Origin of the sequence: Streptosporangium sp. NPDC001681 (assembly GCF_040298085.1) — a bacterium.
Classification (GTDB): Bacteria; Actinomycetota; Actinomycetes; order Streptosporangiales; family Streptosporangiaceae; genus Streptosporangium.
This window is the reverse complement of the sequence record NZ_JBEOZN010000052.1, coordinates 1-56,821: the sequence shown is the minus strand read 5'-3', so window position 1 is coordinate 56,821 and position 56,821 is coordinate 1. Positions and strand designations below refer to the sequence as shown.

The 56,821-nt window shown below is 69.7% G+C and carries 51 protein-coding genes and 1 tRNA gene (1 of these 52 cut by a window edge); 12 read left to right on the top strand and 40 right to left on the bottom strand.

What is annotated here, in order from left to right; all coding sequences use genetic code 11:
- Positions 1-210: the start of an ATP-binding protein gene (locus ABT130_RS23580; RefSeq protein ID WP_350958509.1), read on the bottom strand. 258 nt of this gene lie to the left of the window's left edge; 210 of the gene's 468 nt are visible here — the first part of the coding sequence; the start codon lies at positions 208-210; its stop codon lies off the left edge, out of view.
- Between the two features lie 396 nt (positions 211-606).
- Positions 607-1,680 (bottom strand): hypothetical protein, encoded by a 1,074-nt coding sequence (locus tag ABT130_RS23575; RefSeq protein WP_350958506.1) that lies wholly within the window; start codon positions 1,678-1,680, stop codon positions 607-609.
- A 296-nt stretch (positions 1,681-1,976) separates the two neighbouring features.
- Here ABT130_RS23575 and ABT130_RS23570 point away from each other — a divergent pair, with 296 nt between their 5' ends.
- Entirely contained in the window at positions 1,977-2,903 is a 927-nt protein-coding gene (locus tag ABT130_RS23570) for an SCO6745 family protein (RefSeq protein WP_350958503.1), read from the top strand.
- A 37-nt stretch (positions 2,904-2,940) separates the two neighbouring features.
- Here the strand turns inward: ABT130_RS23570 and ABT130_RS23565 are convergent, their stop codons facing one another.
- Complete coding sequence (locus ABT130_RS23565; RefSeq protein WP_350958500.1) at positions 2,941-5,877, bottom strand: glycosyl hydrolase; 2,937 nt, start codon at positions 5,875-5,877, stop codon at positions 2,941-2,943.
- A 509-nt stretch (positions 5,878-6,386) separates the two neighbouring features.
- Here ABT130_RS23565 and ABT130_RS23560 point away from each other — a divergent pair.
- Together ABT130_RS23560 and ABT130_RS23555 are read left to right on the top strand one after the other, a co-directional pair.
- Positions 6,387-6,743, top strand: coding sequence for a hypothetical protein (locus ABT130_RS23560; RefSeq protein WP_350912268.1), 357 nt, complete (start codon positions 6,387-6,389; stop codon positions 6,741-6,743).
- Between the two features lie 203 nt (positions 6,744-6,946).
- A complete protein-coding gene (locus ABT130_RS23555) occupies positions 6,947-7,954 on the top strand; it encodes an ADP-ribosylglycohydrolase family protein (RefSeq protein WP_350958498.1) in 1,008 nt (335 codons plus the stop codon).
- A gap of 7 nt (positions 7,955-7,961) precedes the next feature.
- Here the strand turns inward: ABT130_RS23555 and ABT130_RS23550 are convergent, their stop codons facing one another.
- From ABT130_RS23550 to ABT130_RS23495, 12 genes are all read right to left on the bottom strand, one after another.
- On the bottom strand, positions 7,962-9,578 hold the full coding sequence (locus tag ABT130_RS23550) for a GMC family oxidoreductase (RefSeq protein ID WP_350912265.1): 1,617 nt from the start codon (positions 9,576-9,578) through the stop codon (positions 7,962-7,964).
- A gap of 13 nt (positions 9,579-9,591) precedes the next feature.
- Positions 9,592-10,602, bottom strand: coding sequence for a glycerate kinase (locus ABT130_RS23545; protein ID WP_350912263.1), 1,011 nt, complete (start codon positions 10,600-10,602; stop codon positions 9,592-9,594).
- A gap of 82 nt (positions 10,603-10,684) precedes the next feature.
- Positions 10,685-11,842, bottom strand: a complete 1,158-nt coding sequence (locus ABT130_RS23540; RefSeq protein ID WP_350958495.1) for a dihydrodipicolinate synthase family protein — start codon at positions 11,840-11,842, stop codon at positions 10,685-10,687.
- Complete coding sequence (locus tag ABT130_RS23535) at positions 11,842-13,440, bottom strand: acyl CoA:acetate/3-ketoacid CoA transferase (protein WP_350958492.1); 1,599 nt, start codon at positions 13,438-13,440, stop codon at positions 11,842-11,844. The genes ABT130_RS23540 and ABT130_RS23535 overlap by 1 nt, the downstream gene beginning before the upstream one ends.
- On the bottom strand, positions 13,440-14,219 hold the full coding sequence (locus tag ABT130_RS23530; RefSeq protein ID WP_350958489.1) for an SDR family NAD(P)-dependent oxidoreductase: 780 nt from the start codon (positions 14,217-14,219) through the stop codon (positions 13,440-13,442). Before ABT130_RS23530 ends, ABT130_RS23535 begins: the two co-directional genes overlap by 1 nt.
- Positions 14,216-15,772, bottom strand: a complete 1,557-nt coding sequence (locus ABT130_RS23525) for an aldehyde dehydrogenase family protein (RefSeq protein ID WP_350958486.1) — start codon at positions 15,770-15,772, stop codon at positions 14,216-14,218. Before ABT130_RS23525 ends, ABT130_RS23530 begins: the two co-directional genes overlap by 4 nt.
- A 7-nt stretch (positions 15,773-15,779) precedes the next feature.
- A complete protein-coding gene (locus tag ABT130_RS23520) occupies positions 15,780-16,532 on the bottom strand; it encodes an enoyl-CoA hydratase/isomerase family protein (RefSeq protein WP_350912255.1) in 753 nt (250 codons plus the stop codon).
- Entirely contained in the window at positions 16,532-17,530 is a 999-nt protein-coding gene (locus ABT130_RS23515) for an ABC transporter permease (RefSeq protein ID WP_051752308.1), read from the bottom strand. Before ABT130_RS23515 ends, ABT130_RS23520 begins: the two co-directional genes overlap by 1 nt.
- Before the next feature lie 16 nt (positions 17,531-17,546).
- Positions 17,547-19,034 (bottom strand): sugar ABC transporter ATP-binding protein, encoded by a 1,488-nt coding sequence (locus ABT130_RS23510; protein WP_350958483.1) that lies wholly within the window; start codon positions 19,032-19,034, stop codon positions 17,547-17,549.
- A 50-nt stretch (positions 19,035-19,084) separates the two neighbouring features.
- Positions 19,085-20,143, bottom strand: coding sequence for a sugar ABC transporter substrate-binding protein (locus ABT130_RS23505; protein WP_350912251.1), 1,059 nt, complete (start codon positions 20,141-20,143; stop codon positions 19,085-19,087).
- An 82-nt stretch (positions 20,144-20,225) separates the two neighbouring features.
- Complete coding sequence (locus tag ABT130_RS23500; RefSeq protein WP_350912249.1) at positions 20,226-21,278, bottom strand: LacI family DNA-binding transcriptional regulator; 1,053 nt, start codon at positions 21,276-21,278, stop codon at positions 20,226-20,228.
- 297 nt (positions 21,279-21,575) lie between these two features.
- A tRNA-Lys gene (locus ABT130_RS23495) sits at positions 21,576-21,649 on the bottom strand.
- Positions 21,650-21,899: 250 nt separating this feature from the next.
- On the opposite strand from ABT130_RS23495, the gene ABT130_RS23490 reads away from it, so the two are divergent.
- Positions 21,900-22,271, top strand: a complete 372-nt coding sequence (locus ABT130_RS23490; RefSeq protein ID WP_350958480.1) for a PRC-barrel domain containing protein — start codon at positions 21,900-21,902, stop codon at positions 22,269-22,271.
- A 78-nt stretch (positions 22,272-22,349) separates the two neighbouring features.
- On the opposite strand, the gene ABT130_RS23485 is transcribed toward ABT130_RS23490, so the two are convergent.
- Positions 22,350-22,946 carry a nucleotidyltransferase family protein gene (locus tag ABT130_RS23485; RefSeq protein ID WP_350912246.1) on the bottom strand — a complete coding sequence of 199 codons (597 nt, stop codon included), beginning with the start codon at positions 22,944-22,946 and terminating at the stop codon, positions 22,350-22,352.
- A gap of 66 nt (positions 22,947-23,012) precedes the next feature.
- On the opposite strand from ABT130_RS23485, the gene ABT130_RS23480 reads away from it, so the two are divergent.
- Together ABT130_RS23480 and ABT130_RS23475 are read left to right on the top strand one after the other, a co-directional pair.
- Entirely contained in the window at positions 23,013-23,516 is a 504-nt protein-coding gene (locus ABT130_RS23480; protein WP_350912244.1) for a DUF6328 family protein, read from the top strand.
- A gap of 22 nt (positions 23,517-23,538) precedes the next feature.
- Complete coding sequence (locus ABT130_RS23475) at positions 23,539-23,688, top strand: GPGG-motif small membrane protein (RefSeq protein WP_350912242.1); 150 nt, start codon at positions 23,539-23,541, stop codon at positions 23,686-23,688.
- 233 nt (positions 23,689-23,921) lie between these two features.
- Here the strand turns inward: ABT130_RS23475 and ABT130_RS23470 are convergent, their stop codons facing one another.
- The gene (locus ABT130_RS23470) at positions 23,922-24,635 is read right to left on the bottom strand and encodes a metallophosphoesterase family protein (protein ID WP_350912240.1); all 714 of its coding nucleotides are present in this window, start codon (positions 24,633-24,635) and stop codon (positions 23,922-23,924) included.
- Entirely contained in the window at positions 24,632-24,877 is a 246-nt protein-coding gene (locus ABT130_RS23465; RefSeq protein WP_350912238.1) for a BON domain-containing protein, read from the bottom strand. The genes ABT130_RS23470 and ABT130_RS23465 overlap by 4 nt, the downstream gene beginning before the upstream one ends.
- A 146-nt stretch (positions 24,878-25,023) precedes the next feature.
- On the opposite strand from ABT130_RS23465, the gene ABT130_RS23460 reads away from it, so the two are divergent.
- Positions 25,024-26,244 carry a glycosyltransferase gene (locus tag ABT130_RS23460; RefSeq protein ID WP_502992200.1) on the top strand — a complete coding sequence of 407 codons (1,221 nt, stop codon included), beginning with the start codon at positions 25,024-25,026 and terminating at the stop codon, positions 26,242-26,244.
- A gap of 116 nt (positions 26,245-26,360) precedes the next feature.
- Here the strand turns inward: ABT130_RS23460 and ABT130_RS23455 are convergent, their stop codons facing one another.
- The 12 genes from ABT130_RS23455 to ABT130_RS23400 all read right to left on the bottom strand — a co-directional run bounded on the left by ABT130_RS23455 (position 26,361) and on the right by ABT130_RS23400 (position 41,140).
- Positions 26,361-26,612, bottom strand: a complete 252-nt coding sequence (locus tag ABT130_RS23455; protein WP_350912234.1) for a DUF4235 domain-containing protein — start codon at positions 26,610-26,612, stop codon at positions 26,361-26,363.
- 72 nt (positions 26,613-26,684) lie between these two features.
- Positions 26,685-26,951, bottom strand: coding sequence for a DUF6458 family protein (locus ABT130_RS23450; RefSeq protein ID WP_030913064.1), 267 nt, complete (start codon positions 26,949-26,951; stop codon positions 26,685-26,687).
- A gap of 160 nt (positions 26,952-27,111) precedes the next feature.
- Entirely contained in the window at positions 27,112-27,948 is an 837-nt protein-coding gene (locus ABT130_RS23445) for a MetQ/NlpA family ABC transporter substrate-binding protein (RefSeq protein WP_350912231.1), read from the bottom strand.
- Positions 27,949-28,016: 68 nt separating this feature from the next.
- Positions 28,017-28,703: a DUF305 domain-containing protein gene (locus ABT130_RS23440; protein WP_350958474.1), complete on the bottom strand. Its 687-nt coding sequence runs from the start codon at positions 28,701-28,703 to the stop codon at positions 28,017-28,019.
- Between the two features lie 217 nt (positions 28,704-28,920).
- Positions 28,921-29,787: a lytic polysaccharide monooxygenase gene (locus ABT130_RS23435; RefSeq protein WP_350958471.1), complete on the bottom strand. Its 867-nt coding sequence runs from the start codon at positions 29,785-29,787 to the stop codon at positions 28,921-28,923.
- Between the two features lie 339 nt (positions 29,788-30,126).
- Positions 30,127-30,987, bottom strand: coding sequence for an NADP-dependent oxidoreductase (locus ABT130_RS23430; RefSeq protein WP_350958468.1), 861 nt, complete (start codon positions 30,985-30,987; stop codon positions 30,127-30,129).
- 242 nt (positions 30,988-31,229) lie between these two features.
- Positions 31,230-32,438, bottom strand: coding sequence for an enoyl-[acyl-carrier-protein] reductase FabV (gene fabV, locus ABT130_RS23425; RefSeq protein ID WP_350958466.1), 1,209 nt, complete (start codon positions 32,436-32,438; stop codon positions 31,230-31,232).
- Between the two features lie 7 nt (positions 32,439-32,445).
- Complete coding sequence (locus tag ABT130_RS23420) at positions 32,446-32,721, bottom strand: acyl carrier protein (RefSeq protein WP_350958463.1); 276 nt, start codon at positions 32,719-32,721, stop codon at positions 32,446-32,448.
- Between the two features lie 356 nt (positions 32,722-33,077).
- A complete protein-coding gene (locus ABT130_RS23415) occupies positions 33,078-34,769 on the bottom strand; it encodes an endonuclease/exonuclease/phosphatase family protein (protein ID WP_350958460.1) in 1,692 nt (563 codons plus the stop codon).
- A gap of 1,049 nt (positions 34,770-35,818) precedes the next feature.
- Positions 35,819-36,814: a hydroxyacid dehydrogenase gene (locus ABT130_RS23410; RefSeq protein ID WP_350958457.1), complete on the bottom strand. Its 996-nt coding sequence runs from the start codon at positions 36,812-36,814 to the stop codon at positions 35,819-35,821.
- Between the two features lie 305 nt (positions 36,815-37,119).
- Complete coding sequence (locus tag ABT130_RS23405) at positions 37,120-38,301, bottom strand: ThuA domain-containing protein (protein WP_350958455.1); 1,182 nt, start codon at positions 38,299-38,301, stop codon at positions 37,120-37,122.
- Complete coding sequence (locus ABT130_RS23400; RefSeq protein WP_350958452.1) at positions 38,294-41,140, bottom strand: PQQ-dependent sugar dehydrogenase; 2,847 nt, start codon at positions 41,138-41,140, stop codon at positions 38,294-38,296. Before ABT130_RS23400 ends, ABT130_RS23405 begins: the two co-directional genes overlap by 8 nt.
- Before the next feature lie 448 nt (positions 41,141-41,588).
- Here ABT130_RS23400 and ABT130_RS23395 point away from each other — a divergent pair, with 448 nt between their 5' ends.
- Positions 41,589-42,422, top strand: a complete 834-nt coding sequence (locus ABT130_RS23395; RefSeq protein ID WP_350958449.1) for a hypothetical protein — start codon at positions 41,589-41,591, stop codon at positions 42,420-42,422.
- Positions 42,423-42,536: 114 nt separating this feature from the next.
- Entirely contained in the window at positions 42,537-43,505 is a 969-nt protein-coding gene (locus ABT130_RS23390; RefSeq protein ID WP_350958446.1) for a phosphotransferase family protein, read from the top strand.
- Between the two features lie 104 nt (positions 43,506-43,609).
- Here the strand turns inward: ABT130_RS23390 and ABT130_RS23385 are convergent, their stop codons facing one another.
- The 8 genes from ABT130_RS23385 to ABT130_RS23350 form a co-directional block, all read right to left on the bottom strand.
- The gene (locus tag ABT130_RS23385; RefSeq protein WP_350958443.1) at positions 43,610-45,511 is read right to left on the bottom strand and encodes a sensor histidine kinase; all 1,902 of its coding nucleotides are present in this window, start codon (positions 45,509-45,511) and stop codon (positions 43,610-43,612) included.
- Positions 45,512-45,552: 41 nt separating this feature from the next.
- Complete coding sequence (locus ABT130_RS23380) at positions 45,553-45,816, bottom strand: hypothetical protein (RefSeq protein WP_350958440.1); 264 nt, start codon at positions 45,814-45,816, stop codon at positions 45,553-45,555.
- Positions 45,817-45,890: 74 nt separating this feature from the next.
- Positions 45,891-47,099, bottom strand: coding sequence for a cytochrome P450 (locus ABT130_RS23375; protein WP_350958437.1), 1,209 nt, complete (start codon positions 47,097-47,099; stop codon positions 45,891-45,893).
- Between the two features lie 25 nt (positions 47,100-47,124).
- A complete protein-coding gene (locus tag ABT130_RS23370) occupies positions 47,125-47,916 on the bottom strand; it encodes an ABC transporter permease (protein ID WP_350958434.1) in 792 nt (263 codons plus the stop codon).
- A complete protein-coding gene (locus ABT130_RS23365) occupies positions 47,913-48,863 on the bottom strand; it encodes an ATP-binding cassette domain-containing protein (RefSeq protein WP_350912202.1) in 951 nt (316 codons plus the stop codon). Before ABT130_RS23365 ends, ABT130_RS23370 begins: the two co-directional genes overlap by 4 nt.
- Positions 48,864-48,884: 21 nt before the next feature.
- Positions 48,885-49,733, bottom strand: a complete 849-nt coding sequence (locus tag ABT130_RS23360; protein ID WP_350958431.1) for a DUF4097 family beta strand repeat-containing protein — start codon at positions 49,731-49,733, stop codon at positions 48,885-48,887.
- A gap of 83 nt (positions 49,734-49,816) precedes the next feature.
- On the bottom strand, positions 49,817-50,335 hold the full coding sequence (locus ABT130_RS23355) for a toxin-antitoxin system HicB family antitoxin (RefSeq protein ID WP_350958428.1): 519 nt from the start codon (positions 50,333-50,335) through the stop codon (positions 49,817-49,819).
- Positions 50,336-50,617: 282 nt separating this feature from the next.
- The gene (locus tag ABT130_RS23350) at positions 50,618-51,334 is read right to left on the bottom strand and encodes a TetR/AcrR family transcriptional regulator (protein WP_350958425.1); all 717 of its coding nucleotides are present in this window, start codon (positions 51,332-51,334) and stop codon (positions 50,618-50,620) included.
- Positions 51,335-51,427: 93 nt separating this feature from the next.
- On the opposite strand from ABT130_RS23350, the gene ABT130_RS23345 reads away from it, so the two are divergent.
- From ABT130_RS23345 to ABT130_RS23335, 3 genes are all read left to right on the top strand, one after another.
- Positions 51,428-52,816, top strand: a complete 1,389-nt coding sequence (locus ABT130_RS23345; RefSeq protein ID WP_350958423.1) for a DHA2 family efflux MFS transporter permease subunit — start codon at positions 51,428-51,430, stop codon at positions 52,814-52,816.
- 107 nt (positions 52,817-52,923) lie between these two features.
- Complete coding sequence (locus ABT130_RS23340) at positions 52,924-53,934, top strand: hypothetical protein (protein WP_350958420.1); 1,011 nt, start codon at positions 52,924-52,926, stop codon at positions 53,932-53,934.
- Between the two features lie 341 nt (positions 53,935-54,275).
- A complete protein-coding gene (locus ABT130_RS23335; protein WP_350958417.1) occupies positions 54,276-55,139 on the top strand; it encodes a DUF8757 domain-containing protein in 864 nt (287 codons plus the stop codon).
- Here ABT130_RS23335 and ABT130_RS23330 read toward each other — a convergent pair.
- Together ABT130_RS23330 and ABT130_RS23325 are read right to left on the bottom strand one after the other, a co-directional pair.
- On the bottom strand, positions 55,117-55,572 hold the full coding sequence (locus ABT130_RS23330) for a DUF488 domain-containing protein (protein ID WP_030913027.1): 456 nt from the start codon (positions 55,570-55,572) through the stop codon (positions 55,117-55,119). The genes ABT130_RS23335 and ABT130_RS23330 overlap by 23 nt on opposite strands.
- Positions 55,573-55,733: 161 nt before the next feature.
- The gene (locus ABT130_RS23325; RefSeq protein WP_350958415.1) at positions 55,734-56,591 is read right to left on the bottom strand and encodes a 3-methyladenine DNA glycosylase; all 858 of its coding nucleotides are present in this window, start codon (positions 56,589-56,591) and stop codon (positions 55,734-55,736) included.
- Positions 56,592-56,821: the final 230 nt, after the last annotated feature.

The window sequence follows — 56,821 nt, the reverse complement described above, 5'->3', positions numbered from 1 at the left end:
ACCACCGTGCCTGACGGCGTTGGTGACCAGCTCGCTGACGACCAGCACGCAGTCGTCTATGAGGTCGTCCACACCCCACAGGGAGAGCTCCCGGCGAACCATCGAGCGGGCATCACGCACGCTTGACGGGGCGGCGGACAGCAGGCACTCGGCCGCGTACTCGGGGACCGCGTCAAGGTACGCCGCGGATGAGTTGTGGTGGAGAGACACTGCGCCTCCTTCGTGTGGGAGCGCTCCCACAACAAAGGTAGAACATCTAACCGCATCTGTGAATTGATTTCGCCCTAATTGTTTCCGTCCTATGTCGTAAAAGTGAGGAAAATTCACTTCATTGGCCATCCCTAAGGTCACCGGAAACCGCCTGACCTCTTCGGTAAGGGTTCCTCCCGGGCCGCCGGAGCGGCCGGGCACCGCGCCGGCCCCGGCGGCGCGGCCGCCACCGGGATCAGCGACGTTGCTCCGCCACTGGTCGTGGGCGATGCCCATGGCCTTGTCCTCGTTCTCGGCCCAGCCGAGGTGGACCTGGAGTGCCGCCTTTCCGCCGCCTCCGGCGTCCCGATAGGCACGGACCGGAGGCGCGGTCCCGGCCGGGACCGCGCCCAGGTCTCAGAAGGCCGAGGTGTAGGTGACCAGGGACGGGTAGTCGAGGCGGGTGCCGGCGTTGTAGCAGACGACGTTGCGGACGATCGCGGTGCCACCGCTGGTGGCCCAGAGGGTCAACAGGTTGCAGAACTCGGGGCCGGGTCCGTACGCGGTGGCCTGGACGTGGTCCTGCAGGACCCCGACCGCGGGGAAGAGCACCATGCGCTGGCCGGTCCCGGAGGTCTGGACGGTGTTCACCGCCGTCTGGGAGTTGTAGTTCACCGGCGGAGGCACCGGTGCGTACGGGCCGGGGTTGGCCGGGGTGTTGTCGAAGGTGTAGGCGAAGTTCTTCGGCGGGATCGCCGCGCCGGTGATGGCACGTTCACGCTGGTAGGTCAGGGTCCACCCGGTGTTGAGCGGCGCGCTGGTCGCGTTGTGACAGCGCACCTGGACCGTCTGCGCGCCCACGGCGGGGGCCCAGCCGCCGACCTTGCACCGGGCGGGCTGGCCGGGGTCGACCGCGGTGACCTGAAGGTTGCCGGCGAAGCCGGTTGAGCCCAGGCCGGGCAGCGTGACCGTCCAGACACCCCCGCCACCGGCGACGGTGTTCACGCCTCCGGCCGAGTTGAACTGGGTGGCGACGGCCCCGCCGTTGTAGTGCACGTAGCCGAACGCCTGCGGCGCGGGCAGGGTGCCGGTGCTCTGCTCGAAGACGATGCTGTACGGGGTGAAGACCGGAGCCCCTCCGTACCGGTAGCACTGCACGGCCACCACCAGGTCGACCCCGGACGGCCCCCAGGTCTGCGCCTGGCACCAGTAGGCGTTCGGGGAGATCGCGGTGACGTGGACCACGCCGCCGCCGATCGCGATCTGCGGGAACCTCACGAATGTCTGCCCGGCTCCGCCCGGGGTGACGGTGACGTTGAAGCCGCCCGGCCAGCTACCGGCCTGGTGACCGGGGTTGGGAATGCCGGAGGTGACGTCGACGACGGCGAAGCCCCACCTGTTGGGGACGGCCGCCTGCGCGGTCGTGACGCCCGCCGCCAGCATGGCGACGACACAAAGGATTCCAATGACCACTCTGAGTGACTGACGCACGCGGTTCTCCATCGGCTCGGGGGGCTGGACGACCAGACGTGACGGTGGCACCGGGAGTGCGGCGGCAGAGGGTGAACCGTCTGGGATCACAATTCGCTCCGAGTTCTTGATAACCCGCGCGGCATCCCTTGAGAAGACCCAACCTTACCGGGAAGATGACCCATCTTCGCTGATCAGGTCAGTGTTCGGACCAGATGAGCGGATCTTCCCGGAGGGAGATCAGCGGTCATTTCGCCGAGTACCGTATGAACATGCACAGCCGATCCGCCAGGATCCATGAGACAGGGTGTGAGACCGTGCCGGAGCACGAACCGAACGTTCCGCGTGTCATGTGGCAACTGCTGGAGCCCCTGCACGCCGTCACCTACTTCGCCCCGGAGGCTCGGGCGGCGTCCGACGCGGTAGGCATGCGCGGCTTCTGGATGGGGTACTTCGCGACCAGGGCGGCACCACTCGGACCGGTCGGCCCCGACGTCGTCACGGCCGCCTTCCACGGCTTCCCTCCGGCCAAGGTCTCCAGGGCACTCCCCGACGCGTGGACGTTCGCGACCCCCGGCGACGTGCTCCGCGCCCGGCTCGACGGGGCGAGGGCGGCGCTGCGGAACCTGCTCACCGACGAGGTGACCGGCCCGGACGACCTGCGCGCGGCGGCCGACCTCGCCTGGCGGGCCGCCCGGCTCGCCGACACCGCGGGCCGGGTGCTGAGCGCGGCCAACCAGGCACTGCCGGCCCCGGACGAGCCGCACCTGCTGCTCTGGCAGGCCGCGACCACGCTGCGCGAGCACCGGGGAGACGGGCACGTGGCCGCGCTCGTCGCCCACGGCGTCTCCCCGACCCAGGCCCACCTGCTCAAGGTCGCCGCCGGTGAGACGGACCTGGACCTGCTGCGCGTGGCACGCCCCTGGCCGGACGAGGAGTGGGAGTCCGGTGCCGCCGCCCTGCGCGAGCGCGGATGGGTCGACGCCTCCGGCGCCCTCACGGCCGAGGGCACCCGGGTGCGCGCGCGGATCGAACGGCTGACCGACGAGGCCGCGGCCGGCCCCTGGCGGGCCCTCGGCGAGGAGCGGACCTCCGCCCTCGCCCGGCTGCTCCACCCACTGACCGAGGCCGTCGTGAAGGCGGGCATCCCGCCGATGCTGAGCCCGATCGGCCTGCCCCTGCCGTCCGGAGACGAGAACGGCCGGGAGCTCCCGCTCCCGGCCTTCCCCTCAAAGATCAGCTGAGGTCGGGGCGGCGGAAGACCCGCCGCCCCGTCACGGATCAGCTGAACGGCAGCCGTACGAGGGACTGGTTGCCGACGCCGAGGGCGGTGGTGCCGTTGCCGATGGCACTCCAGACCTCGACCTTCAGCTGGCCTCCCGACAGGTTGCCGAGCGCCCCCGAGGCGGACTGCGGTCCCGCGCCCTGCGTGTAGTGCTCCCAGCCCGTCACCGGGTCGGTGGCGAAGTAGGCGTAGGTCTCCACCCTGTCCCAGCTCCCGTTGCCGGTCAGGTCGTAGGAGACGCGGACCTGGGTGCCGTTGGCGACCGTGGTGCCCGCGTCCACGAAGAGGTCGAACGTGGTGGAGCCGCCGTTGTAGGTGCCGGTGAGGCCGGTCGCCGTGAAGACCTGCGCGTTGGTCGGGGTACCGTCGCGGTTGCCGTTGGCGGCGGCCAGCGTGACGGTGCCCGCGGTGCCCGCCGTACCCGGCAGCCCGCCGCCGGACTGCAGGTAGCGCGTCGCGGTGAAGGGACCCACCGTCGGGGTCGGAGTCGGGGTGGGGGTCGGGGTGGGCGTGGGAGTCGGGTCGGGGCCGGTGCTGCCTCCGCTGGCGTTGCCGCCGCTCCAGGTGAGGGCTCCCGAGGTGACGGTCTTGCCCGCGGGCACGTTGAGCGTCGTGCCGTTGGAGAAGGTCACCGTGATCGCGCTGCCGGTGATGTTGGACGCGACGTAGGTCCGGGCGCCGTTCTTGCTGAACACCTTGGCCAGCGGGTGGTTGGCGGTCACCGAGTTGTCCACGTTGCCGAGAGCGGCCAGGTTGCGGATCCAGTGGAAGGTGTGCGCCCTGCTCTCCCCCTCCTCCGGGGTGAAGCCGCTGTTGGCCCTGAGGTTCGCCAGTGCCGTGTCACCGTTGCCCAGGGCGAGGAACTCCCAGATGATGTCCTGCCACACGGTGGGCGGGCCGCCGTTGTTGCGTACCAGCTCGTTGTAGTTGGTGGTCACGTAGCCGGGGTTGTCGCCCAGGTAGAAGTGCCCGCCGGTGACCGGGAGCATGTTGATGCCCTGGATCATCTCCGGCTCGGCGCTGAACCAGGTGGCGTAGGCGGCGCCGGAGCCCCAGACCATGCCGACGGTGCTGTGGCCGAAGGCGGCGGGGAAGTTCTGGTCGCGCACGTCGAACCAGTACTCCTGGATCGCCGCGTTCTGGGTCGTGTAGATGTAGATGCCCGCGTCGCGGACCGCGGTGTTGCCGGTGGCCTGTCCCCACTGGATGAGGGCGTTGGCGAAGTTCATGCCCTCCGACGAGGACTCCTGGTTGTTGCCCGAGCCGAACGATCCGTGCCCGGCCGCCCAGTCGTGGCCCGCGTAGATGTCGAAGTCACGCAGGTAGGGGAAGCGGGTGTCGTTGCGGTCGTAGTTGTTGGCGTCGCGGATCAGCAGGTCCACCATGCCGCCGTACTGGCTGGTCTTCGCCCAGTTGGGGTCGAACTTGGCCAGGGTCGCGGCGGCGGCGATGTAGTAGCCGTAGTGGAAGTGGTGGTCGTTGAGCTCCAGGTCGGAGCCGTACGAGGCCGGGTAGCCGAGCAGGGTCCCCCAGGCCGGGTTGTAGTAGAAGACCCGGCTGGTCTTGCCGGGCGAGGCGGTGAACCAGTCGTTGAGGCGGCTGCGGATGGCGTTCAGCGCGGCGGTGCGCACCGACGTCAGGTTGAGCTGGTCGGCGATCTCCGCGATGCGGGCGGCCCTGCCCAGCCCCTTGCCCGTCCAGTAGGTGTCGTCGCCGCGGATGTCCATCGGGTTGCCGAGTTCGGCGTTGAGATGGTTGGTGATCGTGGTGAGATCGGCGCCCGAGTTGTCGGCCACCGCGGGGACCTCGGGCAGCACGCCGGTGTACTTCATCGACGTCCTGAACTGCGTACCGGTGACGATCTTCATCTGGCCGCGCGCCGAGACGTAGGTCTGCGCCAGCGGCGTCGAGCCGGTCAGATAGTTCCACTGGTGTGGGTAGAGCGCGATGACCGTGCCGGTCGCGCTGCCCTGCCTGGCCGTGGTGGTGAAGGCGTACGTCGTGGTGAGCGTGCTGTTGGACGGCGTGTAGGAGTACGAGACCTGGGTGCCGGTGACGTGCGCGTGCGCGTACTGGCCGTAGGTGTTCGCCAGGGCCACGCGGTCGCCGCCGGCGGGCAGCGCCGCCACCGAGAAGAAGCCCTTGCCCGCCAGGGACGAGCTGATCGTCGTGCCGCTCACCGACCAGGTCGCGCCGGTCGGGGCGTAGGCGACGTAGTCGCGGCCGCCCGCGGTGAAGCCGATGGTGGCGCCGCTGTTGGACCAGACCGAGGGGGTGCCGGCCGCGGTGATCTGCGCGTCACCGCCGGTGATCTGGAAGTAGGCGAACGGCAGGCCGTGGCCGATGGTGGCCTTCATGGTCCGGCCGCCACCGCTCCAGTACGGGGTGACGGTCCAGTCGCTCCAGCCGTCGACCTTGACGTCCGGCGAGCTCAGGCCCGCGACACCGACCCTGATGTTCTCGACGTACGGGTAGTGGTACTCCCCCACCCCGGTGGCGGTGCCACTGATCTGCGGGGTGGTGTTGTAGGAGAAGCCGAGGCCGTTGCCGAAGGTGTCGTAGGAGATCGGGTGGGCGTGCAACGGCTCACCGTACGCGCAGTCGGTCTTCTTGAACAGGATCGACGACCACCAGTCGTTGGTGGGCACGGCTCCGGCGGGGGCGTTGGCCGTCACCCACTGGCGGGGGTTGGTGGAGAGGGAGCCGCAGCCGGTCGGCAGCGAGCGGCCGGCCGGGAGGGTGTCGGCGTAGCTACCGGCGCCGACCGTGGCGGCCTCGGCGGAGTGGACGGCGCCGAGGCCGAGCAGCCCGGCCACCATCGCGACGACCACGCCGGCGGCGAGGCGCCTGCGGCGGGTCCGGATGCGGTGGGCGAGTCGTCCTTCTCGGGGGTGCGCGTTGTCCGGACCCGTGGTCCGGATCGAGGGATCCATTGGGGGGTGCCTCCGGGGAGAGGAGTCGGGCTCCGAAGCGGACCGGCATGAGAGAGCGCTCTCTCACCGCAAAGTAACGGCCCGAGTCACAGCAGTCAACGTTTCGCGTTGGTAACGAATAAGTAAAGAGCAGATATGCAGGCGGGGCGGCATAGACCCAGAAAACAGGGCGTTCCATCGCACGACACCCTCACCAGGCACCCACAGGCGGCACATCGACCCCCTGGCCAACAATCAAGGAATAGATCTACCCTGATCTGAGAGCGCTCTCAGAACTGATCGACATCCAGCGCCGGTCAGCCCCCGGCCGCACCCACTTCCACCTCCCGCGCGACCCACCCCGCCAGCCCCGGCACCTCCACCCGCGCGCACCGTCCGGCGCGCACGCCTGCCCATCGGCGGGACGGCCGCAACTGACGGGACGGTGACAAAACCAGGGCTGGACACTCAGCGTGATGGCGCATTTACTTTGCGTGACCATCCAGGCACTCCCCGTCCCAGGAGAGATCATGCGAAGCAGGAAGCTCATGACCGCCACCCTGAGCGTCGCCGTCGGCATCGCGAGCCTGACCGCGATAACCGCCTTCGTACCGGCCGCCGCCGGTACGAAGGCCGCGGCCGACTTCACGGGCTACCAGATCGTCAAGCTCCCGAACGCCAACGTCCCCAACTTCCAGCGCCGCGTGGTCCGCTGCCCCGCCGGGAAGAAGGCCGTCGGCGGCGGCGCCGAGGCACAGGGCAACCAGGCCGTCCTGGTGGGTTCCTTCCCCACCGATGACGGCGGCGGCTGGATCGGCCTCGGCCGCCAGCCCGGTTACAACGACGTCGGCATCAGCGTCTACGCGATCTGCGCCAACGTCGGCTGATCCCCCCGGAGGATCGCGGGCTCAGGTCCTGGCCGTGACGGCCCGGACCTGGGCCTTTCCCCGAAACCGGGGGTTCGGCGGCGATCCGTTCCTCCGGCCGGCCGCGTTCTTCTCCGCCCCCGTTCCCGGGGCACAGCGATTCGCCCCCACCGGCCGCCGGACCGCCACATGCCCACGAGGCCCGCACGACCTACCATGTAACGGTGCCGCAACCAAGCGAGTTCACCGACCGCGCCCGGCGCGATCCGGCGTCCGGGGGCACCGAGCCCGGCTCGGTCGCCCATGACCCGGGAGAGCGTCGGCCGCCCTCGGCCGAGCGCATCGGGCGGGCTATGACGGCGTTCGCCGCGGGCGACGCGCTGGGCGTCCCCTGGGAGGGCTCGGATCCGACGGTGATCGACGCCGACCGCATCGACGAGATCCCGGCCACCCGGCAGGGCTGGCCGCGCGGCGCGACCTCCGATGACACCGCCCAGATGCTCCTGGTCTGCGAGTTGCTGGCCGACACCGAGGGGAACCCGACCGCCGAGGCCTTCCTGACCCGGCTCGCCGCCGCGGCGGACGAGATCCGCGGCATCGGCCCGACCACCCGCCGCGCCCTGGCCCACTTCGGTGAGACCGGCACGCTGCCCGAGCCGATCCCCGGCGAGCGCCCCACCAACGGCGCGGCGATGCGCATGCTCCCCGTCGGCTGGACCACTCCCGCCGCCGAGGAGGACCTGCGCCGTCACCTGGTGGAGGCACTGGCGATCGGCACCCACCGCGCCCCGGAGGCCATCGCCGCCGCCTGCCTCGTCGCCGCGATGGCCGCGTGGGCGATCGAGGGCGCGGGAATCGACGCGGTCCTGGCCGCCGCCGAGGCCGAGGCCGGCTGGGTCGCCGGCCGCTACGGGGAGCCCACCGCCGTCCGCGCCGCCCTCGCCGGCACCTGGACCCCGCCCGCCGGAGGCGTCGGCCTCGACGCGCTGGAGACGACCGCCGCCGTGGTCCACGTCCTGCGCACGGCAACGGATCTGGACTCGGCGCTGCGCCACTCCGTCCTCCTCGGCGGCGACACCGACACCGTCGCCGCGCTGGTCGGCGGAGTCCGCGGCGCGCTGGCCCCGGACGAGCTCGACGCCCTCACCTGGCTCCCCCTGGTGGACTTCGACCGCCCCACCGACCTGGTCGAGCGGCTCCACCGGCTGAGCATCGCCCGGCACGGTCGATGACCCCTCGTCACCTGCGCGACGACGGCGAGGTCAGGATCAGCGCGGCACCCTTCTCGCCGATCATCATCGACGGGGCCTGGGTGTTGCCGCTGATGATGTTCGGCATGATCGAGGAGTCGATCACGCGCAGTCCGGACATACCGTGCACGCGCAGCTCGGGGTCGACGACGGCCAGCTCGTCCACGCCCATCTTGCAGCTCCCGACCGGGTGGTAGTCGGTCTTGGCCCACTTGCGGATGAACGCGCGGATGTCCGCGTCGCTCCGGACCGACGCGCCGGGCAGCCTCTCGTCCTTGAGCAGGCCCTTGAACGCGGGCGCGTCGAAGACCTCGCGCATCCGGTGGAAGCCCTCGACCGCGATATCCCAGTCGCGCGGGTCGTCCAGGTAGTTCGGGTCGACTGCCGGAGGAGCGTCCAGGTCCTTGGAGACCAGACGCACCGAGCCGCGGCTGCGGGGCCGGACATTACAGGCCAGCAGCGTCACGCCGTGGCCGGGGACGTGCGCGGCCGTGCGCGAGTTGTCCTTCCACACCACGTAGGCGGGCAGGAAGTGGAGCTGGATGTCCGGCGAGGTCACCTGCTCGGAGCTGCGGATGAACGCGCCGACCTCGGTGATCGTCGCGGTCGCGGGCCCCGTCCGGTACAGGCCGTACTGCACCGCGTGCCGCAGCGCCCGGTCCCACCTGTCCTCGCCGCTGTAGCTGATGGGCTTCGCGCACTCGCGCGTGATGTAGACCTCAAGCTGGTCGTGCAGGTTCCTGCCCACCCCGGGAAGGTCCTGGACGACGTCGATGCCGAGTGCGCGCAACTCGTCGGCGGGGCCGATGCCCGACCTCAGCAGCAGGCGCGGCGAGTTGATCGCCCCGGCGCTCACGATGACCTCGGCGTCGGCGAAGACCGTCTCCTGGCGCCCGCCGCGCAGGTAGGTCAGCCCGACTGCCCGGCCGTTCTTGACGATCAACCGGTCGGCCCGCGCGCCGGTGAGCACCGTCAGGTTCGGGCGGTGCCGCACGGACCGCAGGAACGCCGACGACGCGCTCTCCCGGCGCGCCTTGCGCTGGGTGACCTGGTGGTAGAAGACCCCGTCCTGGGTGGCCCCGTTCGGGTCGGCCGTGTACGGGATGCCGACCTCCTGCGCCGCCCGCAGGAACGCCGCCGACATCGGGTTGTGCTGTACCTGGTCGCTCACGTGCAGCTCGCCGCCGGTGCCGTGGTAGGCGTCCGCGAGCCGCTCGTTGTCCTCGTGCGCGGTGAAGTACGGCAGGACGTCGTCGTATCCCCAGCCCTTGTTGCCGAGGTCGCGCCAGGTGTCGTAGTCCTCGCGGTTGCCGCGGACGTAGAGCATCGCGTTGATCGAGGTGCTGCCGCCCAGGACCCGGCCCTGCGGCAGGAACATCCGCCGGTCGTTGAGGTTCTTCTGCGGGACGGTGTCGAAGATCCAGTTGACCTTCGTGCCCATCAGCTTGGAGAAGCCCGCGGGAATGGTGATGAGGGGCGACCGGTCGCTCCCGCCCGCTTCGAGCAGGAGCACGCGCGCCTCCGGGTCGGCGCTCAGCCGGTTCGCCAGGACGCAGCCGGCGGCTCCGGCTCCGACGATGACGTAGGTGTAGGTGGTGCGTGGCATGATGCCTGTCCTCTCAGGGATTGGGATGCTCAGTCGCGCCGAGCGAGGCTGTGATCGACGCCGCGGCGGCGCGGAGCCGGCCCTGGTCGGTGGCCTCGGCCACCCCGGCCAGCCCGAGGGCCGCCGTGTCCGCGGCGTCGAGCCGGGACTGGCCGACGACCGCCCAGACCGGGACGCCGACGCCCGCGGCCCGCCGGGTGACACCGGAGATCACCTTGCCGTCGGCGGTCTGCGCGTCGAGACGCCCCTCACCGGTGACGACCGCGTCGGCCCCGGCCAGGAGCGCGTCGAAACCGACCAGGTCCAGAACGGTCTCGATGCCGGAGACGAGCCGTGCGTCGTAGGCCGCCCACAACGCGCCGGACAGCCCGCCCGCCGCCCCGGTGCGGGCGCGCCCGCGCGGGTCGCGGGGCAGCGCCGCCGCCCTCTCGTGCAGGCGGTCGGTGAGCCGCGCGACGAGGTCGGGATCGGCGCCCTTCTGGGGCCCGAACACCCGGGCGGAGTCCTCGAACGGGGTCGCGACATCGCACAGGACGACGAGCTCGACCCCGTCCAGGCCGCCTCCGGCCTCGATGGCCGCGCAAGCACCGGCGCCCCCGTCCGTGCAGGCGCTGCCTCCGACCCCGAGCAGGACGCGGCGCGCGCCCGCCGCCACGGCGGCGACGATCAGGTCACCGGTTCCGGCGCTGGTCGCCGACCATGCGTCGAGCCGCTCAGGGGCGAGCAGGGTGAGCCCGCTCGCCGTCGCCGTCTCGACGACGGCGGTGCGTCCCCCGTTCGTCAGCAGGAACTCGCCCTCGATCCGGTCACCGAGGGGACCGCGTGCCGCGGCTCGGACGAGCTCGCCGCCCAGGGCGCGGCGCAGCACGTCGCGGGTGCCCTCGCCGCCGTCGGCCAGCGGGCAGGGCAGCGCCCTGCCGCCGGCATCCGCGACCCCCGCCGCGAGCGCGTCGGCCACGGTGGCGGCGTCCATCGTGCCCTTGAACGAGTCGGGTGCGAGCAGCACCCGTGCGGGCCCGGTCATGGCAGGCACCTTTCGGCCCTTCCCCGCTGCGTCCTCGTCCGGGTTCCCGCCTGGTCGAGGCCGGGTCGTCGCGGGTCCATGACTACGCCTCGAACCCGGCGACCGCGAGGAACGAGCGCATCCGCCGCGCCGCCGACGCGGGGTCGGCGAACGCGCCCGCCCGGTCGGCGAGGACGAACAGCCTCACCAGATGGGGTACCGAGCGGAGGGCCTGCGCGCCGCCGACGAGGTGGAAGTGATCCTGGTGGCCGTTCAGCCAGGCCAGGAAGACCACGCCCGTCTTGTAGGCCGAGGTCGGGCTCGCGAACAGGTGCCGGGCCAGGGGAACCGTCGGTTCGAGCAGCGCGGCGTACCCGTCGAGGTCGCCGGCGTCGAGCCGGGCGAGCGCGGCCCGCGCGGGCGCGGCGATCGCGTCGAACACGCCGAGGAGCGCCTCGCTGTGACCGTGCTCGTCGCCCCGGATCAGTTCGGCGTAGTTGAAGTCATCCCCGGTGAACATGGCGACGCCTTCGGGCAACCGCCGCCGCAGATCGACCTCGCGTCCCGCGTCGAGCAGGGAGATCTTGATCCCCCGGACGCGTCCGGGGTGCTCGGTGAGGATCGCCAGGACCGTCTCGGTGGCCCGGTCGAGGTCGGCATCACCCCAGTACCCGGCCATGGCGGGGTCGAACGCCTCGCCCAGCCAGTGCAGCATGACCGGTCCGTCGACCTGGTCGAGGACCTTGCCGTACACCTCGTGATAGTCGTCGGCCCCCCGCGCGACGGCGGCGAGGTGACGGCTCGCCATGATCACCGGGGTGCCGCCGGACCGGCTGATCCAGCCGGCCTGCTCCAGGTACGCCTCGGCGATGTCGCCGAGACTCCAGCGGCCCGTCGGGGCGAGCTGGTCGGTCATCGCTCCGCAGACCAGCGCCCCGCCGACGGCGCGCGCCTCGGCCCCCGACCGGGCGATCAGCTCGCGGGCGTCCGCCCAGTCCAGGCCACCACCGCGCTGCGCGGTGTCCATGGCGTCGGCGACGCCCAGGCCCAGGGACCACAGGTGCCGGCGGAACGCCAGCGTGGACTCCCAGTCCAGCCCCGACGGGTCGTGCAGCGGGTCGGCCACGACGTGCGCGGCGGCGTACACCGTGCGGGAGGTCGGCGGGCCGCCGGTGAAGTCGTGTACCGGGGACCGGTCGGCCAGGACGTGGGTGCGCTTCCCGCCGTCCGGTGCCGGCAGCACGATCCTGACATCGCTCATCACGAACCCGCCCTCCCCGTCGTCCGCCAGGCGCTCCCGAGAGGCCGGTCCACGAAGATCTCCTTGTCCATCACGGTGAGAGGGTCCGCGACCTTCACCCCGTTGCCGAGCGGGTCGAGGACCTGGGTCTGGGGGTCGACGCCGGGCGCGACCTCGATGAGCACCAGCCCGTCCGGGCCGAGCTCGAAGACCGCCCGTTCGGTGACGTACAGGACCCGCTGGCCGCGTCGGCGCGCCTCGGCCGCGCTGAACGTCACCTGGTCGACCGTGTCGACGAACTTCCGGTGCCTGCCCTCGACGCGGATGTCCAGGCTTCCGTCGGCGGGCACGGCCTGGAGCCCGCCCGCGTTGAACGTGCCGCAGAAGACCACGGTCGAGGCGTTCTGCGAGATGTTGACGAACCCGCCGGTGCCAACGATCCTGCCGCCGAACTTGGACACGTTGACGTTGCCCGCCCGGTCGATCTGGGCGAAGCCCAGGAAGCAGATGTCCAGGCCGCCGCCGTCGTAGAAGTCGAACTGCGCGGGCTGGTCCAGGATCGCGACCGGGTTCGTGGCGACGCCGAAGATGACCCCCCGGGCCGGCACACCGCCGACGAGCCCCTGCTCGATCGTGAGTGTGAAGTCCTCGACCCAGCCCTCCTCGGCGGCGACGGCCGCGACCCCGTCGGCGATCCCGACGCCGAGGTTGACGACGTCCCCGTCGGCGATCTCGCGCAGCGCCCGCCGCGCGACGACCTTGCGCTGGTCGAGCGGGAACGGCGGCAGCGACGAGAGCGCGGCCTTGGTGGCCCCGGCGAACGCGGGGTTGTACTCGTGCGTCACCACCTGCCGCTGCTCGGGGTTGACGACGACGACGTCGACGCACATGCCCGGCACGACAACGTCGCGCGGATCGAGCGAGCCCCCTTCGGCGACGTACTTCACCTGGGCGATGACGAGGCCGCCGCTGTTCCGCGTGGCCTGGGCGATGGCGAGCATCTCCAGCCGGGCGGCCTCCTGCTCGGAGGTGATGTTTCCGTCCTCGTCCGCGGTGGTGCCGCGGATGAAGCAGACGTCGATCGGCAGCGACGGGTAGAGCAGCCACTCCTGCCCGCGCAGGCTCACCACCTCGACGAGTTCCTCGGTGGTGCGGTCGTTGAGCCTGCCACCCTCCAGGCGCGGGTCGCAGAACGTGCCGATGCCGACGTGCGTGAGCACCCCGGGACGGCCCGCCGCGATGTCGCGGAAGAGCTGGCTCATGACGCCCTGCGGGAAGTTGTACGCCTCGAACTCCCCTGCCGCGGCCATCGCGCTCATCTTCGGGGCCATGCCCCAGTTGCCGGCGATGATCCGGCGGGCGAGGCCGGGCAGCGCGAGATGGTCCATGCCGCCGCCTTCGCGGTCCCCGATGCCCGTGGTGTGCACGAGCGTGAGGCCGGCCGGAAAGCCGGTCTCACGAAACCGGTTTCCCAATGCCCGGAGCAGCGTGTCCGGTTCGAGCAGTCCTCCGCCGGAGCCGCCGATCGCGACGGTGGCCCCGGCATCGATCATCGCGACCGCCTCCGCCGCGGTGCGGAATTCCGGCCGCCCGCGGCGGCTCCTGTCCAACGACGACATCAGGCCATCACCCCTCCGCCGTTGAGGTGCAGCACCTGGCCGTGGTAGAGCGCGGCGTCGTCGGAGGCGAGGAACGCCACGGTGGGCGCGATCTCCTCGGGCGTCGCGAGCCTGCCGATGACGAGGTCACCGGTGCGTTCCCGCTTCCACTCCTCGGTCGCCCAGGGGGTGATGAACGGAGTGTCCACCGGCCCCGGGGCGATCGCGTTGACGCGGACCGCCGGCCCGACCTCGCGGGCCAGCGCCCGGGTGAGCCCGGCGACGCCGGCCTTGGCGGCGCAGTAGCTGACGTAGTCGCGGGCGCCCTTGAAGGCCAGCTGCGACGAGACGTTGACGATGACGCCCGCCCCCCGTTCGAGCATCGATCCGAGCACGTGACGGCTGCACAGGAAGACGCCGTCGAGGTCGACGGTCAACGTCTTCCGCCACTCTTCGAGGGAGATCTCGGCGAGCCGTCCGGGAGCCATGTACCCGGCGTTGTTCACCAGGACGTCGATCGGCCCCAGCTCGGAGCTCACCCGGGCGACCATCCCCTCGACGGCGTCCCAGTCGGTGATGTCGGCCTCGACCGCCATCGCGGCCGTCCCCGCCTCCGTGAGCCGGCGCACCCGCTCGGCGGCCTCGCCGGCCTGGCCGAGATGGTGAACGGCGACCCGCGCCCCGGACGCCGCGAACGCGTCCACGATCGCGGTGCCGAGACCGCCGAGCGCCCCGGTCACCAGCACGGTCCTGCCGCGCAGCGACGGGTAGGCGGTGGTCGTGGTTGCCTGCGCGTTCACGCGGTGTACCAGTCCTTTCTGCGCGTACGGCCGACCTGGACGGTCTTGTTCTCGGTGAAGAAGTCCATGCCCTCGCGGCCGAACTCGGCCTGGTAGCCGCTGTCCCGGCGACCGCCGAGCGGGAGCTCGGGGAAGGCGTCGGTGGAGCCGTTGATCCACACGGTGCCGGTGCGCAGCCGGAGCGTCAGGTCCAGCGCCTCGCGCAGATCATTGCTCCACACCGAGGCGGCCAGGCCGTACGCCGAGGCGTTGGCGCGCGTGACCGCCTCGTCGAGCGAGGTGAAGGACTGCACGACGGTGACCGGCCCGAACAGTTCCTCGCGGGCCGCGGTCGAGCCGTCGTCGTCGGTCGCCAGCACCGTCGGCGCGAGGAACGGGCGCGCTCCGGTGGCCTCCGGCGCGGAGGGGTCCCCGCCGGCCAGCACCCGCGCACCTTCCCGCCTGGACGTCTCGATCGCCGCGCTCACCCCGTCGAAGTGCTGCTGGGAGATCAGCGGGCCCATCTGGGTGGCCTCCGACCACGGGTCGCCGAGGACGAGACCCGCCGCCCGCGCGGCGAGACGCTCGCCCAGCTCGTCCGCGACGGACGCGTCGGCGAGGATCCGCGACCCGGCGACGCACACCTGTCCCTGGTTGAAGAACGCGGCGAACGTCAGCCCCGCGACGACCTCGTCCAGGTCGGCGTTCGCCGTCACCAGGACCGGGGTCTTGCCGCCCGCTTCCAGGGCGACGCGCTTGAGCCGCTGCGAGCCCGCGTGCGCGGCGATGTGCCGGCCGGTCGCGGTCGAGCCGGTGAAGCTGACGACGTCCACCTCGCGGTGGGCGACGAGCGCCGCGCCCGCGGGGCCCTCACCGAGGACCACCGAGACCGCGTCGGGCTCCAGGCCGGCCTCGTACAGCAGCGAGACGACGGCGAGTGCGGTGAGCGGGGTCAGCGGGCTCGGCTTGACCACGACGGTGCAGCCGGCGGCCAGTGCGGGCGGCAGCTTCTGCCCGAGGATGCCGAGCGGGAAGTTCCACGGGACGATCAGTCCCGCGACCCCGGCGGGCTCCCGCACGGTGAACGCGAACACCGACGCGTCGATGTCACGGACCGTCCGTCCGTTGACGTCCCTGGCCAGCCCGGAGAAGTACTCGAACGCGTTGACGGCCGCGGCGACCTCGCCGCGGGCCTCGCGGATCGGTTTGCCCGTCTCCAGCACGACCAGTTCGGCCAGGTCGTCCGCGCGGGCCTCGATCAGCTGCGCCGTCCGGGCCAGGACACGGGCGCGGTCGCGGCCGGAGGCCCGTCCCCACCGCCCGGTGTCGAAACTGCTCCGGGCGCGGGCGACCGCGGCCTCGACCACGGAGGTCGACTCGTCGCCCGCCCGGAACAGGGGCTGTCCGGTGGCCGGGCTGATCCGGACCGTGCCCTCGCCCTGCGGGGCGACGGCGCTGCCGCCGACCAGCGAGCCGAGGAGCGGCGGGCCGTCCCCGGCGGGCACTTTGGCACGGTCCAACAGGTCACCGAGGTCGCGTCCGGCGACGTCGAGGGGGAATCCAGTGGTGTTCACGATGCTCTCACTTCGTTGTCGTGGGCCTGCGCTTGACGAACGCCTCTTTCCGCCGGCGCGAGGCGTCCGAGAAGCTGAAGAACGCGGCGAGAGTCGGCTCGGCCGTCACCCGGGTCTCGTATCCGGCCAGAATGTCCTTGACGACCCGCAGCGCGAGCGGTTCGCAGGCGATGACGGCCGTGACGAGTTCCTCGACGGTCTCTTCGAGCCGGTCGGCCGGTACGGCGTGCGTGACGAGGCCGATACGCGCCGCCTCGGCCCCGGAGATCGTTGTCGCGGTGAGGAACAGCCGGCGCGCCTGGGCCGGCCCGACCGTGTCCACCAGCCGGGCGATGCCGCCCCACGCCGTCAGGTTCCCCAGCCTCGTCTCGGGGTAGCCGAGGCCGGCGTCCTCGGTGGTGACGCGCAGGTCGCAGGCGAGCGCCAGCTCCAGGCCGCCGCCGAGCGCGCTGCGCTCGATCAGCGCGACGGTGGGCACGCTCAGCGCGGCGAGCCGCGCGAAGGTGGCCGTGCCGAGGCGTGACAGCCGATCGGCGGTGACCGGGCCCGGGTCCGCCCAGTCGGCGATGTCGGCGCCCGCGCAGAAGAAGCCGTTGCTCCCGCGCAGTACCACCACCCGGATCCGCGGGTCGGCCTCGATCGCGCCGAGTGCCTCGCCGAACGATTCGAGCATGGCCTCATCGAGCGAGTTGCGCTTGGCGTAGCGGTCCAGGGTCAGGGTCGCCAGACCCCGCTCGTCGACGTCGAGAAGTACCGGCATCAGCGCCGTCCCCGGGCTACCTGGTCGATCAGCAGGGCGATGATGATCGCGGAGCCGACGGCGACCTGCTGGTAGAACGCCTGGACGTTCAACGTGGTCAGACCGGCGGTCAGCGTCGCGATGATGATCGCGCCGAACGCCGCGCCGTACATGCTGCCCTCGCCGCCGGCGAGCTTCGTACCGCCCATGACGGTGGCGGCGATGGCCGTCAGCAGCAGGTCCGCGCCGAGCGTCGGGTCGGCCGCGCCGAGACGGGCGACCAGGATGGTCCCGGCCAGCCCGGCCGCCGCGCCGGAGAGGACGTAGGCCGCCGCGGTGTAGCGCTTGACGTTGATGCCGGCCAGCCGCGCGACCTCGGCGTTCCCGCCGACGGCGGTCAGGTGTTCGCCGAACACGGTCCGCTTCAGGCATACGGCCGCGACGATCGTGAGCAGGACGAACAGCAGCACCGGGATCGGGACCCCGGCGATCCGGCCGGCCAGGGCGTCCTGGAAGCCGGTCGGGATGTCGTACACGGCCTGGCCGCCCGCGATGATCAGGGCGATCCCGGCGTAGATGCTCATGCTGCCGAGCGTCACGATGAACGGCGTGATGTTCGTCATCGTGATGAGGAGCCCGTTGACCAGACCGGCCAGGGCGCCGACCGCGATGCCGCCGATGATGGCGAGCGGCACCGGCAGCGAGTGCGACAGCAACCCGCTGACCACCGCGCACATCGCGACGGTCGAGCCGATGGACAGGTCGATGCCGCCGGTGATCAGGACGAATGTCTGCCCCAGCGCCAGGACGCCGACCACCGATGCCTGCAGCAGGATGTTCATCAGGTTGCCGCCGTCGAGGAACAGCGGCCTGGCGAGCCCGAAACCGAGGACGAGGACGAGGATGACGCCGACCAGCCCGGCCTGACGTGCGGTCGCGGCGACGTCGAGGCGTCCCCGCACGGCGGACAGCGGCGTCTCGGTCGCCGATTTCCGCTCGAGGGTGGTGTGGTTGCTCATGGTTCTCCTTGGACCGTCAGCTCGCCGCGGCGTGGTGGACGATGGCTTCTTCCGAGATCTGCGACCGGCTGAGTTCGGCGACGATGCGTCCGCGGCGCATCACCGCCACCCGGTCGCTCATCCCGAGTACTTCGGGAAGGTCCGACGAGACCATCACGATGGCCTTGCCCTCCTCGGCGAGCTCTCGCATGAGTGCGTGGATCTCCCCCTTGGCACCCACGTCGACGCCGCGGGTGGGCTCGTCGAAGATGAAGATGTCGCTGGCGGTCTTCAGCCAGCGGGCGAGGACCACCTTCTGCTGGGTGCCACCGCTCAGCTTGCCGACCGGATACCCGGGGTCGATGTCGGCGTTGAGCTGCGCCAGCAGCGCGTGGGTCTGCTCGCGCTGCGCGCGCCGGTCCAGCAGGCCGCGCCGGCGCGGCGGCTTGATCAGTGTCGCGTTGGACGCCGCGCTCATGTGGAGCACGAGGCCCTGGTGCTTGCGGTCCTCGGGCAGGAACGCGATACCCGCCTTGACGGCGTCCGCAGGGGAGCCGATGTGGACGCGTTCCCCTCTGATCCACACCGCGCCGCCCGTCACCCGGTCCGCGCCGATCAGCGCGCGGACCAGCTCGGTCCGTCCCGCACCGACCATTCCCGCCAGGCCGACGATCTCACCGCGCCGGACCGACAGCGAGCAGTCGGCGACGCCCTCGGCGCTGGACAGGCCCTCGATCCGCAGGATCTCCTCGCCGGGGCCTTCGGAACGTTCCATCCTGCTGATCGCGTCGACGTTCCGGCCGACCATCAGCTTGACCAGGTCGGTCTCGTCCTTGATCTCCGCCCGGGTGCGGGTGCCGACAAGCGTGCCGTCGCGCAGCACGGTGACCCGGTCCGACAGTGCCATGACCTCGGCGAGCCGATGCGAGACGTAGATGATGCCGCGGCCCTCGGCGCGGAGCCGTTCGAGCAGGGCGAAGAGCTGCTCGCTCTCCTGCGTGGTCAGCGAGGCGGTCGGCTCGTCCAGGATGATCAGGCGCGCGCCGACGGCCAGCGCCCGGGCGATCTCGACGAGTTGCTGCTGGGCGACGCTGAGCCGCCGCACGGGGATGTCCATCCGGGCGTCGAAACCGAGCCGTCCGAGGGACTTCTCCGCCCGTTCGCGGGCCTCACGCCAGTCGATGAACCCGGCGCGGGCCTTCTCCCGTCCCAGCACGACGTTCTGGACCGCCGTGAACTGCGGCACCAGGCTCAGTTCCTGGTGAACCATGGCGAGTCCGGCGTGCAGGGCGTCACTGGGCTGGGAGAACGAGCGCCGCTCCCCCTCGAACCAGACCTCGCCGCTGTCGGGCTGCTGGACGCCGAACAGCGTCTTCAGCAACGTCGACTTTCCTGCGCCGTTCTCGCCCAGCAGGGCGTGGATCTCACCGGGGTAGGCGGTCAGGTCGACCTCGTGCAGGGCCCTGACGCCGGGGAAGGATTTGCTGAGTTTCTTGATCTCCAGCATGGGCCGGTCGGTCGTCATCTCATCATCTCGATCGGTACGTGGTTCGAAGGGAGGGGCTCACCCGACGGTCACTTGTAGAGGTCCGTGATGACCTGACCCTCGGTGTCGTAGAACTGGTCCACGTTCTCCTTGGTGATCAGCTGGGCGGGCGCGACGACCCAGGGGGCGATCTCCTTGCCCTCCAGCAGGCCGATGGCCGACTCGACCGCCCAGAAGCCCTCGTAGTAGGGCAGCGGGCTGACGGTCGCGGCCATCGATTCGTTCCGGACGCCGGAGATCGCCTCCGGAACACCGTCCGTGCCGATCACCGCGACCTTCTTGCCCGACTCCTGGACGGCCTTGGCGACGCCGATCGCCATCGTGTCGTTGTTGGCGTAGATGCCCTTGAGGTTCGGGTTCTGCCGGATGATCTGCTGTGCCGCGGCATAGGAGGCGTTCGCGTCCCAGTTGCCGGGGACGCTGGCGACCAGCTTGAGGTTCGGGTGCTTGGCGATGCCCTCCTTGAAACCCTTGATCCGCAGGATCGCGGCGCTGGAGCCCGACTGCCCCTCGACCTGCGCGACCTCGCCGCCGTCGGGGAACAGCTTCGCCAGCTCGTCCGCCGCCTGGATGCCGTTCTCCTCGTGGTTCGGGCCGATGAAGACGGTCGCGGGGACACGGGCGTCGTCGACGTTGACGACGGGCGCCTGCTGCGAGCGCATCTGGTTGAGCGCCGGGTTCAGGTTGGAGGTGCTCTCGGGAGCCACCACGTAGGCGTCGAACTTCTGCCCGACGAGCGTCTGGGCGATCGTGAGCTGCTCGGTCTGGGCCTTCTCGCTGCTCGCGGCCTGAATGGTCACCTCGACCCCGTACTTGTCGGCGGCGGCCTTCGCGCCCTTCTGGATGCCCTGCCAGTACTGGTTCGTGAGGGCCTTGAGGATCACCGCGACCCGATACTTCTTGGCGGGCTTGAGCTCACCGATGGTCGAGGCCAGGGCGACGCCGTCGAGCGACTTCACGCCTGCCTGGTCGCTGGTGTAGGTGTACGACCCTCCGGCACCGGACTCCTCGGCGGACGTCGCCGAGCTGCATGCCGAGACACCGAGCGCCAGGACCGACGCCAACGCGATAGCTGCTGTCTTCCTCATTGCTGCTTTCCTTCTGAGGGGGATGGATGGATAGAAACCGGTTTCCCAAAAGCCCGTGCTGATCGGGGACCGTGCTGGACTCTCACGTTGTCGCCGTCCGCCGGCATCCGCAGGATCCGCGGACGACGAGTTCCGGCGCCAGGACGCGCCGCTCCGGCGGGGTACGCCCACCGGGACTGCCGCTCGGGTGCCTGCCGATGCGCTCGGCGAGGATGCCCGCCGCCACCGCGCCGACCTGCCGCGCCTTGCTGTCCACGGTGGTGAGCGAGACACCCGGCACCTGGCCGACCCAGACGTTGTCGAATCCGATCAGTGCGATGTCCTCGGGGACTCTCACTCCGAGTGAGTGCGCCGCCGTCATCAGCCCGACGGCCAGGGTGTCGCTGGCGGCGAAGACCGCCGCCGGCCGGCGCAGCCCGGCGAGCAGGCTCGCCGCCGCCTCGGTGGCGTCCGAGAGCTCGCTGCTGCGCGCGGTGTGCAGCGGTCCATCGGCTTCGCCGTAGACGCTGCGGAACCCTTCGAGCCGGTGCCGGAAGGCCAGGACGTCGAGCGGCCCGGTCAGGTAGACAGCCTGCTCAAAGCCGTGTTGCCGGAGGTGCTCGGCGGCCAGCCGCCCACCCATCCGGTTGTCGATCACAACGGTGTCGGCCACCGGCTTGGCGAGCTCCCGGCTGGCGACCACCACGTTGATCCCGGCCTTGACCAGTTGCTGCACCCCGCCGTCCCGCATGGTGGCCGAGGCGATGATCGCTCCGTCGACCCGTCGCTGGATCATCGTGCGGACGACCGCGGCCTCCTTCGCCTTGCTCTCCGCGATCGCCCCCAGCAGCAGGGTGTAACCGGCCGGGTCGATGACCTCTTCCACACCGGCCACCAGTTCCGGGTAGAAGGGATTGGTGATGCTCGCCACGACGACGCCGATCGCGTAGGAACGTCTGCTCGAAAGCCCCTGGGCCAGCGCGTTCGGGTGGTAGTTGAGCTCCTCGATGGCGCGCTCGATCTTGGCTCGGGTCTCCTGCGACATGTAGTAGTCGGTCGCGCTCAGGAACTTCGACACGGTCGCCTTGGAAACTCCGGCGAGCGACGCGACATCGTTGATCGTCGTACGTCGAGCTTCAGGAAACCGGTTCACCATGGCCATCATGTTGGCTGTACCACACAGTGGGGTCAATATGTTTCCGAAATGTTTCCGAAGCCCTCACCATGTTAACCTTGCGGCCTCTGACCTGCCGGTCTACGGCATCCCGGCCTCGGAGAAGCACCTCCCGCGGCATCTTCTCCGGTCTCGCCGGGTGTGCCACGGGCGTCCGGGCCGTCGAGGGGTCGTTCTGCCGGGCGGATGGCGCTGGAGCGAACACAGACCGCGCATCAGGGCGTAAACGCGACCGGCGCGTCTCCCGATGGAAGGGAAACGCGCCGATCACATGCGATGTGCGCCGCCAGGGACTCGAACCCCGGACCCGCTGATTAAGAGTCAGCTGCTCTAACCAACTGAGCTAGCGGCGCCCGACCTCCACAAGGGTACCGGACTCGGCGCTGTAGTCCGTACATACGCCGACATATGAGCATCAACGAACATGGGCCGGCTGCGATTTCGCCGGACGGGGCGGGAGCGCGGAATCACATGGCGACCTGCGGTTCGAGGAGGGCAGGGCGGTGTTCCGTACCGGCTGACTTGGACGGCCCCCGTTTAGGGCCCCTCGCTCGGGTACTTGACCGGAGCCCGGAGAACCCAACTCAAGGGAGATGTTCAACCATGCAGCCCGAGCTCTGGAACTACCGCGCCGACGTGTACGGCCAGGACAGGACGCTCGATGTCGCCGGGTACCACGTGGAGGCCACCGACGGGAAGATCGGCTCCGTCGACGAGGCGACGTACGAGGTCGGCGAGAGCTACCTCGTCATCGACACGGGCCCGTGGATCTTCGGCAAGAAGGTCCTCCTGCCCGCGAGCACCGTGACCCAGATCGACCCGCAGGAGAAGAAGGTCTACGTCGCGCGCACCAAGCACGAGATCAAGGGCGCGCCCGAGTTCGACGAGGCCAACTTCAAGGAGCCCGCCTACCGGGACCGCGTCGGCGAGTACTACGGACGCTTCCCGTTCGGGGGCGGACCGGGCATCGTCTGATCCGGCACGCCGAACGACGAGCGGGGCCCCGCCACCCGGCGGGGCCCCGCTCGTTTCCGGTGCCGCCCCGACGGCACCTCAGGGCCAGGCCGGGTCGCCCGAGGAGTCGAGGGAGTCGGGGATGACATCGAGGCGCCCGAGAAGGGTGAGGAAGGTGGAGGCGTACGGGGAGTCCTGCACGACGGCGGCGACACGGTTCCAGTCGACCTGCTCGCGCAGGGCGCGGACCTGGGGCAGCAGCGAGCCGTAGTCGCAGGTGTGCTCGGAGAACGGCAGCAGCCACGAGATGACCAGGTCGGTGGCCTCCAGGACGGGCAGGATCACCGCCGAGGTCTTCATCGGCTCGGCCCGCTTCAGCAGCTCCGGGGTGATCGGGTGATCGCAGATCGAGAAGATCAGATCCACCAGCCTGCCCTCGTCGAACGCCTTGACCAGCCAGTCCTCCGGCGGTTTGACCGTCTCGAAGCCCAGCTTGCCCAGCGCTTCGAGCGCGAGCGGCACGTCCTCGACGGGGAGGACGAAGTCGACGTCGTGCAGCGAGGGTGCGGCCCCGCGCGCGTACGCCGCACAGCCTCCGGCGAGCGCGAACCTGATATCCGCCTCCTTCAGCCCGCTGCTCGCCCGCTTCAGCGTTTCCAGGATTGCGTCCGTGACCTCATGACTGTGGCTGCCCATGGCTCACGCGTACCCCATAACATCCACGGTAGGCATGCCGGACTTTGACTCGGGTAAACGGGGCGTATGGTTCAGGTCGAACATACGCAAAGAGAAAATCCCCATCCTGGAGAAACCCGCAAGGAACGCGTCGACCGCGAGCTCGGTGAGCTCTTACAGGGCCTGCGCGTCGCGGTCACCGGCGTGCAGGTGCTTTTCGCCTTTCTGCTGACGCTGCCGTTCGCCGCGGGCTTTAACAAAGTCGATGTCCTGGGGCACTGGCTGTTCTTCATCGCCCTGCTGAGCGCCGCCATCGCGTCCGTCTGCTTCATCACCCCAGCCGCGCAGCATCGCCTGCTGTTCCGGACCGGGCTGAAGGAGAAGATGCTGCACCGCGCCAACGGAGTCGGCATAGCGGGGGCCGCCGGGCTCGCGATCGCGATGACGAGCTCGGTCGCGCTGGTCGCGGAGACGGTCATCAACGCCTGGCCGGCGGCGGTGTTCGGCGGGACCGTGGCCCTGTCCAGCGCCTGGCTGTGGTTCGTTCAGCCAATAATCGATCTATACCGAACAGAGGATGTTAAGTCATGAATTGTGAGGGCAGAGGCCGATTATGGCTACTTTACTTTGGATCATCGCAGTTATCCTCGTCATCTCCGGGATCTATGTGATCCTGGCCCGTCGCGACCTCCTCTGGGGGATCGTCCTCATCGTCCTCGGTTTCCTCATCGGCCCCGGGGGTGTGAGCATCTTCAATGTCTGACGCGAGCTCCGCGCTCGCGAAAGCACCTGTCCAGTGTCAGCCCACTGTCGGTTCTGAGCCGGCAGGCCATTCGACGCGAGCTTCGCGCTCGTAGGAACACGAGTCGCCCCGAACTCCCAAGAAGCCTCGCGGGCCGGGTCTCCCCGGCCCGCTTCTTCTTGTCCGCCCCTCCCCCGCCGCCGACGGCCCCCACGGCGGTGCGCCCGGCGGTGCGGGGGAGGGGCGGCGCCCATCTACAGGAGGTACACCCCGTACGCCCGGCCTAGCACCGGCAGCGCCACGTTGCGCACCCGGATGCCGCCCGGGGTGACGCCCTTCTCCGTACCGGCGTGCGCGTGCCCGTGGATGATCAGGTCGGCGCCCTCGGCGTCGACCGCCTCGGCCAGCAGGTAGCTGCCGAGGAAGGGATAGATCTCCAGCGGTTCCCCGTCGAGGGTGTCCTTGACCGGCGAGTAGTGGGACAGCACGACCCGGTAGTCGGCCTCCAGTTCCTTCAGCGCCACCCGCCAGCGATCGGCGATCCGCTTGGTGTGGCCGACGAACGCCTTGATCTCCGGCTCACCGAAGTCGCTGGCGCACTTGCCCGCGTACCCTCCGCCGAAACCCTTGCCACCGGCCACGCCGAGCCGTATCCCGTCGATGTCGATCACCGTCGCGTCGTCGTGCAGGACCTCGATACCGCCCCCGCGCAACAGCGCGGCGATCTCAGCGGGCCGGTCGGAGTGGTAGTCGTGGTTGCCGAGCACCGCCACCGCCGGGATCGGCAGGTCGCGGAACTCGTCCGCCACCATCTCCCCCTCCTCCATGGTGCCGTGCCGGGTCAGGTCGCCGGCGAGCAGCAGCACGTCGGCTCGATCCTCGATGCCGTCGAGCCGCCTGCGGTAATCCCCCCTGAGACTCTCGTCCAGGTGCACGTCTCCGACCGCCGCGATCCGCAGCGCGCTCACAGCTGTTCCTCCCTCACCGGCTCCACCACGCTCACGACATCGATCTCGTTGTGGACGACCAGCCCGGGAGCCGCCTCCCCGGCCACCTTGGCGATCAGCTCGCGGCGGTCGGCGCTGGTGATCTGGCCGCGCAGGTAGAGCTGATCACCTCGGACATCCACCCGGACACCGAGTTCCGTGGTTCTCTCGTCCTCGGCGAGCGCGCGCTGCACACGCGCGGCGACGTACTGCGGAGCCTCCATCGTCGAACTCCTTTCCGTCCAAAAAAGCTCGCCTTCCCGTGGAACTCAAGGTCAAACACGTTTAAAACCCCCGCTGAGGGCAGAGGAGGCCGCTGTGCCCAGGACGCGGGCACGCCTGCCCCGCATAACTCGGCGGAGACGTGCCCATGAAGATCGCCATGGTTTCAGAGCATGCCAGCCCCCTCGCGACCGTCGGCGGAGCCGACGCCGGAGGCCAGAACGTCCACGTCGCCGCCCTCTCCATCGCGCTCGCCGCGCGCGGGCACGAGGTGACGGTCTACACCCGCAGGGAGTGCGCCTTCCAGCGGGAGAGGGTCGCCCTGGCCCCCGGGGTCACGGTGGTCCACGTCCCGGCCGGCCCGGCCATGATCCTGTCCAAGGACGACCTGCTCCCCTGGATGCCGGACTTCGGCCTGTGGCTGGCCAGGCGCTGGAACGCCGCACCGCCCGACATGGTGCACAGCCACTTCTGGATGAGCGGCCTGGCGGCCCTGGTCGCCGCCAGGGAGGTCGACGTCCCCATCGCGCACACCTTCCACGCCCTCGGTACGGTCAAGCTCCGCCACCAGGGCGCGGCGGACACCAGCCCGCGTGAGCGCCTCGGGATCGAGGCGATGATCGCCCACCAGGCGGACGCGGTCGTCGCGACCTGCGCCGACGAGGTGGCGGAACTGCGCCGGATGGGCGTGCCGTACCGCCGTACGAGCGTCGTGCCCTGCGGTGTCGACGTGCGCTCCTTCACCCCGGTGGGCCCGCGCGCCGATCTCGGTCCGGGCCCCGTCCTGCTCGCCATCGGCCGTCCCGTACCCCGCAAGGGCGTGGACACCACGGTCCAGGCCCTCGCCCACGTCCCCGGCGCCAGGCTGCTCGTCGCCGGCGGGCACCCGGACGACCCCGAGGTGGGCAGGCTCTCGCGGGTGGCCGTCAGGCACGGCGTGGCGGACCGCGTCAGGTTTCTCGGCAAGGTGGCCCGCGAGCACGTCCCGGTCCTGATGCGCTCGGCGGACGCCGTGGTCAGCATGCCCTGGTACGAGCCGTTCGGCATCGTGCCGGTGGAGGCCATGGCCTGCGGGGTGCCGGTGGTGGTGTCCGCGGTGGGCGGGCACCTGGACACCGTCGTCCCCGGGGTCACCGGCCTGCTGGTCCCGCCTCGCGAGCCGCGCACGCTGGGGGACGCGCTGCGCCGGCTGCTCGCCACGCCGGGCCTGCCGGCGGCGTACGGCACCGCCGCCGCCGTCCGGGCACGCGCCGACTACGACTGGAACAAGATCGCCTACCGGACCGCCGCCGTGTACGCGGAGGTGATCTCCTCCCGCGTCCCGGCATGGCGGAAGGACGGCGCCCGCTCGTACCCGGGCGTCGCCTGACGGCTCTCCGGTCCCGGAATCAGGACGGAAAGCCAGAAAGGTCCCCGGTCCCGTCGACGGGACCGGGGACCTTCGGCCGGGGATCGGGTGCCGGGCCCCGGAGGGCCGGCAGGTGATCACTTGCCGGTGGCTCTGTGGATGCTGCGTGCCGTGGAACGGTCGATCGCGGCCTTGACCACACCGAAGATCGCTCCCTGGATGGCAGCCGCCACGAGAACCTCTCGCCAGCCGTACTCATCCGATGTCGCCTGGGGCGCGTCGTCCTTGCCCGACGCGAACTTCCAGACCTGCTTGAAGACGGCTCCGGCGATCGCGCCACCGAGCATTCCACTCGCGGCGCTCACACTGCGGGATACGACCCTGCTCAACGTCTCGCCCTCCGTTCGATTGGCCGGAAGGCACGCCTGCCCTTCCGGACCGGTACCTGACTCACCCGACACTCACACGACCGGGGGGTCGTTGTAGTGCCGCTCCTCGTAGACGCGACGGTGCGCGACCGGGTCCTCGACCACGGTGGTGGCCGTCGAGTCCGCCACCGCCCGGCGGGCGATGCTGAGCCGGTACACGGCGAACAGGAGCCATGCGAGACCGCCGATCATCAGGATGACACCGACGACGTTGATGTCGAACCCGGCGATGTCGAATTCGACCGCCCAGGTGAGAATGGCGCCGAGCATGATGAGAATGATGCCGCCTGCGATGGTCATGGGATCTCCTCCTTCGAGCCAACGCATCCCCCCTATCCCCCACACGGCTCCCAAACGTCACCCGGCGGAGACAGCTGCCGACCACGGCATCCCGATGGACGTCACGGGCCCGACGACTTCGGAAAGTCGTCGGGCCCGTGAGTTATCGGCGAAGAATCGGTCACCCGGCGGGCAGGACCGCGCCCTTGTACTTGTCCTCGATGAACTTCTTGACCTCGGCGCCGGCCAGGATCTCGGCGAGCTTCTTGATCCGGGGGTCGTCCACCTTGGCCGGGACGGTGACCAGGCCGTTGGCGTACGGGTTGCCCTCGCCCTTCTCCAGGAGCAGGGAGTCGGTCGCGGGCTGCAGCCCGGCCTCCAGGGCGTAGTTGCCGTTGACGATCGCGGCGTCCACGTCCTCCAGGGAGCGGGGCAGCTGGGCGGCCTCAAGGGGCTTGAACTCCAGCTTCTTGGGGTTGTCGGCGACGTCGCGCTCGGTGGCCTTGACGCCGACCCCCTCCTTGAGGGTGATCAGGCCGTTGTCGGCCAGCAGCTTGAGCGAACGGCCGAGGTTGCTCGCGTCGTTGGGCACGGCCACCTGGGCGCCCTCGGCGAGCTCGGAGACGTTCTTGATCTTCTTGGAGTACAGGCCGAGCGGCTCGATGTGGACCGGGGCGACCCAGCTGAGCTGGATGTTCTTGCCCTTGGAGAACTCCTCCAGATACGGGATGTGCTGGAAGTAGTTCGCGTCCAGGTTGCCCTCGTCGAGCTGGGTGTTGGGCTGAACGTAGTCGGTGAACTCGACGATCTCCAGGTTCAGCCCGGCGCCGGCGGCGAGGTTGTCCTTGACGTACTTGAGCACCTCGCCGTGGGGTACGGGGTTGACCCCGACCTTGAGCGGGGCATCGGCCTTCGGCGTGCCGTCGGCAGGTTGGGCCGTGTCGGTGGACGCCCCCCCGCATCCGGCCAGGGTCCCGGCCAGGATCAGTCCGGCCACGATCCCAAATATCTTGCGCATGATTCTCCCCTAATTCCCCTTACAGCTGGTAGGAAATATCTCACAGAAACGGGGAAAGGGACAAATCCTTACTTGTCACGCAAAGCCAACATCTGGGCGATCTGCGCTGTACGCGAGACATCGACGCGTTTCGCCATCTCGGTGACCTTGGCGTGCAGCCCGGTCGCGACCTCCACCTTGGCCATCTGGGAGGCGTCGTCCTGCTGGGCGATGAGCATGTCGAGGAACCTTCTCTCGAACTCGGCCGGGGGCGCCGCGACGAGCGCCGCCACCTCCTCATCGCTCACCCCGGGCATCCCGCCGTGCGCGGCGTGCTCGTCGTCCGGCGCCGTCGCGGGCTGCCCCCAGGCGGCCAGCAGGCCGGACATGGTGCTGGACTCGCGCTCCTGGGTCACCCCGATCGCCTCGGCGAGCTCGGAGACCTCGGGGCGGACCTGCCGCTCCCGTGCCAGCCGCACCAGCCGCACCACCTGCGCGTTGTGCGGCACCATCATCTGCAGGAACATCACGTCGGGGGCGTTGAAGGCGACCCCCTCGGCGGTACCCGTCGGCGGGGCGGGCGACGGGCTGGGCACCCCCTGACCCGCGCCGTGCCCATCGTGCGCGTCATGATCAGAACTCTGGTCGGCACTCTGGGCGGCGGCGCCGTGCCCCGCGTGACCGGATGTGCCGCCCCGAAGCTCCTGGATGCTGTGGGCACCGCAGCCCGCGAGCAGCAGGACGCCCAGTACGACCACCGGGACCGCACGTCTCATCGAATACCTCCAGGCTGGAGACCCCGGACTCTGGCCCCGGGGGAGGAAGCGCGGCACGGTGCCGCGTGGTTCGGCGTGGTGCTCGGTGTGCTGTTCGGTAGCGGCCAGGACCGGGCCCGTACGCGCGGCGCCCTCGCCGCCGGGCCGGCGGACCGGTGCGGGACCTCGGGGGAGGACGCCCGGCCGGGACGGCTCGTCCCGGCCGGACGTCAACGGGTCAGACGCGCTGCCAGAGAGCCGGCACGTTCGGCGGCTCCCAGCCCGCCAGCGCGGTGTGCGCCTGCAGGCACCGGTAGGTCACGCCCCCGTAGGTCACCGTGGCGCCCGCCGCGTAGGCGGTGCCCGCCTGCCAGGTACCGCCCGGCTGGCTCGTCGGGGTGACGGTCGGAGTCGGGGTCGGGGTCTGCGTGGGGGTCACCGTCGGGGTCGGCGTGGGGCTGGGATTGCCTCCCCCGCCGAAGTTCACGTCCGAGCAGGTGTAGAAGGCCTCGGTGCTGCCCACGATGCGCTGCCAGATCGAGAAGATGAGCTGGCGGCCGCTCCGCTGCGGGAGGTTGATCGTCCAGTTGGTGAACGTGCTGGGGTTCTGGTTGGTGAAGGTCCTGATGTGCTCCAGATCCGACCAGCGCAGCGGCTGGGTCGGGTCCCAGCTCTGCTTGGTGATGTAGAACTCGAAGTTGCTGTTCGCATGCGGCGCGGTCGCGTGGTAGGTGACCGTCAGCGGCCCCGGGGAGACCTGGGTGGCGGGCCAGTCGGCCCTGGTGAGGTTGAGCCCCCGGTACTTGTCGCGCCCGGCGCCGCAGAGCTGGCCGTCGGGAATGATCTGGCGATGGTTGCCGCCGGCTTCGAGCCGGGACACCTCGTGCCAGTCGTAGAAGGCCTGGGTGCCTCCGGCCGCGATGGCCGCCTTGCACGCGTCGGACTTGGGGGTCTCCGGGCCCTCCGTCTTGCAGACGTAGGCCCGGCTGGGCGGGTTCGACATGGAACCGTGGGCGACCGCCGCGGTGGACGGCAGCAGCGCGAGCAGGGACCCTACGCTGAGCGCCGCGGCGGCACCGGTGGCCACCTTGTGTCGTAGATGCACGTGGACTCCTCCTGGGTTGGGGAATGGAGGCAGGACATGTCCAACGAGCCGACGGATAGCACGTTATTAACAAGAAACCTTACTAAAAGTCCGTCCCATAATGCCAGTCGAACGAGGATACAGATCCCTGACCAGCACGATCCCAAGCCCCCTGCGGTGGGTCCCGCGCACCGGGAGGACGAGCCCGCCCCGGGTGAGCCCCGGTCCGCGACCGGCGCGCCCCCGCCCGATCGCGCCGCTGCTCCCCCGGAGGCCTGAGCCTCGGTCCGGCACGACCTCGCCCCTGCCGTGCCCGGTCCGGCTCCCGGAGGCGCCCCCGCTCCCCCGGAAGCCCCGGCCTCAGTCCATGACCAGCACGACCTTGCCCCTGCCGTGCCTGGTCCCAAGCTCGCGGTGCGCGTCCGCGGCCCGCTCCAGCGGGTAGGTACCGCGCACCGGGAAGACGAACCTGCCCTCGGCGTACAGGGCGGCGAGTTCGGCGAGGCGGGACGCCAGCCGCTCCCCCCTGGTCCGCTGCGCCCCCAGCTCGGCGGCCCTGCCGTGCTCGACGAGGGTGAGGAGGCGCTCCCCCTTCACCAGTTCCAGGGAGACGTCGAACGCCTCACCGCCCGCGCCGTCCAGCACCATGTCCACCCCGCCGGGCGCCAGGTCGCGGATCCGCTCCAGCAGGCCCTCGCCGTACGCGACCGGGATCGCGCCGAGTTCGCGCAGGTAGTCGTGGTTCTCCGCGCGCGCGGTGCCGATCACCGTGGCCCCCCAGAGCCTGCCGAGCTGAACCGCGGCGGTGCCGACCGCGCCCGCGGCGGCGTGCACCAGGAGCGTGTCCCCCTCCCCCACCCCGAGCTGCCGCAGCGCCATGTGGGCCGTCTGGGTCCCGGCGGTGAAACCGCCCGCCACCGCCCAGGACATGTTCACAGGCTTGGGCGTGATGTTCCCCGCGGGCACGACCACGTACTCGGCATAGGCGTTGAGCAGGGTGAAGCCCAGCACCTCGGCCCCGGCCGAGACCCCCTCCACCCCCGCTCCCACCTGGTCGACGACCCCGGAGAACTCGTTGCCGGGCACCCGGGGCAGCTCCCCGTCCACTCCCGGCGGATTCCACCCCTCCCTGATGGCCAGGTCGAACGGCTGCACGCCCGCGGCCCTGACCCGCACCCGTACCTGCCCCTCGCCCGCCTCCGGCGTGGGAAGCTCCGTCACCCGCAATACCTCGGGACCGCCGAACTCGAAAAAAGCAGCTGCCTTCACAGGGTTCCCCTCCACTCGTGTACGCCGTCGCCCAGCCTGCAACCTCAAGCATGATTGAGGTCAACTCACGCGCTCCGGATCCCGGCGCGCAGGGGGCCACCGTCCGTCGTACGGCGACCGCGCGGCCGGTGGATGTACTCCTCGCACTGCCGGATGCGGTCGCCTGCGGTCGTCACGTCTCCTTCGGCCGGTCGCTACTCGGTGGGGGTGGGCCAGAGCAGGTCAGGCTCGCTCGGCGCGCCGTAGTTCACACCGGGCACGTCGAAGCCGTACAGACGGCGCACCTCGGAGGTGAACCAGTCGACATCGGCCAGGTCGCCGATGCTGTCGGGGGCGACGGCCTCCCACCGCTCGGTCACCTGCTCCTGGATGAGCGGGTGCAACTCCCACCGGTCCAGGCGGATGCGCCCCTGGTCGTCGAGGTCGAGCGCCTGGGCACCGGTGAGCCGGTCCCACAGCTCGACGGACTGCTGAAGCGGGGACTGCATGGCCTCGCCGAGGACGCCCCGCAGGAGGCTGACGTACAGGGCGATACCGGGGATCGCGGTGGACGCCTGGGTGACGGCGGCGCCGTTGACCGATGTCACGGCCCGCCCGCCGACCTCGGCCAGGCCGCCGTTCAGCGTGAGCGCGGTCTCCTCCAGGTGGGCCTTGGCCGCACCGATGGTCCCGTCCCGGTAGATCGGCGCGGTCAGGTGCGAGCCGATGTAGGACAGGGCCACGGTGGTGAACCCCGGGCGCAGCAGGCCACGGCCGGTCAGGGCGTCGACCCACAGGGCCCAGTCCTCGCCGCCCATGACCTTGATGGTGTCGGCCCGCTCGGTGTCACTACCCGGTTCGACCCAGATCTCCTTCAGCGCCGGTTCGTCTCCGCTGACGTCCAGGGTCTTGGTGCCGTACCCCGCCCCGAGTGACTGGATCACCGACTGGTGTGTCCGCCCGGTGCCGGGGTCGGTGCGCCGAGGTGCGGCGACGCTGTAGATCAGGTAGTCGATGCCGCCGAACCGTTCGGCGAGCAGGTCGAGTACCTGCTCCTTGGTGGTGTCGGCGAAGGCGTCGCCGTTGACGAACGACCAGTCGCGGCCGGCCTTGGCCGCGAGTTCGGCGGTCGCGATGGTGCGGTACCAGCCCGCGGTGGCCGTGCGACGCTCGGTGGGCGGGCGCTCGAAGCACAAGCCGACGCCGTCGAGGCCGTAACGACGGATTCCCGCGATCGTGGCCGCCATCCCGTAGCCGGCGCTGGAGCCGATGATCAGGGCGACCGGACGGCGCTCGGCCTTCTTGTCGGGGATCGCGGGGGTGACACGGTCCCACATGTCTCCGACGATCTTCTCGCATCCGGCGGGGTGGGAGTCGAACAGCAGGAACCCGCGCCCGCGGGGTTCGATAAGTCGTTCCGTCATCGTGTGCCTATCTGGTCGGGCCCGCGGGCGGGTCGGAGCCTGCGAGACGCTGAATGATCCTGATGAGGTCGCCGACCGTGTGGGCCTGGCCGGTGCCCTCATCCGGGATGGTCACCTGGAACCGCTTTTCGAGGTCTCGAATCGGCTCCAGCAGCGAGAGGCTATCGAGGCCCAGGGCATTCCACAGGTCCAGAGCCGGATCGACGCGGTCGCGTGGCGCACGTCCGGCGGTGGTGGCGACCGCGGCCACCACCGCCTGCCACAGTGCGAGCTCGTCGGCCACGGCGACCACCGGCGGCGCCGGTGCGCGACCGCAGGGCGCCGGCGGGCAGTACGTAGCAGCCGACCGTGGGCGCGAAACAGTCGTAGCAGGTGTCCGTCCACTTGGACACGGGTGTCCGGCCAGGCCGGTTGATCGGCGCCTGACGCTCCAGGCGCTCGTTGTCGAGATGGACGCGCATCGTGGGGTGAACGCGATCGTGCGAGAAGTCGCCGTATGTCTCCTCGTACAACCGGGACGACCCGCGGAGCCGAACACGGCTGGGTGAACGACGTCAGCGGGACCTGCGGAGGCCGGGCGCCATGGGGGTGACGCCCGGCCTCACGATCCGGTTACCGGTGGGACGGCCCGGCTGTCGGTCAGGGCGCCTTTCTCGGGAGGTACAGGTTGACGGAACTGTGAATGATCAGATGGTCGGAGCAGGGATGGGTGTCACAGTTACCGGCGTCGATGATGTCGACGCCGGCGATCGGCACGCTGAAGTGGTCACGACTGACGAAGGTGTAGTCAATCTTGCGGGTGCCGCCGACCCGCGTGGCCCGGCCGCCCCGGACGGGTTCGCACATCCCGTCCTCGCCGACGCAACTGCTCCAGTAGGTGTCGGTCTCCCAGAAGTTTCCGCTCCCGTCCGGGTAGTAGAGCGTGCCGACCGCGGCATCGTCCGGGGTCAGGTTGAGGTCGCCCATCAAGATGAACGGCATGGAGTTCGCCTCAGGGCCGAACACGCGGGTCAGCTCCCGGGTCTCGGCCTGCGCTCCGGACGCGTCGCCGTCGGCCAGGTGCGTCGAACAGGCCTTCACCGGCTGATTGGCCGGCGGGAAATTGGCCACGACACAGGCGACACTGCGTTCCTCCGTGACCACGGGCTGCTCGCGCTCCTCCAGTTTGTGGCCGGTGGTGAACATGTACCCCTTCCGCTGGGTCACGTCGGCGCGTACCAGGATGGCGTTGCCGGCCTCATTGCGGGTGTCGGGGAAGACGATGCAGTCGGGAACGAACGTGCGGGACTCCTGGAAGTATCCCTGCATCGCGTATCCGGCCGCCGCCAACTGGTCCACCAGGTGCGCGTACTGGCGGTCGCAGATCTCGTTGAGGGAGATCACGTCGGGTCGGCGCGCCTGCACCTCCCTGACGATCCGCCCGATGATCGGGTAGGTGCCGTTGTTCAGGATGCCCCCGGACAGGTTGAACTGCATCAGCTTCAGCGGCGTGACGGGGTTGAAGCGCACGCCGCTGGTGGCGACGCCGCTGGTGTTGCTGTTACGCAGATGCCACTGGAAGGGTCCGTTGGTAATAGGCAGCGCGACCGCGGGGGTGTCGGAGCCGTTGCCGTCCCAGTCGCCCGTGGCGAAGTACACCGATGACGCGCTGCCGCTGCCGTAGGTGAACGTCACATTGGCCGTTCCGGTGGTGTTGCTGTTGCGCAGGTACCAGGTGAAGGGGTTGCTGGTGGTGTTGATGAACCCTATGGTGTCGGAGCCGTTGCCGTCCCAGTCGCCCGCGATGGGCATCCCCGCCCCGCTGCTGTAGGTGAAGGTGAGATTGGCGCTCCCGGCGGTGTTGCTGTTGCGCAGCAGGTACGAGTTGGGACTGCCGGGCCGGAACAGGCCGGGGGTGTCGGAGCCGTTGCCGTCCCAGTCGCCGACCAGGGGCTGGGTGTCCGAGGCCGCGCCATAACCGAAGGTCACGTTGGCGGATCCCGATGAATTGCTGTTGCGTAGTTGCCACGATGGCGTTCCGCCGGTGCGTACGAAGACCCCCGGAGTGTCGGAGCCGTCGTTGTTCCAGTCGCCCACGATCGGTTGCGCGCCACGGGCGCCGTAGGTGAAGACGGTGTCGGGTGCGAGGTTGTCGATCCAGTAGTTGTCGTATCGGTTCGTCAGATACCACGTCATCGGGTCCGTGGAGGTGTCCACGATGCCGTACGTGTCCACACCGTCACCATCCCAGTCTCCTGAAATGATGACCCTGTCCTGGGATTGTGCCGCGGCCGGTGCGACCGGCGATATGACCGCCATCGGCACCACGGTAAAGAGGACCAAGACCGTCATCGTGACAATTCTTCGTAACACTCGAATGCCTCTTTCGGATTCCTCGCGAGGGCGAGGTGAGTTCATGCTGAGTCGGCGAATCATGAGGTCGATCAGGCTCATGGCTTCGCGGCGGACTGGCACGGTCTCGTAGCTGCGGGGCAGGAGACGGTGGAAAATCAGTCCTCCGAAGCTCCGTTCGGCAATCCAGTGCCAAAGCAGAGCGGTGAATCCTCTGGCAGCACAGGCGCGGGGGACGACGTCGATGTCAATGCCAGGTGTGGCGCCGTGTTCGGCGACAGTGCCTCGGTGAGGGGTGCGGTGAGTGCTGTCGGCTCAGCCGCTTGCGATCCGGCGGCGGTGACCGGCACCGCCCACAGCGTCCGAGGGCACCGGTGACGATGCCGCATTCTCGGCCGGCGATTCTCCTTAGCGGCGTCGATGCCCCGGATGGTGGCGGGCACGTTGGCCGAGGACTTGACGCTTGAGCGTCAATCACGCGAAAACTCGGTTCGAGCTCGCGCCTTTCGGCGGTGCGGACTAATCGGTGTGGCAGGCCGCTGAGCCACCACTGCTATCGGGCGAGGCAGGCACATACCTTGGCCCAGGAAGGTAGCGCCAGGGCATGCCGGTACGGTCGAGATAAGGACGACGCGCAGGTCGTGCTCCCACGAGCCAAAGCCATCAGGTGAGCTCCTAACGTATTGACATGAATATGGCTCTTACCTGGACCTGATGGCGAAACTACATTGCCTAACTCCAGACTGTAAAGCCTTTTCGGCTCTGATCGAAAGGCTCTGAGCTCCCTCACAAGATGGGCATCTCGTCGATCAGGAAACGGCCGAACTCCTCCGAGGTGTGATTGGAACCGTGGTCGGAACGGAAGACCGCGCCCGGCCGGCCCGGCGAGATGCTCAAGGACTACTGGGACGACCCGCGGAGCTGAACGCGGCTGTGTGGACGACGTCAGCGGGGCGCGTGAGGCCGGGCGCCACGGTGATGGTCGGGGTTCGAGCGGCCACATCGTCGTAGGCGCTGGTCAGAACAGATTTCCCCGGCCGGCCGGGACGTCAGGCGATCCGATCCAGATCCGCCGGCCGGACGGTGCCGCGGAGCGGAAGGCCCCGCGCCAGCCGCTCGACCTCGGCGACCGCGAACTCGCCCAGGCGGCACAGCTCCCTGCCCCTGGCTCCGCTGAGGTGCGGGGTGACCAGGACGTTCGGCAGGGCGAGCAGCGGATGCCCGAGGGGCAGCGGCTCGGGATCGGTCACGTCGAGGACGGCGCCGATGCGACCGGTGGCGCAGTGCCGTACCAGGGCGTCGGTGTCGATCAGGGAGCCCCGGGCGGTGTTCACCAGCACCGCCCCGTCGCGCAGCAGCGCGAGGCGGCGCTCGTCGAGCAGTCCGCGGGTCTCCGGCAGCGCGGGAGCGTGCACGGTGACCAGCTCGGCCTCGCGGCAGAGATCGTCGAGCGGCACCGGCCTGGCCCCGAGGGCCGCCGCCTGGGCGGGGCTGATGTACGGGTCGCTGAGCAGGATGTGCGCGCCGTGGTCGCGGAGCCGCTCCATCACCAGCCGCCCGACCCGGGAGGCGCCGATGACGCCGACCACCGCTCCGATCAGGCCGCCGCCCTCGCTCGGCGTCGCCACTCCGGGCAGCGGGTCGCCCGACCAGCCCCGCGTGGAGTACGCGCGCGCCTTGACGATCACCTGCTTGGCGGCCAGTACGAGCATCGCCAGGGTGAACTCGGCCACCGGCAGCGCGTTGGCCTCAGCCGCCGAGGAGACCGCGAGGCCCCTGTCGAACACCTCGGCGGTGAGGTGTCCCTTGACGCTGCCGGCGGCGTGCACGACCGCCCGCAGCCGTGGAGCCGCGGCCAGCACGTCCGCGTCGATCCTCGGACACCCCCAGCCGGTGATCAAGATCTCCACGTCGAGCGGCCCGTCGAAGGATTCGATCACTCGCTCGTCCACCCGCGTCACCAGCGACAGCCGGTGCCGCAGGTCGGGGGGGAAGAGCTCGGGCACTAGCCGGGGCTGCATGGCGAACGCCGCGGCGATGGTCATCGGACGGTGACCGGCCGGACCGAGTCGCGGACCACGATGTGGGTGCCGGGTGCCGCCGGGCCTCCCGCGCCCCTGCCGGGCACCGACCGCACCGCCGTCCTGCCGATCCAGGACACCTGAACCACCTCCTGTCTCTCACCCGGGTGACCGCCGGCCCGAGGGCCGGCGGTCACCCGGTACGTGTGGCTGCCGCTGCGGTTCCCAGCGGCACGCTGATGAGCCGTCCAACGCCGGGCAACCGGCCGTCAACGGATTCCCACCTGTCGAACCTGCGAAACCGGTGAGATCCGCGGGAATCCCGGCTCCTAGCTGCCGTAGACCTCCATCTCCCACAGGGAGTAGCCCCAGACGGTGGCGCGCTGCGTGCCATAGACCCGCACGTACCTGGCGCCCGCCGCCGTGAAGGTGATGTCGTCCACACCGCCGTCACTCGCGGTCGTGGAGTGGACCTGCGACCACGTCGTGCCATTGGTCGAGGTCTCGATCCGGTAGGACTTCCCGTACGCCGCCTCCCACTGCAACTTCACCCGGCTGACCTGCCGGACAGAACCCAGGTCCACCGAGATCCACTGCGGGTCGGAGAACGCCGACGACCACCGCGTCCCCAGATTTCCGTCCACCGCGTTGCTCCCGGCGAACGACCCGTTCTCCGTCGAGGAGGTCGTGACCGGACGCCCGGCCGACAGCAGCGCGACGCCCGGATCCACGGTGGGGGTGGGAGTCGGGTTCGGGGCGGTGCCGCAGTTGGCGGGGGCGACCCCGGCCGCGTAGCGGAGCCCGCCGTACAGGTGCGCCCGGAAGTTCGGCTCGGTGTAGGACGCGATGGTGTGACCAAGTCCGGTGTACCAGGCCCGGCCGCCCTGGTACTGCTTGCACCAGGCGATCGGATGGTCGGCTCCCATCGACCCGCCGGAGTAGGTCGACTCGTCCAGCGTGGCCAGCACGTGGGCGGTGGAGCGGGGGTTGGTGCGGTAGTTGTACAACTCGTCGGTGCGCACCCAGGCCGCCGGCAGGTGGGCCGTCGAGGGGTGCGTGCGGTCCTCCACCCGTACGGTCGCCTGCTGGATGGCCGGATGGGAGGAGAAGTAGGCACCGACCAGGCCGCCGTAGAAGGCCCAGTCGTACTCGGTGTCGGCGGCCGCGTGGACGCCCACGTACCCGCCGCCGCCGGCGATGTAGGACTCGAACGCCGTCTGCTGCGCGGCGTTCAGCACGTCGCCTGTGGTCAGCAGGAAGACCACCGCCCGGTATCCGGCCAGGTTGGCCGTGGTGAAGGCGGCGGCGTCCTCGGTGGCGTCGACGGTGAAGCCGTTCTCGGCCGCCAGCCCGCGCAGCGCGGTGATGCCCGCGGGGATGGCGTCGTGCCGGAACCCCGCGGTCTTGGAGAAGACCAGCACCTTGTAGGCCGGGTCCGCTGCCATGGCCGGTGCCCCCAACCCGATCGTGACGACGAGCAGCGTTGTGATGATCGCGATGATATTACGCACCGTAGACCTCCATCTCCCACAAGGAGTAGCCCCAGGCGGTGGCCCGCTGCGTGCCGTAGACACGCACGTACCGGGCACTCGCCGCCGCGAAGGTGACATCGTCCACCCCACCGTCACCGGCGGTCGTGGAGTAAACCTGCGACCACGTCGTACCGTTGGTCGAGGTCTCGATCCGATAGGCCCTGCCGTACGCGGCCTCCCACTGCAACTTCACCCGGCTGACCTGCCGGACAGAACCCAGGTCCACCGAGATCCACTGCGGGTCGGAGAACGCCGACGACCACCGCGTCCCCAGGTTGCCGTCCACCACGTTGCCCGCCGCGAATCCGGCCCCCTCCGTCGAGGAGGCGGTGACCGGACGCCCCGACGACAGCAGCGTCCCGGTGGGCGGCTGCGTCCCGGTGGTCAGGGTGAAGTCGTCCACGTCGAACAGCGCGCCCGCGCCCCCGACGAAGACCAGGAAGAGCTTGGTCGTGCCGGCCGGAGCGCCCGTCAGGTTGGCGGAGACGTCGACGAACGTATCCCAGCCGCCCGTCGGCGCCACGGTGGCGGTGCCCAGCAACGTCCCGGTCGCCGAGCCGGCCCTGACCTGGATGGTCCCGCCGGCTCCGGCCGAGGAGACCCGGGCGGTGAACGTGGAGACGCCGGCCAGGACGTAGGGCTCGAAGGCGATCCAGTCCCCGTTCTCGATGTTGCCGACGGTCTTCGCGCCGTGCGCGGTCGCCTTGTCGAACAGGGCGACGCCCTGGGAGGTGGTGTAGTGCTCGGCCTGCCGGTTCTTCGGCTGGGTGACGTGCTGGGTGTGGGTGGTGAGCCCGCCCGAGTCGGTGTACTCGGCGTCCCAGACTCCGAACAGGTTGGCCGCCCCGTCGTGCTCGCCGTTGCCGGGCGTCTGGATGGTGCCCGAGCAGCCGTTGCCCGTGGCGAGCGGGTGGCCGTGGGTGTCGTGACCGAGGATGTAGGTGATCTTCACCTTCGCACAGTCGATCGTCGTGTCCTCGGGGTCGGTGACGGTGACCCGGTACGGCACCGCGTCGCCGAAGCCGAACACCTGCCCGTTGAGCGGGAGGTCGATCCGCACCGTGGGCGCGGTGTTGCCGACGGTGATCTCGACGTTGGCCGTCGCGGTCAGGCCGGTGCTGTCCCGCACGGTCAGCGTGGCCGTACGGGTGCCGTCGGTCGTGTAGGTGTGGGTGGGGTTGGCGGCGGTGGAGGTGCCGCCGTCACCGAACGCCCAGGAGTAGGTGAGCGCGTCGCCGTCCGGGTCGGAGCTGCCCGCCGAGGAGAACGCCACGGTCAGCGGCGCCTTCCCCGAGATGCGGTCCGCCGACGCCTTGGCGATGGGCGCCCGCCCGCCGGTCCCGATGTGCTCGATGCGGTACAGGGCCGAATGCTCGTTGCCGTTGAACCAGCCGGTCCCGTAGTCGAGCACGTAGAGGGCACCGTCCGGGCCGAAGGCCATGTCCATCACCTGCTTGCCCGACCAGGGGAAGGGCTGGATGGTGCCTCGGCTGCCGTCCGCGTTGACCTCGATGTCCTTGATCCACTGCCGCTGGAACTCACCGGCGAGGAAGTGTCCGTCGAGCGACTGCGGGAACTTGATCGGCGAGTTCAGCGCGGCGGAGTAGCGGTAGACGACGCCGCCCATCGGCGACTCGGCACCGCAGCCGAACTCCGGCAGCGAACAGCCGTCGTAGGTGATCCAGGCGGGCTTGGCCGGGGGCAGCTTGACCTGGCCGGTGTTGTTGCGCGAGGTGTTCTCGACACCGGCCGCGCAGTCGTACTTCGCACCGACCGTCGCGGTGGCGTAGTTGTAACGGGCGTAGGTCTCGGCGGGGGTGTTGTTACCCGTGCAGTACGGCCAGCCGTAGAAGCCCGGCCCGGTGATCCGGTCGAACTCGACCTGGCCGCCCGGCCCCCTGGCGCCGGCGGTGCCCGCGTCGGGGCCGTAGTCGCCGAGGTAGACCACGCCGGTGGCCTTGTCGACGCTCATCCGGAACGGGTTGCGGAAGCCCATCGCGTAGATCTCCGGCCGGGTGTTCGCCGTTCCCGGGGGGAACATGTTCCCGGCCGGGATCGAGTAGGACCCGTCGGCGTTGACCTTGATGCGGAGCACCTTGCCGCGCAGGTCGTTGGTGTTGGCGGCGCCCCGCTGCGCGTCGAGTGCGGGGTTGCGGCCCGCCCGGTCGTCGAGCGGCGCGTAGCCGTCGTTGTAGCCGGGCTCGGTGTCGTCGCCGGTGGTGAGGTAGAGGTTGCCCGCGGCGTCGAAGTCGATGTCACCGCCGACGTGGCAGCATAAACCCCGGCTCGTCTTCACCTCCAGGACGCTCTTCTCGCTGGCGAGGTCGAGCGTGCCGTCGGTGTTCAGCCTGAAGCGCGAGAGCCGGTTGACGCCGTCGAAGCGCGCGAAGTCGGCCGCGGTGCCGGTGATCGGGGCGCCCCCCGGAGGTGTGGAGAGCGGCGGCGCGTAGTAGAGGTAGATGAACCGGTTCGAGGAGAAGCCGGGGTCGATGCCGACGCCCTGCATGCCCTCCTCGTCGTTGAAGTAGACGGGGATCTTGCCCGACACCTTGGTGTTCCCCGCGGCGTCGGTGAGCCGGATCGTGCCGTCGCGGGCAGTGTGCAGGACCGAGCGGTCCGGCAGCACGGCCATCGACATCGGCTCGCCCATCGTGGCGACCCCCTTGGCCAGCGTGACCTGCTGGAACCTGGCGGGATCGACGGGCGGGGCGGCCTGGGCCGCGACCCGGGCGGTGGCGGTGGCCGGGAGGGGGTGCAGGAGCGCGGTCAGGGTCAGGAGCGCGGTCAGGGGCGGTAACCATCGGCGGAGCGAGGCCATGGCGAGACTCCAGGTCTCTGTGGAGGGGGGTGGACCGGTGGTCAGGGTCTCGGGGTCTGTACTGCTGGGCGCTGACGGATGTGAGGGAGCGCTCTCCCACCACGAGATTGCTCTTGCTTACCAAAACTTGTCAAGAGGCTGATTAACCTGGTTGAAACGGCTCTCACACTTCCAGGTAACCGTCCGCGTATTTGAGAGAACGCTCCCTGAGACCGGCTTTGCAACGTGCCAGTGGCCGGTGAGCTGGGACCTTTGGCACAGCTCGACGCGGTGATACCACCCGTGGTCGACGCCGAGCGGAGGGGCCGTGCCGGCCGCCCAGGAAGGTGGGCAACCGGCCTCGCCCAAGAGCGGGGGCACATTTCTGTCCGGATGCGGACATGGTGACAACCGGATAACTTCGTAGTACGTCTTCCCAGATGCCACATTTGTCGCAATGGGAGTCGCCTTGCGCGTCCGATCTGTTCTCTCCGTCACCGTCCTGGCCGGCGGCCTGGTTCTCTTCCTCCAGCCGGTCGGCGCCGCCGTCAGCGAGGTGCGGCAGAGCTCGGCTGTCATCACCGACGTCGTGGAGTACCAGTGCACCACCACCGGCGCGACCGAGAAACAGAACATCAAGGTCAAGGTCGAGATGACGATGCCGGCCACCGCCACGACGGGTGAGCAGATGAGCATCGGCTGGCAGGGGACCTACGCCGACGGCACCGGGCTGAAGGCACCCGCGACGGGACTGACCGCCGACACCAGCCTGTACGCGTACGCGTCCATCAGCGGGCTCACCGGACTGACCTCCGCCACCGGGGTGGGTACGCCCGGTACGGTCGGCGCGAACCAGGTCATCCCGCTGCCGACGACCCCGGTCAGCCTGAGTACGACCTCGTCCAACGCGGGTACGGCGACGGTGCGGCCGGCCGCCCTGAACTTCGGGACCGCCGCCAACGCACCGTCGATCAAGTGTGCGGTCCAGAACCAGGACGCCCTGACCACCTACCCCCTCACGGTCACCGCGGCCGACCAGACGGGGACGGAGACCGAGACCGGAACCGATACGGGGACCGAAACCGATACCGATACGGGTACGGAGCCGGAGACAGAGACAGAGACGGAGACAGAGCCGGAGACCGGCGGGAACGGCAAGGTGCAACAGACCCCGTCGGGGCCCGCCGCGACCGGGGGCGGCGGTGAGCGCGGGCCCGACGGGCGGATGTTCCTGCTGACCGGCTCCCTGCTCATCCTCACCGCCACCACCGGGCTCCTGCTGCGACGCCGCGCCTGGAGATGACCCGGCAGGCCCGGCCCTGACCGTTTCGAACACCGGGACCATGGCGGGAAAGCGATTCCCCCGCCGGGTGGAACCGGCACTTCCCTCGCCGAAGATGATGATGGATGATCGTTCATGGAGATAAAGACCAAGCGGCAACTGTCCACCACGGAGACCGCGAACCTGATCTTCCAGGCTCTGGGAAAGTGGCCCGTCTCCCTGCGGGAGCTTGACGCGGGCTCGTTCGCGGCACTGTGGCGCGCGCGGCTCGAAGACGGCGGCGAGCTGGTCCTCAAGCTCGGCCCTCCCGCCGACGTCGAGCTGCTCACCTACGAGCGGGACATCATCCGGACGGAGGCCCTCTTCTACGAGCTCGCCGCCGCCACCGGGGTGCCGATCCCCCGGCTGTGGCAGGCGAACCTCGACGGGCCGCTGCCGTACCTGATCATGAGTGCGATCGACGGCGTGGCCTGGTCGGAGCCGGCGGAACCACTGGCCGAGGCGGACACGAGAAGCCTCCGTTTCGAGCTCGGCCGGCACCTGGCCACGCTGCACCGGATCAGGGGAACTGCTTTCGGCTACCCGCAACTGGCCGAGATGACGGCGCCGACCTGGCGGGAGGCGTTTCTCTCCATGGTCGACGGTGTCCTCGCCGACGCGGTCCGGTTCCGGGCGGTCCTGCCGTGGCCGGTGAACGAGATCGCGAGCGTCGTACGGGCCCGCGCGCACCTACTGGACGATGTCGTCACCCCCTCGCTGGTCCACTTCGACCTCTGGCCGGGAAACATCCTGCTGGAGCCGGACCGCAGACCACCGCGCATCGCGGCGCTGATCGACCACGAACGGGCGTTCTGGGGAGATCCGGTGGCCGACCTCGTCTCGGTCGACGTGTTCGGCACGGCCGAACAGGACACGGACCTGCTGGACGGCTACCGCGAGGCCGGCGGCCACCTGGACCTCACCCCCGACACCCGCGCCCGCCTCGCCCTCTACCGCGCCTACCTGTATCTGATCATGCTCGTCGAGGAGGGGCCCCGCGGCATCGACCACCCCGAGCGGCACGAAGTCACCGCCAGGTCGCTTGTCAGGCAGCTGGTCCACTGACGACAGGGGTCCACGTTTTTCACCGTCGAACTTCTGCTCCACAGGATTCGCTCGCACTCCTCTCGTGCGGTTCCCGGCCACCTGCACCCACCGGCCCGCACCGGTCATGTCGGGACGGGGAGAACAGCCTCGACCACGGTGCCGCCGTGCTCGCCGTCACGGATCGAGCAGGTGCCGCCCACCTCGGCGGCCCGTTCGCGCATCGTCGACAGGCCGGAGCCCGACCCCCGAGCCGGCGCGCCGACACCCACCCCGTCGTCGGTGACCCGCACCCGCAGATCGCCCGCCCGCTCCAGCGCCACGGTGATGACCTTCGCACCGGAATGACGCCGGGCATTGGTCAGCGCCTCCTGCACGATCCGGTACGCCGCGACCTCCACCGCGGCCGGCAGCCCCTCCAGGCTCCCCCCGACGGTGACCGGCACCTCCACCGCCAGCCGCCGGATCGACTGCTCCAGCCCGACCGCGTCCAGTGTGCGGGGCCGGAGGCCCTGCACCAGCTCCCGCATCTCCCCGTTCACGGTGTCCATCCCCACCCGGAGATCGGACAGCAGCTGATAGGCCAGCTCGGGGGAGTGCCTCAGGGATCGCCGCGCCGCCTCCAGCCCGATCGTTATCCCGGCCAACCGGCTCCCCAGCCCGTCGTGCAGGTCCCGGTGCAGCCGCCGCCGCTCCTCCTCCCGCGCCCCGGCCGCCCGTTCCCATGAGCGCCGCAGGTCATGAGCCATCTGTACGGCATGCGCGACGTCGGCGACGATCGGCACCAGGACGGCCAGCATCCGCCGCTCGTACGCCCGGGGGAAGCGCCGCGCCCCGGGCGGCCCGAGGAGCAGCGTCCCGGCGGGTTCACCGTGCCACACCAGGGGGATCTTGCGGGGGTCGTCCCCGAGTTCGCCGACGGCGTGGTTCTCCTCGGCCTGGACCGCCGCCCCGGTCACCGCCAGGCCGTCGGCCACCGCCCGCACCGCCGCGTCCAGCGCCTGGGCGGGACCGGCGTGCTGGATCTGCCGCCGCAGGGCTTCGGCGTGCACCTGGGGATCGCCGCTCCTGCCGTACAGGAGCCGGTCCAGCAGGCGCTGCAGGCGCCGCTGGACGGGCAGGAACGACAGGCCCGCGAAGATCGCCGCGACCACGCCGAAGAGCTCGCCGTAGTCGGCCAGGAAGAGTCCGGCGAGCGCGCCGACGGCCAGGTACGCCGTGGCGGCGAAAACCACCAGGGCGCCGCCGACCAGGGCCCGGCTGACAAGCGTGTCGATCGAGTAGAGCCGGTAGCGGAGTACGGCGATGGCCACCGCGATCGGCACGGCCGCCTCACCGATGGTGTCCAGCCAGAGGTAGTCCCAGCCGAGGGTCGCGGTGAAGGCGAGGTTGTCGAAGGCCACGACGGGCGCCAGCCAGGCGATCTGCCGCCGCACGTCCGGGTCGGCGCGCCAGAACCGGATGAGCAGCACGAGCAGGCTCACCCAGAGCAGCGGCCCGCAGATCGCGTTGGACACCTGGTACAGGCTCGCGAGCGGCCCGGGGGAGTCGTCCAGGCGCAGGATGCAGATCACCAGCAGGAGCAGCTGCCACGAGATCAGCGCCAGGTAGACCCAGCGCCATCGGGGCCGCAGCAGGCCTGCGTCCGGATGCGCGAGCGGCAACATGAGCGCCGTGCAGTTGGTGACGGCGACCCGGAAACAGGCGAGCCAGGGGAGCGGCGGCGGGAGCGGCACCATGTCCTGCCACCCGTACACCTCGTACAGGGAGATGGCGAGCGTCATCCAGCCGTTGGCCGCACCGACCAGCAGGAGCAGCCAGCCGACGATCAGTTCTGGCCGGCGCAGCACGATCAGCATGCCCAGCGGGGTACTGAGCAGCGCCTGGACGCGGGCGGTGTCGGCGATGGCGGGCGGCCGGGGGTTGATCGCGAGCTCGATGACCACGTGCGCGGCCAGCGCCGCGAGGCCGAGCGCGCCCAGGGACAGGGCCACGACCCGCACCGCGTAGTCCGCTTTCCGCCCCATGGATCCCCCCAGAAGGGGATTCTGGGGCCTATGCCGACCTATCAGCAAACTCTGACGACCAGGTCAGGCCCCGAGTCGCGATCTTCGGCCGGCGGCAGAGACGGAACGCCTGGTAACCCGTGCTGCCTGGGTTCCTGCGCGACCACTTCCGGCACGTGGGGGAGATCGCCGTCCGCTAGGACTCCGGAGTAGAGGGTGAACGCGACGCCGAACCTCAGCGGCTTCCCCAGCAGGGTGCGGCAGTCCACCAGGAGGCCGACACCGGACACCACCACGAGCCCGATCATGAGGGCCACGCTCGCCATCAGCGGGCGGTGCCATTCCCGCCATGGCCTCGACACACTCATCCTCTCCCCCGGAATCGCACGATTCCGGGCGGCTATTCCTGGTCCCAGGTGACCTCGAGCCGGTGCACGCCATAGATGTTCATGTTGTGGCGCAACGGAACGTCCTCGGCCGGGACGGCCAGGCGGAGGGTCGGGAACCGGCCGAACAGCGCAGGCAGCGCGACCCGCATCTCGACTCGGGCCAGCTGCTGGCCGAGGCACTGGTGGATGCCGTGGCCGAAGGCCAGGTGCCCGGTGGCCTGCCTGCTCAGGTCGAGGGTGTCCGGGTCGGGGAACTTCTCCGGGTCGCGGTTGGCGGTCTGGACCGCGAGGGTGACCGTCTCGCCCGCCCTGATCAGGTGTCCGTCCAGCTCGACGTCCTCCAACGCCGCCCGGACGTTGGTGTGCGTGATGGTCAGGTAGCGCAGCAGTTCCTCCACCGCCCGGTCGACGCCGCTCGGGTCGGCGCGCAGTGCGGCGAGCTGGTCCGGGTGGTTCAGCAGGGCGAAGGTGCCGAGCGCGATCATGTTGGCGGTGGTGTCGAGCCCGGCACCGAGCAGGAACGCGCCGAGGCCGGCGACCTCCTCGTCGCTCAGGTCGCTCGCGGTCAGCTCGCTGAGCACGTCGTCGGTGGGGTTCGCGCGTTTGGCCTGCACCAGTCCACGCACGTACTCCTGCAGCGCGTTCCAGGCCGCGTACATCTCCTCCTGGGAGATGTACGCGGAGGTCAGCGCCTTCGCGTGACGGTTGAAGGTCGCGCGGTCCTCGTACGGCACGCCGAGCAGTTCGCAGATCATCATCGCCGGGACGGGGTGGGCGAACGCCTCGACCAGATCCACGGACGGGCCGTGGTCCTCCATGGCGTCCAAGTGCTCGGCGGTGATCTGCTCGACGCGTTCGGTGAGCACCCGCATCCGGCGAACGGTGAACCTGCCGGTGAGCAGCTTGCGGTAGCGGGTGTGCTCGGGCGCGTCGATCCCGGTGAGATCGCCGACCGGCGCGGGCGGAAACTCGGTGACGCCCGGAATCGGCAGCGGGAAGTGCATGAGCTCGTACCGGGAACTGAACCGGGTGTCGGCCAGGACCGCGCGAGTCAAGGCATGGCCGGTGACCAGCCGGCCGACGTGCCCGTCGGGATAGGTCATCCTGGTGATCGGGGTCGCCTCACGGATCCGGCCCAGTTCCTGTGGTGGATCGAACGGACACCCCTCGGGGCGGGTGATGGGCAGCGAGTCGACCAGCGAAATCTGTTGGTGCTGCATCGTTTCCCCTTGGCTCAAGTGCGGCTTAGCGGGTGGACTCGCGGTTGAACAGCTTCTTCGACCAGAGGTAGCCGCCGAGCGCGATGACGACGCACCAGCCGACCGCGATGACGGCGTTGTTCCCGATCGGCGTGCCCATCAGCAGGCCGCGCAGGGTCTCGATGAGCGGCGTGAACGGCTGGTACTCGGCGAACCAGCGCAGCACGGTGGGCATCGAGTCGGTCGGGACGAACCCACTGCCCAGGAACGGCAGCAGCAGCAGCGGCATACCGACGTTGCTCGACGACTCGACGGTCTTGCTGGCCAGGCCGAACGCGACCGACAGCCAGATGAAGGCGAAGGCCATCATCACCAGGACACCGATGAGGGCGAGCCAGTCGCCGGGCCCCGCCGACGGCCGGAAGCCGATGAGCAGCGCGACGCCGACGACCGCCGCGATGCTGAGCATCGTCTGGATGAGGCTGCCGATGACGTGCCCGGTCAGGACGGACACCCGGGCGATGGCCATGGTGCGGAACCGGTCGACGATGCCCTCGGTCATGTCCATGGCGATCGAGATGGTGGTGCCCTGGACCGCGGCGGTGATCGTCATCAGGATGATCGCGGGGGTGACGTAGTTGACGTACTCCGCACGTCCGCCGGAGACGCCGCCGATCCCGGCGCCGAGCGTGCCGCCGAAGACGTAGACGAACAGCAGCAGGAAGACGATCGGCATGCCGATGAGCTGCAGTGTCATGGACGGGTAGCGCACCATGCGCTTGAGGTTGCGGCGAAGCATCGTCGCCGAGTCGGTCAGGGCGTGCGACACGGTGCTCATCGTGCGGTCACCTTCTCCTTGTTGCCGGTGAGAGCGAGGAAGACATCGTCGAGGTCGGGGGTGTGCACGCTCAGCGAGTCCACCTCGACCGCGTTCTGGTCAAGCCGGTCGAGCAGCGCCTTCAGCGACCTGAGGCTGCCGTCGTGCGGTACGCGCAGGGCGAGCGTGTCGCTGTCGCGAGACACCTGGTCCACGACGCGCGCGGCGGATTCGAGATCGCGCTCGTCGGCGAACCGCAGCAGGACGTGGCCGCCGGGAATGCGCCGCTTGAGCTCGTCCGCGGTGCCCTCGGCGACGATCTTCCCGTGGTCGAGCACCGCGATCCGGTCGGCGAGCTCGTCGGCCTCCTCCAGGTACTGGGTGGTGAGGAAGATGGTGACGCCACCCGCCACGAGCTCCCGCACGATCTGCCACATGGCGCGGCGGCTGCGCGGGTCCAGTCCGGTGGTCGGCTCGTCGAGGAAGATCACCTGCGGTGAGCCGACCAGCGTCATCGCGAGGTCGAGCCGCCGCCGCATCCCGCCGGAGTAGGTCGCCGCCGTCTTCTTGGCCGCATCGACGAGGTCGAACTGTTCGAGCAGCCGGGCGGTCCTGCGCCTGCCCGCCTTCCGGCCCAGGTGGTGCAGATCCGCCATCAGGGTCAGGTTCTCCTGACCGGTCAGCAGGTTGTCGACCGCCGAGAACTGGCCGGTGACGCCGATCGCGGCACGCACCGCGTCCGGCTCGGCGGACAGGTCGTGACCCGCGATCCGCGCGCTGCCCCCGTCGGCGCGGATCAGGGTGGACAAGATCTTGACTGTGGTGGTCTTGCCGGCGCCGTTGGCGCCGAGCAACGAGAAAACGGTGCCACGCGGGACGTTCAGGTCGACGCCGTCGAGCACGACGTGATCGCCGTACGACCGGCGCAGTCCGGTCGCCGTGATCGCAGATTGGGATGGCATGGTCATGAGAACCCCTTCGAGATCTGGTCAGGAACGGCGGACGGTGATGTCGCCGAACGACGTGTGCGCGCGGACTTCGACGGTCTGCTCGGACTTCTCCGGTGCTTGGCCGAGGCCCTCCAGCGAGTTCTCCACCCGCCCGTACGAGGTGTTCAGGTCGAGCCATGCGGCGGTGCCGGCGGCGACACCGATTTCGAGGTGGCCGGTCGAGGTGTGCAGCGTGACGGTGTCGCGCGTGACCTGGCCGACGCGAATGGTTCCGTTGGAGGTCTTGGCGTCCACCATGGCGTCGGCCCGGTCGACGGAGATGTCGCCGTTGGCCGAGCGCACCCGCAGTTCGCCGGTGACGGTGCCGATGTCGGTGTTGCCGTTGGAGTTCTTGACGACGGCGGTGCCGCCGATCTCGCCGATGTGCACGCGCCCGGTGCTGGTGGAGACATCGGCGTTACCCGCGACTGTTTCGACGGTGATGTCACCACCGGTGGTGTCCAGTCGAAGCGGTCCGGTCCGGTCGAGATGGAAATGCCCGACCGACGCCTTGAGCCGGCACTCCCCCAGCGTGCCGACGCCGCGCAGGTCCCCCACCGACAGGTCCGCGTGCACGTGCGAGCCGGTGGGAAGTTCGATCAGCACGTCGACCGACCTGGTCTTCTTGGAGAAGTCGAGCATGCGGGCCTTCGGCCCACGGACCGTCAACGTGCCGTTGGCGTACTCGACGCGCGTCTTCTGCGCGGCGTCCACATCGGACTCGTCGGACTCGTCGCTCGGCCGCACCTCGACGACGGTGTCGGTCCGGTCGCTCGCGATGATCTGCACGTCACCGACGGAGAGCTCGATCGTGGCGGAAATCGGTTCAGGCGTGGCGAAAACCGGCATGGCTATCCCCTCAGAATGAGTCAGAAGAACATCCCCGCTGGTCGGAGATGTACGAAGAAAGTGGTTCCGGGTGTCGGCGTGGGCTAGCGGGCCCAGCCGGTGTAACGCTGCGCGTTGCGCTTGCCGCGCCGGTCGGAGCCGTGGTCGCTCTCCGAGGCACGCAGCGCGGTCGAGGCGGCCCGCACCAGCCAGGCGTTGAGCGAGCGACCTTCCTTGCCCGCCGCCTCCTCGATCGCGGCCTTGAGCTGTTCCGGGAGGCGGACGTTGATCCGTGCCACTGGACCGTCCTCGAAACTCGCCGCGGCGTCATCGGCCGACACCGCGCCCGGATCCGGGGTGTCCCGGAGTGGCTGCTCCGCCTGCCGGACCGTCACGACGAAGTCCGGGTCACGTCCACGCAGGTGCACCTGGACCGAACCGGGGGCCAGGTCTCGGGTGATCTCGTCGGCGGCCGCCGACAACGCCTCGAGCAGGGTGAGCCGGATCGCCGACTCCATCGACACGGTCAACCGCTCGATCAGCACACTGGCGTCGCCATCACCGGTCTCGACGGCGGTCAGCAGCTCGCGACCGAGGGAGGCCACATACGGGGTCAGGTTCATGGCATCACTATGGCACATCATGGTGCCATCAACAAGCCATGTTGGCTCAGATTGGCACCACTCTGGCTCAGAGTGGATGTCCGGCCGATCACGACACGACAGACCGGCCCCGGAACTCGCACGTCAGAGGGTGCGCTCGTCGTGCCGGCACCCTTCCGATGCGCGGGGCGGAGGGGAGCCACGCTCGCCTACGCCTGGCACTCCTTTGGCACTCCTTCCGCCGGCCCCCGATCGGCGCCCAGACGAGCCCGGCGAGCGGAACAGCCCCGGCCGATCAGGGGCCTATGAGGAGACCCCGCCGAGGAGGTCCGCGGCGATGCCGTCAAGGAGCCAGCGCAGGCCGCGCTCGAAGTTGTCATCCGCGCCGGGGACGCCGTCCGCGAGCAGCGGCGCGAGATGTGGGAACTCGCCACCGTCGAGGAGGTCGCGCAGATAGGGCTGCACGAACGCGTCGCGCTCGGCCTGCGTCCAGCCGTCCTTGCGCGGCCGTTCCCGCTCGTTGGCCTCCCGGATCACGAACCCGGTGACGTAGTCCTCCACCGCGGCCAGCGCCCGCCACCTGCCTTCGGGGCCGCTCGGCAGGCTCGACATCGCGGCCAACGACTGCTCCAGGTGCCGTAGTCCGTTGGGACCGATCTCCGGGCGGCGGGAGATGAGATCGATGATCCAGGGGTGACGCCCGGCCACCTCCCGCTCGCGCCGGGCGAGCAACGTGATCGCCTCGCGCCAGTCGTCCGGCAGGTCCTCCCTGATCAGCACCTCGGCGCCGATCTCGTCCAACATGAGGTCGAACAGGTCTTCCTTGCGCTCGATATGGCTGTAGAGGCTCATCGTCCGCGCTCCGAGCTCGGTGGCGACGCGGCGAATCGAGACGGCTGCGAGTCCTTCGGCGTCCGCGATCTCGATCGCCGTCCGCACGATCGTCTCCCGCGTCAGCGCGGTGCGCCGTTTCGTCGCCTCCCGGGCCCAGATCGGTCCTCGTACCTGCTCGGATGCCATCCGCCAAGTGTACGGCGTAGCGGCAATCCGCTACAGCGTACGGGATTGCGCTACGGTGTATCGGAAACCGATACACCGTACGGAGCATGCTGGATGACAACCTCACAGACCAGGCCAGACGGCACCGCGTTCGACCCGGCGCTGCGGAGGATCGCCTTGGCGGTGGTGCTGGGCACGATCATGACCGTCCTCGACGCGACCATCGTGAACGTCGCGATGAACGTCCTCGGCCGCAAGCTGGACACCTCGCTGAGCACAGTCCAGTGGGTGATCACCGGCTACACGCTGGCCCTTTCCATGACGATCCCCGTCACCGGCTGGGCGGTGGAGCGGTTCGGCGCGAAGGCGACATGGATCACCTCGCTGGCGCTGTTCCTCGCCGGGTCCACGCTGTGCGGCATGGCCTGGTCGGTGGAAAGCCTCATCGCCTTCCGAGTGCTGCAGGGCATCGGCGGCGGCCTGCTCGTCCCCGTCGCGCAGATGGTGCTCGCCCGTGCCGCCGGCCCCGAGCGGATGGGCCGGGTGATGGCGCTGGTCTCCGTCCCGGCGATGCTCGCGCCCGTGCTCGGCCCGGTGGCCGGGGGGCTGATCCTGGACCGGCTCCCCTGGCGGTGGATGTTCCTGATCAATGTGCCGGTCTGCGCGGTGGCGCTGGTGCTCGCCGTACGGCTGTTGCCCCACGACGGGGAGCATCGGCCGGAAAGCCGCCTGGACGCCTTCGGCCTCGCTCTGCTCTCCCCCGGTCTCGCCGCACTGATCTACGGGCTCTCGCAGGTCGGAGAGGGTACAGGCCACGCCCAGGCATTCGTGGGCCTGGTGGGCGGAGCCCTGCTCGTGGCCGCCTTCACGGTGCGCTCGCTGCGCGCGCCGGGCCGCGCCCTGTTCGACGTCCGGCTGTTCGGGAATCGGGCCTTCGCCGCGTCCGTCGCGACGCTGTTTCTCTACTCGGTGTCGGTCTTCGGCCTGATGCTGCTCATCCCGCTCTACTCCCAGGCCTTCTCGGGAGCGAGCGCACTGGAGGCCGGCCTGCTGGTGGCCCCGATGGGGGTAGGCGCGATCGTCACCATGCCGATCGCCGGACGCCTGACGGACCGGATCGGCCCGCTGCTCCCCGGCGGCACGGGAATCCTGCTCGTGCTGGCCGGAGTGTTCGCCTGCACACAGGTCGACGTCACCGCCGGGACGGCGCCGCTCGCCGCCGCGATCCTGCTCGTCGGCCTCGGGCACGGCCTGACCACGCCGTCGATCATGGCCGCCGCCTACCGCACCCTGCCCGGGACCTCCATCCCCGGGGCGACGACCGCCTCGCAGATCTCGGTCCGGGTGGGAACCGCCCTGGGCGCCGCCCTGATCGCGGTCGTCCTGCAGTCGCTCATCCGGTCGGGCGGCCCCGGAGCGGGGGCGTACACCGGCGGCCTGTGGTGGACCTTCGCGATCGCCGGGGTCGCCCTCGTGCCGGTCCTGCTGATCCCCCGCCGCTGACCTCGGCGAGTGAAGTGCCGGAAAAGCGAAGCACTTGCCGCTTGGTGGTGTGGACGTGACGGATAAACCTGGTGCGGCCGGGCCCTGCCGTCCAGCACGATGAGGTGATGAACGATCTGTCTGAACGGAGTGTGGACCGGTCGGCGTCCGACCCCTGGCTCGACCGGATCCTGCGCGAGGGTGCCACACCCGGATTGCTGAGCGCCCTGGTCGAACGGCTCTCGCCGACCGACCTGCAGACGCTGCTGCTGGAGGTCTACCGCCGCCGCGCCGCCGCCGTGACGCCGGGTGGTCTGCTGCGGGCCTACGAGCGCAACCGTTTCACCGCGCCGTCGGCGCTGGACGCGGGTGAGCTGGCACGCCTGGAGTCCCTTGTCCACGGACGGCTGGCCCGGCATGGTTTCACCGGGCTGGCGCTGTCGCCGCTCTGCCCGCTGGGTACCAACTCCGCGGTGGCGACCGTGGACCAGCACAAGGTGGTCACCACCGTCCGTAACACCGAGGCCGTCGCGGACGCCACCAACGTCCTGGCCCTGGAGTGCGCGGTCCGCCGCCGGGAGTCGCTGCGGGCCGATCCTCGTTCGCGCCATCGGGTCAGGCTCGCCGCCGTCCACCGGGTGGTACGCGCCCAGGTCTTCGGCGGGTCAGGCATGCCGGCGCACTTCGCGCTGCTGGCGCTGTGCACCGCCGGTCGCGCCGAGGCTTCGTTCAGCTTCGAGACGGCGACCCTGGCCGAGCAGATCGGTGTCCATCTCGACGTCCTGCGCGGGGCCGGCGAACTCGGCCACCAGATCTCCTCGGTTCGCGTGCTCCTCACCGACCTGACCGGGGGGCGGCATCGCCAGGCCCTGCGCGAACACGTCCTGAACCGGCTGGCACGGGCGCACCCCGGCACCGCGTTCGCCTTCGACGACGACCGCGTGAACGGCCGCGGCTACTACGACGGCGCCTGCTTCGAGATCCGCGCCACCACCCCCACCGGGGACGACCACAGCCTCGGCGACGGCGGATTCACCACCTGGACCGCCGATCTCCTCAGCAACACCAAGGAACGCCTGCTCATCAGCGGCCTCGGCCTAGAACGCCTCTGCGGCTTGTTCCACCAGCACGCCGGATAGCTGCGGTCGCCTTCCTGAGATCCCCGCGTACGAGACAACCGCCAGACCATGTCGGTGCCGTCCTCCGAAAGGATCGGGCAGCCGCCGAGCCCCCTGATGCCCCCTCGCCAAAGCAACCACGCCACCGCAGAGTGGATAACCAGCCCGAGCACGGCCCCGCTTTCCTAGCTTTCCAAAAGAGTGAACATATCGAACTTATCACCCGCATCGTGATGTCCTTCGCGAACAGGACACGAGATAGCGGATACCCGATAGCGCAATATTTGGCCGTCCCTTAATTCCTAAGAGGGAAGTAAAGATATTCTCTGGAGGTCGATTCGAATATCACCCTGGAGGATTTCATGGCGGAGCAGCATTCTCTGTTCGGCCCCAACTTTGGAACGATTCACGAAAAACCGAAAGAAGCGCACTTTCAGCGCATAAGGGTGCTTATAACAGTCAAAGCCGCCCCCAACCCCTCTGAGACCTATGGCGAGACCGTGTGCGTTGCCGCCCTCAGGCTTGACCTAGACCAACCAGGTTGGATACGACTATATCCAATTAACTTTCGCGAACTGGGTAGCAGTCACCAATTCCGTAAATACGACATCGTCACTCTGGAGGCCAAGCCCAACACCAGCGACCCCCGAGCAGAGAGCTGGAGACCCCGATCCGACAAGGTCGTGGTGGAGAAGCACCTCGACGGGTGGCCAAAGCGCATGGCATACCTCGACGACTACATCGAGGGCTCCATGTGCGATCTCATCTCAGGGGCCAAGAAGCGGCCAGTCGGCCGCTCGCTGGCCGCAATTCGCCCTATGGAGATCATCGGACTTGACATCCAACCCCACCCCGGCTGGACACCCGACGAACAGCGAAAGATCGACCAGTACGTCAGCCAGCTCGGCCTTTTCGACACCGGTCCCCGCACCGCTCTTCAAGCACCCCGCTTCAAGGCGTGGTACCGCTACCGCTGCCAGTCCGCCAGTTGTAACACCCACCGCCAAGGCATCTATGACTGGGAACTGGTGGCCCTGCAGCGCTCCGTGCATGATCGCGATGATGCGGGAGTCAAGCAGGCCATCCGTGACAAGTTCTGGGATCTAATGAACGCTCCGGACCGCGACACCATTTTCTACGTCGGTAACCAGCAGGCCCATCCACAGAGCTTCATCGTTCTGGGCGTGGCCTATCCTCGGCGAATCAGGCCGGTACGGCGCGGCTGAATCGCTCACGGACGGCTTCCAGGACGAGATCGCGATGACAGCGGTGTTCGTCGGCCTCGAAGCACATGACCGCTACCGTCTGCCGCCGGGCTGCTTCCGCGATTCGGTCCAGGCATTCGCCCGCGTCAGCGTTGACGAGCTGTCCGGCGTAAACGTCTCGGGCCGCGCCCAGCTCGGCCGGACCTCCGCCGAACCCCGCCCTGTTCCATTTGGGGTTGCCGAGTTCTCGCATGTGCTCGTAGGCGATGCCCGCACCGGCAAGCGCACCGGCCAGCGCGGTCTTGCTGAATCCGCGTTTCCGGGAGATCGGATTCAGCCGCACATCGACCAACAGCGTCACGTCTTCCCGATGGAGCCGTCGGATGAACTCATCGAGATCACATCCCTCGTATCCGACCCCGGTCAACCGCACATGCTGCTCGATCGTAAGCATGAATCGCACCCTCTCACGCCTGGTCACAGCCGTCACACGGATCCGGCAAAGCCTCGGCGCCCCTCTTCCGCTCAAGGATCTCGTACTGGCCTGAGCTGTGCGATACCAGATGGCCGAAACCTCGTTCGGCGGGCGGGCCGTGAGCCTCGCGGCGGTGCCGGTCAGGTCAGGGCCAGTAGCCGGTCGCACTCCTGCAGCAGGCGTTGGCGAAGTGGAGCGGAGCGTTCGGTGAAGGCGCGCTGGGCGGCCACGTACTCCGCGCGGCCTTCGGCGGTCTCCACCTGGATCGGCCGGTAACCCAGGGCGCTCAGATCGTACGGGCTGGCCCGCATGTCCACGGTCCTGATGTCGCGGGCGAGCGCGAAGCAGTCGGCGACCAGCTCGCTGCCGATCATTGGCGACAGCTTGTAGGCCCACTTGTAGAGGTCCATGTTGGCGTGCAGGCAGCCCGGCTGCTCCAGCTCCCGCTGGCGTTCGCGGGTCGGCTGGATCACGTTGAGCGGGCGGGCGGGGGGCGTGAAGAAACGGAACGCGTCGAAGTGGCCGCACCGCACTCCGCGCTGGTCGACGATCTCCTCGATCCGCTCGGGGGAGAGCCGGAGCGGGAAGGAGGAGTGCCGGATCTCCACCTCCGGCGTCCGGTAGACCATCGCCCACTCGTGCATCCCGAAGCAGCCCAGATAGGGCGGACGGCTCGCGGTGGCGGCCAGCAGCTCCCTCGTCCAACTGATCGCGGCCGTACGTTGCGGCAGCACCAGCTCAAGGTCCAGCACCGCGCCCTGCTCGCAGTCGCGGTAGTTCGCCCCGTAGGAACTCGCCCCCGCCAGGACCGTACCGGCGCCCGGATGCCACTGGAGCAGGCGTCCCGGCCGGAAGCTGTAGTAGGTGAACAGGAAGTCCTCGACCGGGTGGGCGACCCGCTCCCGGCCGCGGCGCAGATGCGGCTCGACCCAGGCCCCGACCCGTTCCCGATGCGCCGAGGCCCTGCCCCGCCACTCCCGCTCGCTCAGCACTTCCACCCCAGCATGGTAAGAAGCGCCGGCCGGTAAGCGGTAAACGGAGAATCTTCCTCCCCGCAGTCGTAGATCATGGTTTGGCGGGGTCTGCCGCTCTCGCCCCGGAACCGGCGCCTGACTCCCACAGGTCACTCGTACCGGATGGACCGTCGCAGCCCGCATGGCCCGGAGCCGCCCGCCTCCTGACCTGATGCGGCCTCGAATCCGGCCTGTCGCGGGCGTGAGCCGCCGTG

Excerpts from the sequence above, each read along its gene's own strand:
- ABT130_RS23565 (WP_350958500.1), bottom strand. The coding sequence starts at position 5,877 with ATGGATCCCTCGATCCGGACCACGGGTCCGGACAACGCGCACCCCCGA.
- ABT130_RS23560 (WP_350912268.1), top strand. The coding sequence starts at position 6,387 with ATGCGAAGCAGGAAGCTCATGACCGCCACCCTGAGCGTCGCCGTCGGC.
- ABT130_RS23550 (WP_350912265.1), bottom strand. The coding sequence starts at position 9,578 with ATGCCACGCACCACCTACACCTACGTCATCGTCGGAGCCGGAGCCGCC.
- ABT130_RS23545 (WP_350912263.1), bottom strand. The coding sequence starts at position 10,602 with ATGACCGGGCCCGCACGGGTGCTGCTCGCACCCGACTCGTTCAAGGGC.
- ABT130_RS23540 (WP_350958495.1), bottom strand. The coding sequence starts at position 11,842 with ATGAGCGATGTCAGGATCGTGCTGCCGGCACCGGACGGCGGGAAGCGC.
- ABT130_RS23535 (WP_350958492.1), bottom strand. The coding sequence starts at position 13,440 with ATGTCGTCGTTGGACAGGAGCCGCCGCGGGCGGCCGGAATTCCGCACC.
- ABT130_RS23520 (WP_350912255.1), bottom strand. The coding sequence starts at position 16,532 with ATGCCGGTACTTCTCGACGTCGACGAGCGGGGTCTGGCGACCCTGACC.
- ABT130_RS23515 (WP_051752308.1), bottom strand. The coding sequence starts at position 17,530 with ATGAGCAACCACACCACCCTCGAGCGGAAATCGGCGACCGAGACGCCG.
- ABT130_RS23510 (WP_350958483.1), bottom strand. The coding sequence starts at position 19,034 with ATGACGACCGACCGGCCCATGCTGGAGATCAAGAAACTCAGCAAATCC.
- ABT130_RS23505 (WP_350912251.1), bottom strand. The coding sequence starts at position 20,143 with ATGAGGAAGACAGCAGCTATCGCGTTGGCGTCGGTCCTGGCGCTCGGT.
- ABT130_RS23500 (WP_350912249.1), bottom strand. The coding sequence starts at position 21,278 with ATGGTGAACCGGTTTCCTGAAGCTCGACGTACGACGATCAACGATGTC.
- ABT130_RS23490 (WP_350958480.1), top strand. The coding sequence starts at position 21,900 with ATGCAGCCCGAGCTCTGGAACTACCGCGCCGACGTGTACGGCCAGGAC.
- ABT130_RS23485 (WP_350912246.1), bottom strand. The coding sequence starts at position 22,946 with ATGGGCAGCCACAGTCATGAGGTCACGGACGCAATCCTGGAAACGCTG.
- ABT130_RS23480 (WP_350912244.1), top strand. The coding sequence starts at position 23,013 with ATGGTTCAGGTCGAACATACGCAAAGAGAAAATCCCCATCCTGGAGAA.
- ABT130_RS23475 (WP_350912242.1), top strand. The coding sequence starts at position 23,539 with ATGGCTACTTTACTTTGGATCATCGCAGTTATCCTCGTCATCTCCGGG.
- ABT130_RS23465 (WP_350912238.1), bottom strand. The coding sequence starts at position 24,877 with ATGGAGGCTCCGCAGTACGTCGCCGCGCGTGTGCAGCGCGCGCTCGCC.
- ABT130_RS23460 (WP_502992200.1), top strand. The coding sequence starts at position 25,024 with ATGAAGATCGCCATGGTTTCAGAGCATGCCAGCCCCCTCGCGACCGTC.
- ABT130_RS23450 (WP_030913064.1), bottom strand. The coding sequence starts at position 26,951 with ATGACCATCGCAGGCGGCATCATTCTCATCATGCTCGGCGCCATTCTC.
- ABT130_RS23445 (WP_350912231.1), bottom strand. The coding sequence starts at position 27,948 with ATGCGCAAGATATTTGGGATCGTGGCCGGACTGATCCTGGCCGGGACC.
- ABT130_RS23440 (WP_350958474.1), bottom strand. The coding sequence starts at position 28,703 with ATGAGACGTGCGGTCCCGGTGGTCGTACTGGGCGTCCTGCTGCTCGCG.
- fabV (WP_350958466.1), bottom strand. The coding sequence starts at position 32,438 with ATGACGGAACGACTTATCGAACCCCGCGGGCGCGGGTTCCTGCTGTTC.
- ABT130_RS23415 (WP_350958460.1), bottom strand. The coding sequence starts at position 34,769 with ATGACGGTCTTGGTCCTCTTTACCGTGGTGCCGATGGCGGTCATATCG.
- ABT130_RS23410 (WP_350958457.1), bottom strand. The coding sequence starts at position 36,814 with ATGACCATCGCCGCGGCGTTCGCCATGCAGCCCCGGCTAGTGCCCGAG.
- ABT130_RS23400 (WP_350958452.1), bottom strand. The coding sequence starts at position 41,140 with ATGGCCTCGCTCCGCCGATGGTTACCGCCCCTGACCGCGCTCCTGACC.
- ABT130_RS23390 (WP_350958446.1), top strand. The coding sequence starts at position 42,537 with ATGGAGATAAAGACCAAGCGGCAACTGTCCACCACGGAGACCGCGAAC.
- ABT130_RS23385 (WP_350958443.1), bottom strand. The coding sequence starts at position 45,511 with ATGGGGCGGAAAGCGGACTACGCGGTGCGGGTCGTGGCCCTGTCCCTG.
- ABT130_RS23380 (WP_350958440.1), bottom strand. The coding sequence starts at position 45,816 with ATGGCGAGCGTGGCCCTCATGATCGGGCTCGTGGTGGTGTCCGGTGTC.
- ABT130_RS23375 (WP_350958437.1), bottom strand. The coding sequence starts at position 47,099 with ATGCAGCACCAACAGATTTCGCTGGTCGACTCGCTGCCCATCACCCGC.
- ABT130_RS23370 (WP_350958434.1), bottom strand. The coding sequence starts at position 47,916 with ATGAGCACCGTGTCGCACGCCCTGACCGACTCGGCGACGATGCTTCGC.
- ABT130_RS23365 (WP_350912202.1), bottom strand. The coding sequence starts at position 48,863 with ATGACCATGCCATCCCAATCTGCGATCACGGCGACCGGACTGCGCCGG.
- ABT130_RS23360 (WP_350958431.1), bottom strand. The coding sequence starts at position 49,733 with ATGCCGGTTTTCGCCACGCCTGAACCGATTTCCGCCACGATCGAGCTC.
- ABT130_RS23355 (WP_350958428.1), bottom strand. The coding sequence starts at position 50,335 with ATGAACCTGACCCCGTATGTGGCCTCCCTCGGTCGCGAGCTGCTGACC.
- ABT130_RS23350 (WP_350958425.1), bottom strand. The coding sequence starts at position 51,334 with ATGGCATCCGAGCAGGTACGAGGACCGATCTGGGCCCGGGAGGCGACG.
- ABT130_RS23345 (WP_350958423.1), top strand. The coding sequence starts at position 51,428 with ATGACAACCTCACAGACCAGGCCAGACGGCACCGCGTTCGACCCGGCG.
- ABT130_RS23340 (WP_350958420.1), top strand. The coding sequence starts at position 52,924 with ATGAACGATCTGTCTGAACGGAGTGTGGACCGGTCGGCGTCCGACCCC.
- ABT130_RS23335 (WP_350958417.1), top strand. The coding sequence starts at position 54,276 with ATGGCGGAGCAGCATTCTCTGTTCGGCCCCAACTTTGGAACGATTCAC.
- ABT130_RS23330 (WP_030913027.1), bottom strand. The coding sequence starts at position 55,572 with ATGCTTACGATCGAGCAGCATGTGCGGTTGACCGGGGTCGGATACGAG.